Genomic DNA, 56,233 nt, shown 5'->3' on the forward strand with positions numbered 1-56,233 from the left:
CTGGAACGAGAACCCGCAGCCCTTCACCTGGACTAAAACGGCCGACGAGATCCTCAACTCCCTCGCCGACTACCTCACCAAGGTCGGAACCACCGACCAGAAAGCAGAGTAGAACTAACCCTCAGGATTTCTGGCGCAGCACACTAGTGCCGCATCAGGCAACGTTTGCCCTGTCGACCAGGGCGCGTAGGCGTCGGTCGTCGGCATGGCGGTTTCGCCAGATGATGTAGCGGCGGATCATGCTGCCCTGTTCTTTGTTGTCGGCGTGGTCGGTGCTGTCGAGGGTGAAGTAACGCAGGGCGGTGAACTGGGCTTGGATGCGGTTGAGCCAGGAGGAGTTGGTCGGGGTGTAGGCGATCTCGACGTTGTTCGCTGCGGCCCAGGTGCCGACTCGCTGGCACTTCTTCGTGGTCAGGTGCGGGGAGAAGTTGTCGCAGACGATCGTTATCCGGACGTGTGCCGGGTAGAGGGTGCGGACGTAGCGGCAGAACTCCAGGAACTGGGTGCGTCGCTTGACGGGTTTGATGTGGCCGTAGAGCTTGTCTTTGGCCAGATCGAGGGCTGCGAACAGGTGCCGTACTCCGCCGTAGCGGTTGTAGGTCGCCCGACGCCGTCGGCGCGGTTCGCTGCTGGGCTCCTTGTGCTTGCCGCCGCGCTCGGCCCACTGCCGGCCAGGGTGGGGCATCAGGTTGAGCGGCCCGAACTCGTCCATGCAGAAGACGATGTCGGGCTCACCGTCCTCGGGTATGACCTCGCCGTCGGCGATTGCGTAGAGGTGCTCGACGCGGGCCTTCTTGGCTGCGTAGTCCGGATCACGGGAGGTCTTCCAGGTCTTCAGGCGTCGAAAGGAGACGCCTTCCTCGCGGAGCAGGATGCGCAGGCCCTCGTGGCTGATGTCGTCGACCACCCCCTCGGCGACCAGGAAGTCGGCCAGTTTGGTTAGGCTCCAGGTCGAGAACGGCAGGTCGTGCTCGGTCGGCTTCGACTTCGCGATCTTCTTGATCTCGCGCCGCTCGGGCAGTGTGAACGTCTTCGGCCGGCCACCCGAGTACTTCGGATACAGCGACTCGAAGCCGTCGGCGTTGAAGTTGTGGATCACGTCCCGGACCCGGTCATCGCTGGTGAACGACACCTCGGAGATCCGCGCCACCGGCATGCCCTGCGCGGACAGCAGCACCATCTGCGCACGCCGCCAGGTCACCACCGAGCCCGTGCCTCTGCGGATGATCCGCAACAGGCGCTGCCCCTCGTCGCCATCGATCTCGCGGACCCGTACTGGTTCTGCCACCCGCACAGCCCTGCAATTCCGCGCCGTCCGGACCAGCGTCTGAACGGCGCGTCACGTCACCTCAGGACGCGATGGCAAACTCCCTGGTCGCTTGCGCGAGGTCGGTGAGGAACTGAGCACGGTCGAAGCCCTCGTTCTCGACCGTGCCCGGCGGAGGCGTATTCATGAAGCTGAAGTGACCAGCCCCTGGCACGACGCGAAGGTCGACCTGGGCCGACGCGCCCTTCAAGAGGATGGCCTGCTCGACGGGCGTGACGGTGTCCAGCTCCCCCGCATAGACGAGCATCGGCACTGTCACCGCATCCAAGGCACCCGGAGCGGCAAACCAGCCGGCTGCGGGCGCGTACAAGACGAGACGGCCAACGCGTGGCTCTCGTGGGACATTCAGCGGCCTGCCGTCCCGCCCCCAGGGCACCGCACCAGCGAGACAGAGACCAGCCCAACCACCGATCGAGTGGCCGACCACCACAACAGACGCGTCCGGAGACCCCCACCGGTGAAGCGCCTCGACCAGCCCGGCCGGGCGTGCAAGCAGCTCAGCCGTGGTCGCCTCCCGAGCGACAAAACGCTCGAAGTAAGGCGCGATGACCTGGCAGTCATGGGCTGCCAGATGCTCCAGGATGGGCCGGTAACGCTCCGGATCGCCGCCTGCTCCAGCAGCGAAGAGCACGACACGCTCATGGTTCGTGGGACCAAGTGTCAGTGCTTGCATCTCGCTCCTCGCCACAGCGCCGTTCCTTGAGGACGGCCCACGGGCCACGCCGTGCTCTTCTATGGCCTCAGGTTAGCGCGCCGCAGATCGCGGCATCCGAACCGCGCGTCGCGTCAGCTGGGGCAAAGGTTCTCTGACACGGCACTAGCGTGGAGGCCTGCCCAGCCTGTCGCACAACGACCGATATTTCGAACGTGGTTGAGGGTGGGACGCCCTCGCCTCGTCTCTTCGGCATGCGGAGGTCCTCGTGAACCCACCCCTCGGCAGACGGCCCTTTCTCGCGGCGGCCGGGACGGCGACCGCTGCCGCCCTGACCATGACAACCAGTGCTATGTCACATGCCACACCCCTCGACCCGCCGTCCTCGCCGCGATCCGCCACCCCGCGCGTGCAGCCCTTCCCGCTCACGGCGGTGACCCTCCTGGACGGCCCGTTCCGGGACAACCAGCGCCGCAACAGCGCCTATCTGCGTTTCGTCGACGTCGACCGGCTGCTCCACACCTTCCGCCTCAACGTCGGTCTGTCCAGCAGCGCCCAGCCCTGCGGCGGCTGGGAGGGGCCCGGCGTCGAACTGCGCGGTCACTCCACCGGCCACCTCCTCTCCGGGCTGGCCCTCGCCTATGCCAACACCGGCGACACCGAGCTGCGTGACAAGGGCCGGCCGGCTCGTCGCCGCTATTGGCAGGGATCGATATTCAGAAGTCGGAAGTAGGGGCCGCACGCGCCGACCTGACCACTCCGGCCCACTGCGAACCGCCTGTCTGATCATCGAGGTCACCGATGCCAGCGACCACCTCCCACGGCGGCGGCGCAGGACCGAGCGACGAGAACGGCCGAGGCATCCCGCCTCTGCGCATCGGAAGGGGAATCCGCTGCGGGTAGGTTCGAGACCGTCTTCCGAGCTGTCGGGATCGACTGCGAGGCCTTCGTTCTGGTCCCTTGGTACCTCATTGAGGCCAGGTTGAGGCCGCAAGGGCAGGAACAGACTGACAAGGCCTGAGGAATACCGACACGGATAACCGCATCTGAGCTGCGAAACGTCAAGAATGAGCGTCGATCCGTGGGTTCGAGTCCCACCCGCCCCACCCTGCAAGGCCTCTGAACTGCGGAAACATCTCATCGGGCGGGCGGATTCAGAGCTTTGGGTGAACGGACTGAATCAGCTGCTCGGGAGTTCAACCTCGTGGCTGGCGTTGGAAGTTCAGACGGCTTTGACCAGCGCGGACGCAGCAGTCTGCGGTGAACTCGCCGCACATGGCTCCTGTGGCTGGACGGGTGCTTGATTCGGGACGCTCGCAGGACGCAGGGAAACGGACGGGGCTGTTCCGGAGCCATGAAGCCGACGCCCGCCAGGGGTGGGTGGGGGAAGATGGCGCGGTGAGGCGGCAGGAGGCTGGGCCTGCGGCCCCTGGATCACAGAGCCGCTGCTGAGATCGGCCGGAGCTGCGGAAAATGGCCCGTGCTGAAAACGGCCCAGGGACTCTTTGGCCGTGGCGGCCTCGACGGCCCCGTCGAGGCCGCCACGACGTTGGCGCGGTTGTAGGCGACGGTATAACGGTCCTCGGCGTCGGTGCGCGGGTGCCCGCGAGGCCGTCGGCCCCGAGTGATGAGCTGGTGCCGACGGCCCGCATCCGCACGACCGGTCGCCCGGGGCGTGCGGAGGTGTGACCCCAGGAGGTCAGTGTTCCGGGTGTCCGAACCATCGGTGCAGGGAGTCGGCCAGTGCGTTCTGGACCGGCACGGATTGTGTGGGTGTTGTGCTCCGAGCCATCCTGGCCCAACATATGTAGCCGTCGGGGCGCACGAGCAGCGCGTCGGCGACGGTCCCTGACACCGACAGCCTGGACGTCCGGACCACATCGACCCGCTCGGCCCACGGCTTCGCCGTCGCGGCGTGGCGGTCGTCCCCTGTCAGGAGAAGACCTTTGCCCGTGCGCAGTAGCACGCTCGTACGCTGGGGAGTATCGCTCGCCGTCAGCTCGATGTCGGGAAGGCGGGCACCGAGGAGGTCGTGCTGTTCTCCCTCCATCGGGTAGCGGATACCCAGACCGGATACCAGCCCGGCGAGGTGGCGGTTGACGTCGGGGAAAGCCATCAGCGTGGTGAACAGTTCGCGCATGGCTTCCATGCGCTCATCCGCAGCGGGGTAGAAGAACAGGCTCTGGACGCGGGTGTTCTCCAGCACCTGCGCGGCAACGGGATGCCGCTCGGACTCGTACGTGTCCAGGAGCCCGTCGGGCGCCCAGCCCTTTACCTCCGCGGCCAGCTTCCAGCCCAGGTTCATCGCGTCCTGCACGCCGAGGTTCAGGCCCTGCCCGCCGGCGGGCAGATGGATGTGTGCGGCGTCCCCGGCCAGCAGTACCCGCTCCACTCGGTACCGCTCGGCCTGCCGGGAGGCGTCGCCGAAGGAGGAGACCCACTGGACCTCCGCGATTCTGGCCTTTTCCCCGTACTGGGACTGAAGCACCTCCTCGAGTCGCTCCTTGGGCACCGGTATGTCACGGGTCTCCGCGCTGATGGACGGATCGGTGTACGTCAGTCGGTAGAAGTTGCGCTCACCCAGTGGAAGCAGGGCCACGAACTGCCCGCTCGCGTTGCGCTGCCCGAACATCTTGGCCAGCGCACCCCACTGGTTGGCCGGCTCCGCGGCTGTCTCCTCCAGCAACACGTCGGCGGCAACGCTGTAGCGCACGGCGGGCGTACCGGGGAAGTTCACCCCCAGCAGCTTCCGCACGACGCTGCGTCCTCCGTCGCACCCCACCAGGTAACGGCCACGAACCCGTTGTTCGCCCTGAGGCGTCCGCATGGTCGCCGTGACGCCTTCCTCGTCCTGCGCCAGCACGGTGAGTTCGTGTTCGCGCCGAACGGCGACGCCGTTGGCCGCAGCATGTTCTTCGAGGAGTGCTTCGGTCTCGGACTGGGTGATGGCCACCATGTAGGGGTATCGGGTGGACCAGCCCTCATAGGTGAGGGGGACGGGCAGGCCGCCGAAGTGGCCGTTGGCCGAGGCGAGTGACCTGTCCCGAGCACCGTCGATCAGACCTCGCAGATCGAAGACCTCGGCTGTGCGCGGCTGCAGGGCCAGAGCCTTGGAGTGGCTCAGCCGCCCGGCTTCCCGGTCGAGGACGACGACCGACACTCCGGCGATCGCCAGCTCGTTGGCGAGCATGAGTCCGGTTGCTCCCGCACCGACCACCACGACGTCAACGTTGTCCATGTATGGGTTCTCCTTCATGATGCCGCCGTGTGCGGCACGCGGTGACGAACGCGCGCTTCCTGTGGCGGCTGCTTCGTCGACGACAGCCGGGGCAGCTTCGTCGGGAACTCGGGCGGTCCATGGTGGACCGCTGGGCGGCGCCTTCTTTGGGTTGCGGGATAGGCGATGCGGCTTTCGCGGAGGACGGACCAGGGTGCTCCGCGGGCCTGCCTACTTCTTCGTGGTGGGAGTGATGTTCTTGTTGTGGCGCAACAGGTTCCTCGGGTCCCAGGCGGTCTTGATCTCGGTGAGCCGCCGGTACTTGGCCTCGCTTCCGTACACGCCGCGGCGCCACTCCTCGCCCTGGTCCTCGGTGAGGTTGATGTGGGAGTTGAGCAGGGTGTGCGGTCGCATGGCGGCCAAGGTGGCGTCGGCCCAGGCGTCCATGAGCGCGTCGTACTCCGGCTCCGCCCACTGGCAAGCTGCCTCCCAGAGCCAGGAGACCCCGGCACGGGAGAAGGCGGTGGCGTCCTCGTCGACGTCCTCGGAGAACGCGCCGCCGAACGACCACACGTTGCACACGGCGGCGGTGCCCGGCAGCTTCGGGGAAGCGCTCGCGCGTTCGACCAGTGCGGTGACCGTCTCCTCGGTGAGCGACGCGAGATAGTCACCGCGCGCCCCGGCGCGCAGGCCGTAGGGGAAGAGCGCGTCCAGCTGACTGTTCGTCTCCAGCCACGTGGCGCGCCGCATGGTGTTGAGCAACGGTGTTTCCAGCGCGGCAAGGTCCGCGATGGTCTTCTCCGCGTCCTCGGCGTCGCCCGTGTGGACGGGGAGGAGGATCAGGATCAACGTGCCGTGCACCTCGTCGGGCAGACCGGGCAGCGGCGGTGCGATGGTGAGCGAGGTCGCCAGGCCGAGTTCGCGCGGAGCGCCCGCCATGTAGTCGGACAACTGGTGGAGAACCGAAGCGGCCGCCTCGCCGGGACGATCATGCCGGAACAGACGTCCGGGCCCAGTGGGTGGGCGCGGAACTCGAAGGCGGTGACCACACCGAAGTTGCCGCCGCCTCCGCGCAGTGCCCAGAACAGGTCCGGGTTCTCCGTCTCGCCCGCGCGCACCTTCCGGCCGTCGACGGTGACCATCTCGCAGGCGGTCAGGTTGTCTACCGCGGTGCCGAAGCGCCGGTGGAGGTGGCCGATTCCGCCGCCGAGAGTCAGTCCGGCGACACCGGTGGAGGTGACGGTGCCGGACGGCACCACCAGGCCGTGTTCCTGGGTGGCCGCGTCCAGTTCGCCGAGGAGGACGCCTGCCTGGGCCCGCACGGTGCGCGTGTCCGGGGCGACGGAGACCCCGCGCATGCCGGACAGGTCGAGGACTAAGGCACCGCCCGGCATGGCGTGACCGTCGGAGCCGTGATCGCCGCCACGAACGGCGACCGGCAGATCGCGCGCGGAGGCGTAACGCAGGGCGGTGGCGACGTCGTCCTCGTCCGCGCACTGTGCGATCAGTGCGGGGACGGTGTCGCCGGGCCGGCCGCTGCAGATGACCCTGGCCTGGTCAAAGCCGTCGTCACCCGGGCGCAGGACGGCGCCGCGGAAGGCGGCTGGTAAGTCATCGTGGACAGAGGGTGTGTCGATGGGACTCATTCGTGTCTCCCCGGTAGGCAGCCCGTGTCGGCGGGCAGTGGTGAAACGGATTCAAGGTGTGCGGGCGGGCCGGACTTCGGTGCGGCGACACAGTGGCCGGCAGAGTTCGGCCACTGGGCCGTTCCGGCTCACGGTGCATCTCGGCGTCTTCACGGTGCCCGACCGGACCGGCGCGCCCACGCATGTTGCGGCGTCGCCCGTCCCGCCCCACGTCACCCCACCCCGGGCAGAAGTGAGGCGGGACGGTCAGCGGATGAGCTCGTTCAGCCGAGGAGGCTGCCGCCGGTGGCGTCGATGAACGCGCCGGTGATCCAGCGTGCTTCGTCGGTGGCGAGGAAGACCACCACGTCGGCGACCTCTTTCGGCTCGCCGATGCGCTTGAACGCCGAGAACTGGGACATCTGCTCCACGACCTCGGACATCTTGAAGATTTCGCTTCCGTTGTCCGTGATGCCCGGGGCCACCGTGTTGATGGTGATGCCGCGGGGGGCGAGGTGCCGTGCGAAGCCCCGCGAGAGCTGTTCGAGGGCGCCCTTGGTCATCGCGTAGAGGGTCTGCGAGGGGATGGCAGTCCGGGTCGTGCCGGAGGAGATGTTGATGACGCGCCCCCCGTCGGGGAGCAGCCCGAGAGCGCGCTGGGTGATGAAGAGGGGTGCCTTGGCATTCACGGCGAACAGCTTGTCGAACTGCTCGGGGGACAGGTCCTCAGGAGCGGCTCCGGCGGGCAAGGTCTCGCCGGCGTTGTTCACCAGAATGTCCAGAATGGTCTTCCCGGTGTGCTCCTTCAGACCGGCCTCCAACCCCTGGAACAAATGGTCGATATCGTCCGGCACCCCCAGCGGCGCCTGGACCGTGAAGGCCTGACCGCCGTCCTTCTCGATGAGTTCGACGGTTTCCTGAGCGGCCCGCTCGTTGTGCGCGTAGTGCACCGCTACAAGTGCTCCCTCACGGGCCAGGCCGACAGCTATGGCGCGGCCGATGCCTCGACTGGAGCCGGTAACGAGAGCGGTCTTGCCGTTGAGCTTCCCCATGACGGTGTCCTTTCGGGGGTCCCTGGACAGGGGACGCCGTCGGTGGCCGGGCAGCACGGGCGAACCTCAACGACTTGGACGGCGTCCAAGTTAGGGATCAAGTATGCTTGTGCAGTGTCCAAGTCGTCAAGTCCGGCGGAGCCTCGCGCCACTGCCTCCCGTGCCCCTGTCGGCCTCACCAACGGGCAGATCACCGCTGCCGCGATGGAGGTGCTGGAGAGCGACGGTCTCGACAAACTGTCCCTGCGGGCCGTCGCCGCCCGGCTCGGGGTACGGGTCAACGCGGTCGCCTGGCACCTGAAGGACAAGGCCGGTCTGCTCAGTACCGTGGCCGACGCCATGGTGGCCGACTGCGTGCCCGCCCACCTGCCCCCGGATCCGGAAGAACGGGTCCGCACCCTGCTCGCGTCACTGCGCACCGCGCTGCTGTCCCACCGGGACGGTGCGCGCCTGGCCCGGGAGGGCTCATCTCTGACCCGGCCCCACCAGCGTGCGTTCGCCGAGGCGTTCAACGCCGCCCTGCACGCCACCGGCCGCAGCTCGAAGGAGGCGGCCTGGACAGCCTGGACCCTGATGTACTTCACCCTCGGCCTGGCCAAGGAGGAACAGACACCGTCGAACCGCGCCCTGTGCATCGAAGCGGCGGAAGCCGATCCCGCGGCCTTTCCCTCTCTCGCGAAGACAATCACGCATCTCACGCCGGACAGCTTTGACGACCGCTTCGCATACGGCGTCGACCTGATCCTCAGCGGGCACTCCGCCGCACCGCCGACGCCTCAACCGACACCGGGACCCTCAACCGAGTGAGCGTTCGGCCTACCGGAGGCGTAGGCCGCCACGAAGGAACCCTGTTCGGCTTCCGCCACACCCCGTGCCGACGGGCCTTCGCGGACGAGCGTGAAGTGCCACTCCGCACGTAGCGGTTGGTGTCCACCGCCCGGGGAGCCCGTCACTGGTCCAGGAGCTTGGCGGTGAAGGCCGCCAGGTGGGCTCTCAGTTGGTCGCGGGTCATGTATTCCTGGTCGGCGAGGTGGTCGATGAGGTCGGCGCGAGCTGCGGCCAGCAGGGCGTGTGCGGCGAAACCGCTGTCGGTGAGGGCGGTGTCCGCCATGGCGTTCTCCGTGAAGCCGGGCAGTTGTCGCAGGGTGCGCTCAAGAGTGCTGTGCCACCACACGTAGTGGTCTGCCTGATAGGGGCTGCAACTGCCGGCCTCCTCCAGGGCCAGCGAGAGGTGACGGTTGTCGAGCTTGAACTGCAGGACGGCGTCGAGCAGGGCCAGTACGCGTTCACGCGGCTCAGCGGTGGGGCCGAGGGACGCCGACCCCTCGTCGACGGCCTCTCGCAGCGCTTCGAGGCGCGCCTCGACCAGGACACGGATCAGGCCCGCACGGTCACCGAACCGACGGAAGAGCGTGCCTTTGCCGACGCCGGCCGCTGCCGCGATGTCATCCATCGACACGCTTCCGGGACTCTCGCTGCGGGCGAAGAGGTCATCGGCTGCGGCCAGGACGGCCTCCCGGTTGCGCACGGCGTCCGCACGTTCCTTGCGTGGGGTCACAGGCTCTCGCTTTACAAATCGGACCGACAGTCCGTATCTTTAACGGACTCGCGGTCCACATTATAGAAGATAGGGAGTACCTCCATGACCACACCCATGTCACCTGCGGATCTGTACCGCCACAGCCTGCGCCTCCTGCTGGACAAGGACATCGAAGGCTGGGTGAAGCTGTGTGACGAGAACGTGCAGGTCGAGTTCCCCTACGCCCCAGAAGGCTTCCCCTCGCAACTGGACGGCCGCGCATCCATCGCCGAGTTCATGAAGGGCTATCCCGACCACTTCGACCTGCGTGAGATCCCCTCTCTGCAGATCCACGAGACCACCGACCGGGACACGATCGTGGCCGAGTGGCGCGGCACGGGCCGTGTCGTCGCCACGGGCGCCCCCTACGACATGGCGTACATCGCCGTGGTCACCGTCAGGGACGGCCACATCACCCACAACCGCGAGTACTGGAACCTGGCCGCGATCCCCGGTTCCCCGGACGACGCGAAGTTCTTCCTGCAAAGTGCCGACGAACGCAAGGACGCAGGTGCCTGACCGCCGCGTCGTCCCGGCCACCGGAGCCACGGACGTCACCGGCCTCCGCGTCACCTCCCGGCTCACCGCACCCGGTCACCGCGGCCAATCGCCGCCCCGCCGTACAGAAGGGCGCCAGGGCCGTTCACTTCGACTGGTACGACCCGACGACGAGTTGCCGCTCAGTTCCTCGGCCCACTCCTGATCCGCAGCGGCACACACCAAACGGAATGAGACACACATGAAGGCGATCGTGTTCGAGGAGTACGGCGGCCCCGAGGTCCTGCGGCTGGTGGAGACCGAGGAGCCGCACGCGGGTCCCGGGCAGGTCCGGCTGAAGACCGTGGCCGTCGGCGTCAACCCCATCGACCACAAGATCCGCCGCGGCTGGCTGCACCAGCATTTCCCCGTGACCTTCCCGGCCGTACCGGGCACGGAAGCGGCCGGCATCGTCGACGAGGTCGGGGAGGGAGTCACCGGCATTTCGGTCGGGGACGAGGTGCTGGGCTTCACCGTCACCGGCGCCTACGCCGAGTACGCCCTGGCCGTGGACGTGGCACCCAAACCCGCCGGCCTCGACTGGGAGGTGGCCGCCGCACTGCCCGCCGCCACCGAGACCTCCCACCGTGTGCTGGACACCTTGAAGGTGGCGGGCGGGGAGACGCTGCTGGTGCACGGGGCCGCCGGCTCCGTCGGCTCCGTCGGAGTCCAGCTCGCCGTGGCCCGCGGCACGACCGTCATCGGGACCGCGTCCGAGGCCAACCACGACTACCTGCGTTCCCTCGGCGTCACCCCCGTCACGTACGGCGACGGCCTCGCCGACCGGGTCCGCGCCGCCGCCCCCCAGGGCATCGACGCCGTGTACGACGCCACGGGGTACGACGTCCTGGAGATGTCCATCGACCTGCGCGGCGGCACCACCGACCGCATCGTCACCATCGCCGACATGCGGGCCGCCGAACTGGGCATACCCCTCTCCACTGGGCCCAGCCTCGACTTCGTGCCGATACTCGCCGACTACGCCCGCCGCGCCGCCGACGGCAGCCTGGACATCCGCATCGACCGGAGCCTCCCTCTCGCCGACGCCGCCGAGGCCCAGGAACTGAGCGAAGCCGGCCACCCGCGCGGCAAGTTGGTCCTTCGCCCATAACCACGCAGACCTGAGAAGAAGAGCCGTCCGCGTACCGATCAGCGGGCGGCCTGCTCGAACGGGCTGCCTTGTCGGGTGATCGAGCGACGTCCTTGGCATGGCGGCGTGGCCCTGGGAGGGATTCAGACGGTCGCTCGATGGTGCTGAGGTCCGCGAGCATGGGCGCCGGTATGCCGGCGGAGATCGTCTAGGACATGGAATGAGAGGGCACCGATCATGGGTCGGCCAACGACGTCAACTCCTCTGCCGAGGGGCACAAAGGTGCTGTGCATCGGGCTGCATCCGAGAGGGCTCGACTACAGCCGGATGCCGGACGGTCTCGACGAGGCGGCGTTCACCGCCCGGGTCGAGGCCGGGAACGCGGCGCTCCGCGAGGCGGGGTTCGACACTGTCCAGTGCTGGATCGACACCTCTCCGGACCGCGCTGAAGTGGCTGTCCGAAAACAACTCCAGGAGCGGGCGTTCGGCTTGGCAATAATCGGCGCTGGCGTACGTCTGCTGCCGGAGAACACCCTGCTGTTCGAGCGGCTGGTCAACGTCCTCACCGAAATGGCGCCCAGTATCCGGCTGTGCTTCAACACGGCGCCGGAGAACACGGTCGAGGTGCTGAGGCGGTGGATCCAGGCCTGAACGTAAGGCCGTCGGTTCCGAAATTATTCGTGACAGGTCCGCCACTCGGCCGAAATACCCCTCTCATAGTTTTCTCGTCATCAGCTGCATAGGCGCTATCGCACCCATTAGGCCTGTCAAGCCAAAAGGGTTACGGGCATCGTCGACTGGAAGGAGTGGGCCGACGCGATGTCCCGAACACCCGGCGCCGGCACCGTACTCATCGAACTGGACGAGGCGCCCGATCCCGTCGCCGCGCTCAGGGCGGGTACGGCTGCGGCGAGGAAGGCCCTCGCGTGATCGACTTCTCCGCCCTGCACCGAGCTGATGTTCCTCGAAGGCGACCGGCCGCTCCACGACCGGGTACGCGCCGCGGCCGACTCCGGGTTCCGCGCGGTGGAGATCTGGGACTGGTAGGACAGGACCTGCCCCGGTTCACACGAGCATTGGAGACGACCGGAACGCGGCTGATCACGCTGTGCGCCGAGTCGTGGAAGGACAAGTGCGACCTGGGTGACCCGTCGTCGCACGACGAGTTCCTCGCCCGGGTGCGCGCAGCCGCCGACGCCGCCCGCCGGACGAACACTCCCCGGCTCATCGTCCTCGCCGGCGACGTCCTCCCAGGAGTCGAGCCGGCCACCCAGCTCCACCACGCGGTCACGGTGTTCGCGCGGGCGGGAGAGGAAGTCGGCAGGGACGGCCTCGAACTGCTCGTCGAGGTGGTCAACCGAGAACACGAAGGCCCCAACGCCTTGATCTCCGATTCACGATCGGCCCTTTCCCTCCTGCGCGCGATCGACCTTCCCAACATCCGCTTCCTCTACGACCGCTACCACGCCATTCTCAACGGCGAACCCCTCGGAGCCGAGATCGAGGACGCCATACCCCTGATCGGGCACGTGCAGGCAGCCGACATCCCCGGCCGCCACGAGTTCGGCACCGGAACCATCGAATGGGCCGCAGAACTCGCCTGGCTCCAGAACGCCGGCTACGACGGCTACGTAGGGATTGAAGCAACACCACTCGGGGACAGCAGCCTCGTCTACGTGACCGCCCGCGCCCTCCTTTGATGGCTGCGCACCCGGCAGACCCGCGGCCAGCAGGTTGATCACGACACGGCAGTGCGCGGCCACCCTCGGAGCGGGGAGCGCGCCGGACAGACCCGGTGTCCATCAGCTGGTCAACCTGTTCATCCCGTCGGAGGTCAACTGGCGGGAGAAGGGCATCACCTGGCGGCAGACCACCCGCCTGCCGGACCAGAGCGCCACGGTGCTGACCGTCACCGCGGGCCAGGCCGAGCATCAGCTCGTGGTGCGTACACCCGCCTGGGCCCAGGGCATCCGCGTCCGCCTCAACGGCCGTACGCTGTCCGACCGTCCGAAGGCGGGCGGCCGACTGGTCCTCGACCGTGTCTGGCGCACCGGCGACCGCGTCGAGATCACGCTCCCGATGCGGACGCGGGTCGAGGCGACCCCCGACGACCCGGACGTCAGGGCGGTCCTGCACGGCCCCGTCGTCCTCGCGGGTGCCTACGGCGACCGGGCGAACCCGTGGATGGCACGTCTGGACACCGCCTCCGTCAAGCAGACCTCCGCCGACCCGCTGCGCTTCACCGCGAGCGCCGACGGCGAGAGCGTCACCCTGCTGCCCGTCGCCCGTGTCCACCACCAGCACTACGACGTCTACTGGCTCACCGGCGAACCGCCCTCCCCGCCACCGGAGTTCGCCGCCTGGCACCGTTTCGACGAGACCAGCGGCACGACCGCCGCCGACGCCACCGGCAACGGGAAGACCGCGACACTCGCAGGCGGGGCCGCCTGGGCGGCGGGACACCTCGCCGGCGCCGTAGCCCTGGACGGCGCCGACGGTCATGTCGCCCTCGCCGAGGACCTGTTGGCGGGTGCCTCCGCGTACTCCGTGGCGACCTGGGTCAGGCTGGAGGGCCAACCGGCCTACTGGAGCCGTGTCTTCGACTTCGGCACCGGCGTCACCGCCAACATGTTCCTCACCCCGCGCAGCGACTCCGGCACGTTACGGTTCGCCATCACCGCGGGCGGCGGCGGAGCCGAACAGCGCATCGATGCCGACCCGTTGGCCACCGACCGGTGGGTGCACGTGGCACTCACCTACGGCGGCGGCACGGCCGTCCTCTATGTCGACGGCCGGGAGGCCGGGCGGAACGCGGGCGTCACCGTGGAGCCGCGGTACTTCGGCAACCACATCCGGGCCGCGTACATCGGGAAGTCGCAGTACGACGACCCCTATCTCAAGGGGGCGGTCGACGACTTCCGCGTGTACGGCAGGACCCTGACCGCGGCCGAGGTCGCGGGGTTGGCACAGGGCTGAACGAGCGCCCCGGTGCGTCGGGTCCGTGCCGAAGCGGCCGGACGCGCCGGGGGACACGCGGCCCCCGTCAGCTCGACAGCTTCGTCCTCAGGCCGCCGGCCGCCGCGGCCGGGCGTGCGGTGGCCCGAACGGTCCGCCGCACCAGATGCGCCTCGCGCCGCACATCCCGGGCGGCGTGCCGGCCCCGCCACAGCAGTGACGGCGCACCCGCGGTGTCGTCGGCGGCGATCAGCAGACCGCCCAGCATGGACAGGTTCTTGAAGAAGTGGATGCGCTGCTGGGCACGGTCGGCGGGATCCTCCACCTCCCAGAAACGGTGACCCGCCAGCGTGGTGGGCACCAGCGTGGCCGCGATCGCCAGCGCGGACAGCCGCGGCAGACGGCCGAACCCGAGCAGGACGCCCGCGGCCACCTGCACGGCGCCGTTGAGCCGTACGACCTGGTCGGTCCGGTCCGGCAGCGGCCGGACGCGCTCCGTGACCGGCTGGACCACCGGCTCGGCGAGCGGGGCCACCTCTTCGGGGGCGGTGAGGGTGTGCAGGCCGCCGGCCACGAACATCGAGGCGAGCATGGGACGGCCCGTCCTGCGCAAGAGACTCATGGCGTTCTCCAGACAAGTCGGTGCGAACGGCCCCTGACGGGTTCCCGGTCCGGGCGGCCGCAATCGGCACCCTCGGCACCAGCGGGGACACACAGCTTCTGAGAGGTTTCTATGAATCCGTGAGGCGGTTGAACACACCGGTGCCGCCGTCCGTATGGGGCGGGGGATTTCCATGCCCGACCGCCAGACGTAGTAGGAGAACTCTCGTGGCACGAAACTCGCGCCGACGCCCGACAGGCCCACGCCGCGCCACCTTCGCGGCATTCGCGCTGATGCTGGGCGGCGGCGGCCTGGTGGCGGCCAACGTCTACGCCTCGGCGACGGAAGGCGGTTCGGGCTCCGACCAGCCGACGACGCGCAGCGCCGCGGCCGGCACGATCGACTGTCCGGACGTCGGCGACAAGCTGACGCAGGTGCCCGACCAGGCGCGTGCCGACGTCGACAAGGAACTCGCCTCGATGGATCAGCAGATAGCGGAGGCCTATCAGCGGTTGCAGGCGGCGACCCCGGAGCAACGCCAGGACAGCGGCTACACCGACGACGCGGTCATGAAGCCGCTGAAGGAAAAGCGGACCGAGTCGCTCGACCGCATCGGCGGCGCCATCGAGCAGGCCGGCAAGAGTCCCGAGGGGCTCGACTCCATGGCGGACTGCTCCCTGCGAACCTGGAACGACCAGAACGGCGGCCAGGCTTCGCAGGGCAGCCAGCAACAGGGGCAGGGAGACCAGCAGAACGGTGGCCAGCAGAACGGCGGCGGTCAGCAGGGCGGCGGCGGTCAGCAGGGTGGCAACGGAGGCCAGGCCGGCAACGGAGGCCAGGCCGGCAACGGCCCGGTCGTCGGGGACTACCAGGACATCAACAGCGTCCAGCCCAACTCTCCGGCGCCGAACCTGAACTCCTTCGTCTCGAAGGGCACCTTCACCACGAGCTGCGGGGTCAACGCCAACGGACTGCGCAACTCCGACAACGTGATCGTCGCCCCGGGCGTCACCAACGGCGCGCACCACTTCCACGACTATGTCGGCAACCAGTCCAACAACGCCTTCGCCAGCGACGACGACCTCGCCAAGGGCGACACCAGCTGCGAGAACCAGGGCGACAAGTCCACGTACTACTGGCCTGTCCTGCGTCTGCAGAACGGCACCCAGGACAAGGACGCCAACTCGCCGGGCGGCGGCATCGAGGGCAACGCCGGTCAGATCGTGACGCCCAAGCAGGTCACCATGACGTTCATCGGCAGCCCGCGCGGCCAGGTCACGGAGATGCCCCGCCTGCTGCGCATCATCACCGGGGACGCGAAGGCCTTCGTGAACGGCACGGCCAACGCCAACGCCTCCTGGAGCTGCACCGGGTTCGAGGACCGGCAGCTCAAGGACAAGTACCCGCTGTGCCCGCAGGGCAGCGACGTGGTCCGCACCTTCCGCTTCCAGAGCTGCTGGGACGGCCGCAACATCGACAGTGCCAACCACCGCACCCACGTGGCCTTCGCCGACGCCTCCGGGGCCTGCCCGAACGGCTTCGAGGCCATTCCGCAGCTGGTGCAGCGGATCGTCTACGACGTGAAGGCGCCCAGCCTCCAGGACGGCGGCCGTACGACCCCGCTGTTCGCGGTGGACTCCTTCCCGGAGCAGCTCCACAAGCCGGTCACCGACCACGGCGACTTCATCAACGTCTTCGACGCGAGCCTGATGAAGGAGGTCGTCTCCTGCATCAACGGCGGCCGCAACTGCGGCTCCGGCACCGGCGAGGACCCGGGCGGCTCGGACGGCGGCGCCACCCAGCAGCCCAGCGAGCAGCCGACCGACCAGCCCACCGACCAGCCCACCGACAACCCGACCGAACCCAGCCCGCAGCCGACCGCGCAGCCGACCGAGGACCCCACCACTCCGCCCGCCGGTGACGACAACGGAGGGTCCGGCAAGGGCGACTCGGGCAACGGGTCGGACAAGGGGAACTCCGGCAACGGGTCGGACAACGGGAACGCGGGCAACGGGTCCGGCGACCAGGCCTCGCAGCCCACCGCCTCCGTGCCGCAGACCGATCAGCCGGCGAACAACGACGAACCCACCCTGTCCAGCACGGCACAGCCCAAGGTCTACGCGAAGCCCCCGGCCTCGAAGAGCACGGCGGCCGCGCAGGCCCAGGGCGGCTCGGCGGACAACGGCGGCGCCACCGGTGACGGTTCCGCACAGTCCCAGGCCCCGAGCGGGAGCGACGCACAGGCCGCCGGGCAGACCGAACCCCAGGCGGTCCAGGGTGACCTGGCCGAGACCGGTACGTCGCTGTGGCCGGCCGCGGCCGGCACCGTGCTCCTGGTCGCGGGCCTGATCGTGCTGGCCCGCACGAAGCGCACCATCCTGCGCTGACGCGTCCGGCGGGCGCGCGGACCGTTGGCCGGTCCGCGCGCCGCATCCGCCGACACGGCGGACCCTTCGGCACGGGGCGGAGTGCCGCTTGCGCGGGGGAGCCGCCCAACGGCAGGGTTCGGGGTGTGCCCACCCTGCTGATCGTGCATCACACGCCCTCGCCGCACTGCCAGGCCATGCTGGAGGCCGTCGTGTCCGGTGCGACCGCGCCGGAGATCGAGGGCGTCGAGGTCGTACGCCGTCCCGCACTGTCGGCCTCCGCGTCGGACGTCCTGGCCGCAGACGCCTGTCTGCTCGGCACTCCGGCCAACATCGGGTACATGTCCGGGGCCCTCAAGCACTTCTTCGACCAGATCTACTACCCGTGCCTGGACGCCACCCAGGGCAGGCCCTACGGCTACTACGTGCACGGCGGCAGCGACGTCACGGGCGCGGTCCGCGCCGTCGAGTCGATCACGACCGGCCTCGGCTGGCGCGCCGCGGCCAAGCCCGTCACGGTGACCGGTGAGCCCCGCAAGGCCGATCTCGAGGCCTGCTGGGAGCTGGGGGCCACCCTCGCGGCGGCACTGACCGACTGAGCGCCGACTCCCTTCCTGTGCGCAGGATTTGAGACAGCCTGAGCGGCGAAAAGGTACGGACTACTTCCGCCGCCCCTGCTTGTTGCGGGCGGAGTGCCGTATTCCGCCTGGTGCGGAGTGCGTGAATGAGCCACGTACGGAAAACCACCCATCCGTGCGGTTGATTGTTCAATCGGCACGCTGCAATACTCCGGCTTCCAGTCGCGCTATGGCGCCCCTTGAATCCGGAAAGCAGTGGTTTCGGATTCACCAACCCCCCACAACATCCGCACGGGAAGTGATTCCAGCATGCCTCCTCTGCCTCTGTGAGCTGGACGTGTGCGGCCCGAAGCAGCGAAGAAGGTGCTCTGGTGTCAAGAAACTATGAAGGATTCGAGCCGCCGCCGCGATTTCCCGGCGCAAGGGCCGATGAAGTGCAACAGCAGGCGATATCCGACAATCCTGAATTCCAGGCGTTGCGCCGCGCACACCGTCGGACCGGCCTACGAATGACCGTGATCGGCGTCGGCGGGTTCCTGCTGTATGTACTGCTGTCCAGTTTCACGCCCGGCCTCATGAACAGTTCCCTGAGCGGCCACCTCACCCTCGGCCTGGCCCTGGGCCTCGGCCAGTTCGTGCTGATGGCCGTCATCGCCCGGCGCTACGTCGTGCACATGCGCACCCGCGTCGACCCGGTCGTCCGCGGCTTCCGCTGCCAACCGAGGAGCCGGCCCGGCGAGAGCAGGCAGCGCCCCACCGAACCCCAGACCTCCCACCGCACCGAGGGATACCGCACATGGTGACGACCGCCGCCGGCGTCGGCGACCGGTTCAGTCTGCAGCTGACCTTCCTGCTCTTCCTCTCCGTCGTCGTGGTGACCCTGTTCACCGCGCTGCTCACCGCTCCGCAGCGCGACGAGATCAGCGAGTTCTACCTCGGCAACCGGACCATGACCCCGCTGCGCAACGGTCTGGCGATGTGCGGCGACTACATCTCCGCCGCCACGCTCCTCGGCAGCACCGGCCTGGTCGCCCTCAACGGCTACGACGGACTGCTCTACCTCGGTGGCACCGCCGTCGCCTGGACGATGGTCCTGCTGCTGATCGCCGAACCCCTGCGCAACGCGGGCAAGTTCACCCTGGGCGACACCCTGGCCCTGCGGCTGCCGCAGGGCCAGCGGCCCGTCCGTCTGGCCCTCTCCCTGTGCACCCTCGCCGTCACCACCCTCTATCTGGTGGCCCAACTGGTCGGCAGCGTGGCCCTGTTGACCCAGTTCACCGGTGAACCCAGCGCCACCACCCGCACCCTGTGCGTGGCGGTCATCGGCACCATCGTCATCGTGTACGCCGCGATCGGCGGCATGCCCGGAGCCACGTTCATCCAGGTCGTGAAGGCCGTGATGGTGATCTCCGGCGTCACCGTGACCGCCGTGCTGGTGCTGCACCACTACCACTGGAACATCAACGCCCTGCTGGGTGCCGCCGCCGACAACAGCGGCCTGGGCACCCGCTTCCTGGAACCCGGGCTGCGCTACGGCGGCAGCACCACCAGCAAGCTGGACTTCTTCAGCCTCGAACTCGCCATCGTCCTCGGCCTCGCCGCACTCCCGCACATCATGATGCGCCTGCTGGCCCCGCGCACCGTGAGCGTCCTGCGCTCCTCCGTCGTCTGGGCGATGGGCCTGGTGGGTCTGGTCTGCCTGGCGGCGGGCATCCTGGGCCTCGGCGCCACGGCCGTCGTCGGGCGGGAGACGATCGCGGGCACGGACCGCAAGGGCGACGCGGCCGTCCTGCTGCTGGCGCACGCCCTCGGCGGCGGCATCCTCACCGCGCTCCTGTCCTGCCTGGCCTTCGTCACCCTGCTGGCCGTCGCCTCCGGCCTCACCCTGGCCGCGGCCACCTCCCTGGCGCACGACCTCTACGGCGAGGTCATCCGCAAGGGCAGGGCCGAGCAGACCGAGGAACTCCTCGTCGCCCGCCTCGCCGCCGTCGTCATCGGCGTCCTCGGCATTCTGCTCGCCCTGGTGTCCTGGGGTGCCAACACCGCGACCCTGGCCTTCCTCGCCTTCGCCATCGCCGCGTCCGCCCTGCTGCCCACCCTCGTCTACACCCTGTTCTGGCGGCGCTTCAACGCGACAGGAGCCCTGCTCAGCCTCGGCGGCGGCCTGCTCTCCTCGGTCCTCCTGGTGATCTTCTCGCCGGTCGTCTCCTCCACCCCGGCCTCGCTCTATCCGGACTCCGACTTCGCCTGGTTCCCGCTGCAGAACCCGGGCATCGTCTCGATCCCGGCCGGCTTCCTCCTCGGCTGGCTCGGCACCGTCCTGGGCCGAAGCGAAGCAGCGGACACCTACGACGAGTTCGAGGTCCGCACCCTCGTCGGAGCGGAACAGTCCTGACGCCGTACCGGCACGGCGGAACCCGGCGGGGGAGTGCCCGGCCCCCGTCCGGACCGCCGTGGCGGAGTGGCTAGGCTCCTCGCCATGAACGACGGGGAGACCGGCAGACGGGTCGTCGACGGCCGCTTCGAACTGCGGGCCAGGCTCGGTGGCGGCGGCATGGGCACCGTCTGGCGCGCGCAGGACCTGCTGCTGCACCGGGATGTCGCGGTGAAGGAGGTCCGGCCCGCCGACCCGGACCTCGCCGAGTACGACCCCGGCAGCGCCCGCATGCTCCGCGAGCGGGTGCTGCGCGAGGCCCGCGCCCTCGCCCGGGTCCAGCACCCGAACGTGGTGACGATCCATCACATCGTCGACGGCGGCGACGGCACCTACCCGTGGCTCGTGATGGAGCTGGTCGAGGGCGGCTCCCTCGCCGACCGGCTGGCCCGCGGCCCCATGGCACCCGCCGAGGCCGCCGGCATCGGCCGGGGTGTACTCGACGCCCTCCGCGCGGCCCACGCCGTCGGCGTCCAGCACCGCGACGTGAAACCCGCCAACGTCCTGCTGCGCACCGACGGCCGGCCCGTCCTCACGGACTTCGGCATCGCCGCCATCCGCGACTCCACGGCCCTCACCGCCACCGGCTCGATCATCGGTACCGCCGACTACATGGCCCCGGAACGCGTCACGGGCGGCGACGGCGGACCCGCCGCCGACCTGTGGTCGCTGGCGATGATGCTCTATGTCGCCGTCGAGGGCCGCCATCCGCTGCGGCGCGGGACGACGCTGGCCACCCTGGCCGCCGTACTCCACGAGGACGTACCGCCGCCCGAGCGGGCCGGGGCCCTGACTCCCGTACTCGCGCGCCTGCTCGTGCGTGATCCCGCCGCACGGCCGGACGCGGAGACCGTCGACCGGCTGCTGGCCGCGGCGGAGGCGGCCGCCCCTGAACCCACGGCCACCTCCTATCCCTTGGCACCCCCGCAGCCGGCCGCTCCGATGCCTGTCCCGCCATCGCCTTCCGAGACGGTCGTGCCCGGTCCGGGCGCCCCTCGGCCGGGGCGCGTGCGCCGGAACGTGCTCGTCTCGGTCGCGGTCGGCGCCGTGCTGGTCGGCGGGAGCGCCTGGGTGGCCCTGTCCGGAGACGACGGCGACAAGGCGAAGGCGTCCACGGGAACGGGCCGACCGACGCAGCACAGCACCTCTGCGACCGCCGCGGAGTCGGCAGGCACACCGCTGCCCAGTCCGACCACCACCCTGACCACCGGCATGCTCACCCCCAACGGCATCCGCACCGCGCTCAAGGCCATCGAGAAGAAGACGGGCCGGGACACCTTCGGCGGCCTCTCCGTGTACCCCGAGTACGTCTCGGTGAAGGCGATGGTCCCGGGCAGCAAGACCCGGTACGACAGCTACACCTACCGCCCCTCGACCGGGGTGGTGAAGGGAGCCGACAAGGGCACCCTGTTCAGCGGGCCACCGGTGAGTCTGAAGAACTACCGGTGGGATCTGCTGCCCGCCCTGTTCACCCTCGCCGAGCAGAAGGTGGGGGTCGACAAGCCGACCGATCCCTATGTGCTGCTGAACATGCCGAACAAGTTCAGTGGCGAGCCTGCCAGCCTTGAGATCTGCATCGGTGACGCATACGCGACCGGCTATGTGCTCGCCGACCCCCAGGGCAAGGTGCTGAAGGTGGTGCGGGCCGACGGATGAGCCGTTGGGCCGGATGCAGCAGCATGGGAGGCCGCGCCCCCGGCGGCGGGGAAAGCTGGCGTGCGCTCCAGCTCACCCGATCCGGGAGAACCCATGCCCCTGCGCTCCACCCCCGTCCGTGCCCGACTGTCGGCCGGCGCCTGTGCCCTCGCGGCCTGCCTCGCCGCACTGAGCCCGGCCACCCCGAGCACCGCCGCCACCCCCGGCCCGCAGAACACGGACCTGCACCGCCAACTGGAGGACCTGGTGCGCACCCCGGGCGGTCCTCCCGGGGTCATCGCGATCCTGCAGCGTGACGGCGAGCGGCGGATCGTCCGGGCCGGTGTCGCGGACCTCGCCACGGGCCGCAGACCGCACCCCGACGACCACATGCGCATCGCCAGCACGGCCAAGGCGTTCAGCGGGGCGGTGGCGCTGAGCCTGGTCGACCGGCACGCCCTCCGCCTGGACGAGACCATCGGGCAGCGCCTGCCCCAACTGCCCACAGCCTGGCACCGGGTGACGCTCCGTCAACTCCTCAACCACACCAGCGGCCTGCCGGACTACACGGAGTCCGCCGAGTTCCGCAGCATCCTCGCCGCCGACCCACGGCACCACTTCGACTCCCGCCGCCTGCTCGACTTCGTCGCCGGCCGGCCCCTGAACTTCCCCCCGGGAAGCCGGTACCTGTACTCCAACTCGGACAACATCGCCGTCGCCCTGATGGCGGAGGCGGCCACCGCCACCCCGTACGAGACACTCCTGCGCGAACTGGTCTACCGGCCGCTCGCCCTGCATGCCACGAGCCTGCCCCAGGGCTACCGCATCCCCGAGCCCTATCTGCACGGCTACGACGTGACCCCGCCCGCGCCCCCGGAGGACGTGAGCGAGGTCCTCGGCGCCTCCGGCTCCTGGGCGTCGGGAGGCATCATCTCCACGCCCGCCGACATGACCCGCTTCATCCGCGGCTACGCGGGCGGCGCGCTCTACGGCAGGGACGGCGGGAACGTCGTACGGCAGCAGCGGCAGTGGATCGCCGGCGCGTCCGAACCTGCGGGCCCCGGTCGCAACTCCGTCGGCCTCGCGCTGTTCCGCTACACCACCCGCTGCGGTGTCGTCCTCGGGCACACCGGCAACTTCCCCGGCTACACCCAGCTCATCGCCGCCACGCCGGACGGCCGCCGCTCGCTGACCTTCTCCGTCACCACCCAGATCAACGAGACCCTCAAGCCCGACCTGCTGCGGCGGCTGCGTGCCGTTCAGGAGAACTTCGTCTGCGCGCTGCTGGCACCGTCCGGGCACTGACCCGCTCTCGCTAGCAGCCATCCTGGCGAGGGAAGATGGGGCGGCAAGCGTTTTGGTCAACCGATGTGGAGGAGCGGGCACATGCAGCACGAGCGAGCGGGCAGGACGGCCGGCCCCGAGGACCTCGTCGACGTCGCCCGGCTGGTCACCGCGTACTACGCGCTGCACCCGGACCCGGCCGACCCGGGGCAGCGGGTGGCGTTCGGTACGTCGGGGCACCGCGGATCGTCGCTGAACACGGCGTTCAACGACGACCACATCGCCGCCACCAGCCAGGCGATCTGCGAGTACCGAGCCCGGCAGGGCACCGACGGCCCGCTCTTCCTCGGCGCCGACACCCACGCCCTGTCCGAGCCCGCCCGGGTCACCGCCCTGGAGGTGTTCGCGGCCAACGAGGTCACCGTCCTCATCGACAGTGCGGACGGCTACACGCCCACCCCCGCGGTCTCGCTCGCCATCCTCACCCACAACCGGGACCGCACCTCCGGCCTCGCCGACGGAGTGGTGGTCACCCCCTCGCACAACCCGCCCGCCGACGGCGGCTTCAAGTACAACCCGCCCAGCGGCGGCCCGGCGGGCTCCGACGCGACGTCCTGGATCCAGGACCGGGCCAACGAGATCATCGCGAGCGGCCTGAAGGACGTACGCCGCATCCCGTACACCCGGGCCCTCGCCGCGGAGACCACCGGGCGCCACGACTACCTCGGCGCCTACGTCGCCGACCTGCCGAACGTCCTCGACCTGGACGCCGTCCGCGACGCCGGCATCCGCATCGGCGCCGACCCGCTCGGCGGGGCCTCGGTCGCCTACTGGGGCCGGATCGCCGAACAGCACCGGCTCGACCTGACCGTGGTCAACCCGCTCACCGACCCCACCTGGCGGTTCATGACGCTGGACTGGGACGGCAAGATCCGCATGGACTGCTCGTCGCCGTACGCGATGGCCTCGCTCATCGACCAGCGCGACCGCTTCACGATCGCCACCGGCAACGACGCCGACGCCGACCGGCACGGCATCGTCACCCCGGACGCGGGCCTGATGAACCCCAACCACTATCTGGCCGTCGCGATCTCCTACCTGTACAGCCACCGGGAGCGGTGGCCCGCCGAGGCGGGCGTCGGCAAGACCCTGGTGTCGTCCTCGATGATCGACCGGGTCGCCGCCGACCTCGGGCGCCGGCTGGACGAGGTGCCCGTCGGGTTCAAGTGGTTCGTGGACGGACTGGTTGACGGCTCGATCGGATTCGGCGGCGAGGAGTCGGCGGGCGCGTCCTTCCTGCGCCGGGACGGGTCCGTGTGGACCACCGACAAGGACGGCATCATCCTGGCGCTGCTCGCCTCCGAGATCACCGCGGTCACCGGGAAGACACCCTCGGAGCACTACGCGGCCCTGACCGACCGTTTCGGCGCGCCCGCCTACGCCCGCATCGACGCCCCGGCGTCCCGCGAGGAGAAGGCGCTGCTGGCGAAGCTGTCGCCGGCCCAGGTCACCGCCGACACCCTCGCGGGAGAGGCGGTCACCGGCGTCCTCACCGAGGCGCCGGGCAACGGCGCGGCCATCGGCGGCATCAAGGTGACCACCGAGAACGCCTGGTTCGCGGCCCGCCCCTCCGGCACGGAGGACGTGTACAAGATCTACGGCGAGTCGTTCCGTGGCGCCGACCATCTGCGGCAGGTGCAGGAGGAGGCCAAGGACGTGGTGGACGCGGCGCTCGGCGGCTGACGCAACTGCTTCTCGGCCAGGTGAGCCGGCGGACGCCCGTCGGCTCACTCCTCACTGTCGCTATCATCCTCTTAGACCAGAAATCGGTGGTTTTGCGCTGAAGGGGCCACGGCCCACGGCCTCGCCGGAGTGATGCATGTCCCTCATACGCGAGACGGAGGACGGCGACGAGCTGCTCGCCAGACTCGGTTCGCTGACCGCCCAGGCCCGAGAGCTCGCGCAGCTGCAGCGCTCCCGGGTCGAACTGGCGATCGCCCTGCAGCGCGGCATGCTCCCCCGGGACCTGCCCGACTCCGAGGGCTTCCATCTGGCCGTCCAGTACGCGCCCGCCTACCACGGCCTCAACGTGGGCGGCGACTGGTACGACGCCTTCACCATGCCCGACGGGCGGATCGGGCTGTCCATCGGCGATGTGCAGGGCCACAACATCGAGGCGGCCGCCTTCATGGGCCAGGTCCGAGTCGGCCTGCGCGTCCTCGCCTCCGTGACGAGCGAGCCGGGGGAACTCCTCGCCCGCACCAACGACCTGCTCCTCTCCCTCGGCACCGACCTCTTCGCGACCTGCACCTTCATGCGGCTCGACCCCTCCACCGGGATCCTGGAGAGCGCCCGGGCGGGACATATCCCGCACATCTGGGCCACGGCGGACGGCCGCTCCGGCATCGCCGAGGACGAGGGCGGCCCCCCGCTGGGCATCCAGGAAGGCGTCGACTTCCCGGTCACCCGCCACCGCCTCACCACCGGTGGCGTCTTCGTCCTCCTCACGGACGGCGTGGTCGAGGGCCCGTCCCTGAGCGTCGACGAGGGCCTGGACCACGTCGTCCGCCTGGCCGGCATCGCAGCGGTGGCCGGCATGGAGGCGGGCTCCCTCGCGGCAGCCGTGATGAAGGTGGCGGAACGCGTCGGGCACGAGGACGACGCGGCGGTTCTGGTGGTGGGCCACGACGGTCCGGGCCTTCAGGCGTAGGACGGGGGACGGCGCGCCGGCCGTGCGGGGCGGTGTTCCGTTGTGCGGCGGGGCGGGCGCCGGTTTCGGGGCAGACGGGCAGGGCGGGTCGGTCTCGGCTGTGACCCGTCCCATCTGCGCGGTCGTGGCGGCCGGCCACCGGCCGACGAGGGCCCCGCCTCGGGCAGGGGACCGGGCCGCTGGGGACCTGCCCCCGGAGGCCCTGATCATCGGCCCCGGCTCGGGAGGCCCGCCGCTCGCCCGCCGCGAGGGGCGGCCGAGGGTCCGCTGGTCGGCGATGCGCCGCGTGCCCAGGCTCTCGGTGTGACCTCGGGTGTCCCTCGGTCATCCGCCACGACCGGTCGGGCCATCGGCCGGTGGCCCGGGCCACCGGTCGCTCGCCTCGCCGAGAAGCCGCCCCCGGTGTCTGATGGCTGCTGTGGTGGGTAGTTCCGACGTTCTGCGCCGGCCCATGGGCTTCGTCCTGGGGACGCCGGCCGTCGCCGCCTGCTACTTCGCGGCCGGGCGGCTGGGGCTGATGCGACAGCTCGTGGTCGACGGGGTGGTGGTCACCCCCATCTGGCCGCCCACCGGCGTCGCGCTGGCCTGTCTGCTGCTGTTCGGCATGCGCTCCTGGCCCGGCATCGCACTCGGTGCCCTGGCCGTCGTGATGTCGATCACCTCCATCCAGCCCGCCGTCATCGGCACCCTGGTGGGCAACACCGCCGCTCCCGTGTGCGCCTACTACCTGCTGCGCAGGGTCGGCTTCCGCACCGACCTCGCCCGGCTGCGCGACGGCGTCGAGCTGGTCTTCCTCGGCGCCCTGACCGCCATGCTGGTCAGCGCGACCGCCGGCGCCGGCCTGCTCGTCCTCACCGGCGAACTCGCCGGCAGCGGCTTCTGGTTCGTCTGGTCGACCTGGTGGGCCGGCGACGCGATGGGCGTCCTGATCGTCACCCCGGTCCTGCTGGTGCTGCGCCGCGCCCACTGGCCGCCGCGCACCCCCCGCTGGAAGGAGGCCGTGGGCCTCACCCTCATCGCCTGCGGGATCGTCCCCTTCGCCACCCACAGCTCGGTCAGCCTGCTGTTCCTCGTCTACCCGCTGCTGATCTGGGCGGCCCTCCGCTTCCAGCTCGCCGGCAGCATGCTGTGCGCCCTCTTCGCCTCCGTCATGGCCACGGTCGCCGCCACGGAGCAAGTCGGCCCCTTCGCCCGGCTGACCGGCGTCGAGGTGATGATCAAGCTCCAGGCCTTCAACGGCGCGATGGCCCTGACCGCGCTGCTCCTGTCGGCCGTGATCACCGAGCAGCTCAACACCAGACGCTCGGTGGAACAGGCCTGTCAGGAACTCGTCGCGGTCCTCGGACACCTCACCGCCGCCGAGTCCCCACAGGGCCGCTCACCCCTGGACAAGACGGCAGACGCCGACGACAAACGCTGACACCGAGGTCAGCCCCACAACCGTCGCGCATCAGTCCCACAGCGGATAGACCACCGTCTGCGGGAACGAGTCGGGCCGGTTGCCGGGATACACCAGGGTCATCCGGTCGTAGTGCCGCACCTGCGGGTGCTTCTTCCACGGCCGCACATGATCCAGCCGTACGACGACGGCGTACTCGTGGAAGCGCCCCGCCGCACAGTACGGCTTGCAGTCGTTGACCGAGTTCACACCCTCCGCCCGCGCCGAGTGCTGCCCCCACCGGGTCCAATGCAGCGAGGCCAGACGGCTGTTGCCGTCTCCGCACGCGAGTATGAAGTCGGCCGGGCGCACCCGCGCATGCCAGAAGCAGTCGACGATCACCGGCACCGCGGGCCGCCGCGTGGCCTGCGAGGCAGCGTTCGACGCCGCCCGGGCCGCCGACGGAGGCGCCGCCGCGGCCGCAGTGAGGGAGGCGGCGAAACAGAGCGCCACCGCCGTAGTGAGTGCGTATCCGCGCATGTCCGCTCCCGGCCGCGAGCCACCAGCAGTTGTCCCCGCTTCGACGCTACGACCGCCCGAACGGATCCACCACTCGGGCGGAGTAACCACCGGCATGTTCAGCCGGGGCTGCTCGTCGACACCGGCGGGGGAGCGGTGTCGGCCTGCCGAAGCTCGGCGAGCAGCTCGTTCTGTCCGGCGAGCAGCTCGGTCAGGATGCGGCGGGCCGCGCGCAGCAGCTCGGCGACATCGCCTCCGGCCAGGGCATAGCTGACGGTCGAGCCCTCCCGGATGGACACGACGATGCCCGAGCGGCGCAGCACCGCGAGCTGCTGCGAGAGGCTGGACGGCTCGATCTCGATGTCGGCGAGCAGGTCCCGCACCGGGACCGGCCCGTGCTGGAGCAGCTCCAGGACCCTGATGCGCACGGGATGCCCGAGCATGCGGAAGAAGTCCGCCTTGGCCTGGTAGAGGGGGACTTGCATGAGCGCTCTCTCCCTGCCCCGTCGGGTGCGGTTGCCTCGGAGCGGCGGCGCCCCGAGGACGCCGCCGCAGCCGGCCTTCGTAGCCGAATCCTCCCGGCCCGGGGTCATGCGCAGGCATGACTTGGGATCATGCTGATGTGGTGACTTGAAGAAGTCTTCACATCGTGGGCGCACGACACCCGGGCTGCGGGCCGGCTCAGACCTCGAGTTGCTCCTCGACGCGCTTGAGCTGGTGACGGGCCATCGCCAGGTTCGAGCGCTCCTTGTCCAGCACCAGGTAGAGGAACAGACCGTTCCCGTTGCGTCCGGCCACCAGCCGGATCAGGTGGTACTGCTTCTCCAGCGTGATCAGGATGTCGTCGATCCGGCTCTTGAGACCGAGCTGCTCCATCGTGCGCATCTTGGCCCGGATCACGTCCGTGTTCCCGGCCGCGGCGACGGTCAGATCGAGGTCCTTCCCGCCGCCCAGCGTGCCGAGGGCCATCCCGCTGGTGTAGTCGACCACCGCGGCCCCCAGCGACCCCTCGACCCCGGCCATCATCTCCTTCATCGACACTTCCACACTCGCCATCGCGCCCACCCCTTCATCTCGCTTGTCGGCTGCGGCGGGCCCACGGCTGTCGGCCCGTCCGGTCCTCGGACGGTAGGCGCGGTGGTGTGGCGCGGGACGGGAGTCTTCGGGACTGACGGATGATGCACGAACAGCGACTGCCGAAGACCGTTCGGGCACCTGGAACGGGTGTGTCGGAGGGACAAAAAAGGGCACGCGGCGTGTGCTGTGAACACCACGCCGGAGGTGATCGACGATGACCGAGTACGAACGCTCCCGCACCATGCCCGCCCTGCCCGAGCACGTCTACGACCAGGCCGCCAACGTCGACCAGCTCGACGGCTGGCTCCCGCACGCACTGCACGTACGGCCCGACGACCCGCCTGCCGTCACCGTCCACGAGGACGGCACCGACCAGGACACGCCCGCGGTCCTGCGCCCGCGCCGCGACGCGATGCGCCTGGAGTGGGGCACCCGCGGCGAGGGCGGCTACGCCGGCTGGCTCCAGGTCGCGGGCGGCGACGTCGGCACGAGCGAGGTCACCGTGCACCTGTCCTTCTTCGACGACGCCCACGACCCGGGCGGGGCGGCGGCACGCCGGGCCCTCGACGACAGCCTGGAACGGCTCGAGGAACAGGTGCGCCTGCGCGTCGACAACGCCGCCGGGTGACCGCACACCGGCGTCCTCATTCCGGCGGGTTCAGCTCGAACGTCGTGAGCACCGCCGCGTGGTCGGACGGCCAGTCGTTGTCGGCGACGTCCGGCCAGGGGCGCGGGACACCGGTGACGACGGTGCGCGAGTCGACGACGGTGAGACCGCGCCCGTTGTGCAGGACGTAGTCGATCCGGTCCTGCGGTTCCGGCAGCGAGGTGTCGTTCTCGTGTCGGACGTGGACCGGCGACCAGGTGTGGCCGGGGTCGCGGACCGGGTCGGGACGGGCCTCGCGGTACGAGTCGCGCAGCCCGGCCTCCTCGGCGGCCTTCGTCACCGGCCAGGCCACGTCCGGCCAATCCAGGTGGGAGGGGCAGTTGAAGTCGCCGGTGAGGACGACGGGCGTCGTGGCGCCGGCCGCCTCGGCGATCCACCGCAGCGCCTCCCGCATCTGGGCCAGCCGTACCCCCTCGTGGGCGACCAGTTCGGCGGGCGCGAGCCGGTCGAAGGCGGCCTCGTAGGGCCCGTACGGCGTGCAGTGCAGGTGGGCCGTCCAGACGTCCACCTCGTGTGAGCCGATGCGGATGCGGGCGCCGGCCGCCCCGTAGAAGCCGACCTCGGGATCGCCGAGGCGGGCCGTGATCGGGTGGCGGCTGATGATGCCGAGGTTCTCGCCGGCCTGGTGATGGTGCCAGCCCAGCGCGTCGGCGAGCTCGCGGGCCGAGGTGCCGGCCGTCTCCTGGAGCCCGACCACGTCGGCCTCGGTGTCCAGGACGACCTTGAGCTGCTTGGCACGGTGGTCGTCCACCTTCGCACCGCCGTACCAGAGGTTCCAGCTCAGCACGCGCAGTCGGGGCCGGACCAGGTCCCGCAGCCGCTCCGGCGTCACCTCCTCCAGGCTGGCCACGACCGTCCGCCCGGCCGCCGCCTCGATGGGGGCGAGCGACGGCACGGCCAGGACCGCGCACCCGGCGGCCTCGGCCGAGTGGACGCCCGTGGGTGTGTCCTCGACGGCGACGCAGCGGGCCGGGTCGACGCCGAGGACGCGGCAGGCGGCGAGGTAGGGGTCGGGGTCGGGCTTGGTACGGGCGGTGTCGTCCGCGGTGACGGAGACCCGGAAACGGTCGGCACCGAGCACCGCCAGCACGCTGTCGGCGACCGACCGGGGCGAGGCGGTGACCAGGGCGGTCGGGACGCCGTCCCGGGCGAGGGCGTCCAGGAGGGCGAGCGCGCCGGGGCGCGGCACGATGCCGGTGCGGACGCGCTCGGTGAACTCGTCGTGCAGCCGGTCGCCGAGATCCGGTGCCCCCGTGAGCGCGCCCAGCCAGTCGGCGGTGTACTCGACCGGCCTGCCGAGCACCTCCGGCTGGTCGGCCTCGGTCAGCGGTCTGCCGAGGCCGGTGGCGATGTCCTGCACCGCCTCCCACCACAGCCGCTCGGTGTCGACGAGCGTGCCGTCCATGTCGAACAGGACGGCCTGGAGCGCGGGTTGGGTCACGGTCTCAGCTTTCGTGTGGGGGGAGGCGCGGGTGGGGATTTCCTACGAGGAATTCCCTGCGAGGGGATTTCCCACGAGGGGATTTCCCACGAGGAAAAGGCGGGTGCCTGGCTCAGGCCGCTCGTTCGGCGACCAGCACCGGCCGCTCGGGCAGCGACACCCGTACGGCCGCCCCGGCGCCCAGCGCGGAGGCCTCGTGGGTGGGCAGGTCGGCCTTGATCTCGGTGCCGTCGGCGAGACGCACGGTCAGCCGGGTCGACGCGCCGAGGAACGCCGTGGCGATCACCGTCGCGTCACCGGTGTCGTCCGCGCCGACGTGCACGGCCTCCGGCCGCACCAGCACGTCGACCTCGCCCGCCTGGGGCAGCGTTCCGTCGGCGGGCAGCCGCAGCCCGAGCACCTCCACCGTCTCCCCGGACAAGTGCCCGGGAATCCGGCTCATCGTGCCCACGAACTCGGCGACGAACGCGGTCGCGGGCCGCCCGTACAACTCGGCGGGCTCGGCGCACTGTTCGAGCCGCCCGGCGTGCATCACGGCCACCCGGTCGGCGACGGACAGGGCCTCCTCCTGATCGTGCGTCACGAAGAGCGTGGTGATGCCGAGTTCCTGCTGCAGTCGGCGTATCTCCTCGCGCAGCGTGAGCCGTACCTTGGCGTCCAGCGCGGACAGCGGCTCGTCCAGCAGCAGGACCCGCGGCCGCAGCGCGAGGGCCCGGGCGAGTGCGATGCGCTGCTGCTGGCCGCCGGAGAGCTGGTGCGGAAACCGCTCGCCCTTGTCGCCGAGCCCGACCAGGTGGAGCAACTCGTTCGCGCGGAACCGCCGTTCGGTCTTGGACACCTTGCGCATCCGCAGTCCGAAGGCGACGTTGTCGAGCGCGTTGAGATGCGGGAAGAGGCTGTACGACTGGAAGACCATTCCGGCGTCCCGGCGGTGGGCCGGTACGTCGGTGACGTCCTTGCCGTCGACCAACACCGCACCGGAGTCGGGGTGTTCGAACCCGGCGAGCATGCGCAGCGCAGTCGTCTTGCCGCACCCGGACGGGCCCAGCAGCGCGAGGAACTCCCCGGGCCGTACGGTCAGATCGAGCCCGTCCAGGGCGACGGTCGCCCCGAACTCCCGGCGCAGTCCGCGGAATTCGACGGTGGCGGCCTTGTCGAGCGTGGCCTTCTCAAGCGTGGTGGCGGTCATGGTTCATCCTCGGGACGAAGCGGTACGGGTCCGCCCGCCGACACCGGCGAGCGCGAGGAGCAAGGCCCATGTGACGAGCAGGCTGAGCACGGACACGGCGACGGACAGCTGGGCCTGCGAGCCGCCGACGCTGTAGATCCACACGGCGAACGGCTGGAAGCCGAGCAGCTGGGCGACGGTGAACTCGCCCAGGACCAGGGCGAGGGTGAGGAAGGCCGCGTTCAGCAGCGCCCCGCGCAGGTTCGGCAGCACGGTCCGTACGAGCGCCTGCGGCCAGCTCGCGCCGCAGCTGCGGGCCGCCTCCACCAGGGTCCGCACGTCGATGGCCCGCAGCCCGGCGTCCAGCGACCGGTGCACGAACGGCAGCGCCATCACGACGTACGCCATGACCAGCACGAACGGGAAGCCGGGGTTCTGGATCGCCACGAACGTCTCGAACAGCGGGGTCCGCGACAGATACTCGGGACCCCACTTCAGGACGGTCGAGATGCCGGCGACGAACGCGATGGGCGGGACGACCAGCGGCAGTTGGCAGATCACCTCGACCACGGGCCGCAGCCGGGGCGCGCCGAGCCGTAGCGCCACCATGGCGGGCACCATCAGCAGCAGCACGATCGCGATGGTCGCGAGTGCCAGCTCCAGGGAGAGCAGCAGGCTGGAGACGAAGCCGTCGGTGGAGACGATCTGGGAGTAGGCGTCGAAGGTGACGCCCTGCCCGGGCACGTCCACGGTGAAGACCACGGATGCGGCCAGCGGCACCAGGAAGTACAGCGCGGCGAGGCCGAGGACGACCCACCGCCACGGATTCAGGCGAGCCATCGCGCACTCCGTCGTTGCAGGGGCAGGTACACGGCCATGACGAGGCCCGCGACCAGGACCATGTCGAGGCTGAGGGCGAGGGCCACGTTCTCCTGGCCGACCAGCACATTGCCGGAGATGGCGTCGGCGATCTGCAGGGTGACCAGCGGCACCGAACTGCCCACCATGGCCGCGGCGGTGGCGTACGCGGCGAACGCGCTGCCGAAGAGGAGCACGAGTCCGCCGAGCAGCGAGGGCAGCAGTACGGGCAGGGCGATGTGCCGCCAGTACTGCACGGCGGTGGCCCCGTTGTTCTGCGCGGCCTCGCGCCACTGCGAGCGCAGGCCGTCCAGGGCCGGGGTGATGGTGAGGACCATCAGGGGGATGAGGAAGTACAGGTAGACGATGACCAGGCCCCAGAAGCTGTAGAGGTCCCAGCCCGTGTCCTTGAGGCCCAGGTGGATGGTCAGCACACCGGCGTTGCCGAGTGTGGCCACGAAGGCGAAGGCCAGCGGGACACCTCCGAAGTTGGCGAGCACCCCGGACGCGGTGAGGACCGCCTCGCGCAGCGCCCGGAAGCGGGAGGTCACGACGACCTGCGCGAGCGGCAGCCCGAGCAGCGCGCCGAGGCCGGCGGACACGGCCGACAGCTTGACGCTGCCGAGCAGGGCGGTGAGATAGGCGCCGTGCAGCGAGGTCGTCAGGTTCTCCGTGCTGTACGAACTGGCGCCCGTCGCCTGGTTCTTGACGCTGAAGGCGCCGTCCAGCATGGCGACCGCCGGGACCCCGAAGGCGATCGCGGTGAACACGAGCAGCGGGACGACGGCGAGCCAGCCGGGGGCACGGCGCCGCCGCTTCGCCGAAGCGACCGGCGGCGCCACGTCCACGCCCGTGAGGGTGGCCGTCATCCGGAGACGGCCTTCGCCCAGCCCTGCGCGATGACCGTCTTGGCCTTGCTCTGCTGGGCCTCGGTCGGGAAGGACGGCGTACCGGAGACCTTCGGCAGCTTGGCCGCGGCCGTCTTGTCGAGTGTGCCGGCCTTCTCCATGGAGGTCATCAGCGCCGGGCGGGCGTAGCCCCCCAGCCACAGGTTCTGGCCCTCGGTGCTGTAGAGGTACTCCTGCCACAGACGGGCGGCCGCCGGGTGCGGGGCGTCCTTGTTGATGGCCTGCGAGTAGTACTGGGAGAACTGGCCGTCGGACGGCACCGACACCTTCCAGTCGACGCCCTTCGACTTGAACTCGTCGGCGTACCCGGCGTTGAGGTAGTCCCAGTCGATGCTGATCGGCGTCTCGCCCTTCTCGACGGTCGCCGGAGTGGACTCGACGGGCGTGTAGTTGCCGTTCTTCTTCAGCTTGGCGAAGAAGTCCAGACCCGGCTGGATGTCGTCGAAGGAACCGCCGTTGGCCAGTGCGGCCGCGTACACGCCGCCGAAGGCCGAACCCGACTTGGTCGGGTTGCCGTTGAGCGCGACCTGCCCCTTGTACTGCGGCTTGAGGAGATCCGCGAACGTGGTCGGACAGGTCTTGACGCGCTTGGCGTCGCAGCCGATCGAGATGTAGCCGCCGTAGTCGTTGTACCAGCGGGCCTGGGTGTCCTTCTGCCCGCTCGGGATGTCGGCGTACGAGGCCACCTTGTACGGCGCGAGCAGGCCCTGCTGGGCGGCGCTGAGGGCGAAGGAGGAGCCGAGGTCGAGGACGTCGGGCGCTCGGTCCTGGCCCTTGCGCGAGGTGACGGCGTTGATCTCGTCCTGGCTGGAACCGTCCGGGTTCTCGACCTGGATCTTGATGCCGTACTTCTTCGTGAAGCCGTCGATCAGGGCGCCGTAGTTGGCCCAGTCGCGGGGCAGCGCGATGGCGTGCAGCGTGCCCTCCTTCTTGGCCGCCTTCACGAGCGCGTCCATGCCACCGAGGTCGGCCGCGGAGGTGGCGGTGGCGGCGTTCTTGCCGTCGGCGGTCGTCGACGCGTTGTCGGGAGCGGCGCCGCAGGCACTCAGGGCGAGTGCGGCGACGACGGCGAGGGAGCCGGTCAGGACGGCTGTTCTCGACTGGGACACGGGGACTCCAGGAGGGGGAGCAGGGACGTGCAAGAGGGGAGAACTTGTCTGAACAAGTTGGCCTCAGTAATGCTGCCTGTGGTGACGCGTTCGTAAACAGTGGCGAAATTGTGACCTCCCAATCCCTGCACAGTTCGGGGTAAGCGCAGTCACCCGCCGGTCTCGATTAGGGTGGTCACGCTGTGCACAGCTGCCGACTCGGAGGGAAACGGTGCCGACGCGACACGAGGAGATCGCCGACGAACTGCGACGGGCGATCGACCGCGAGGAGTACGCGGTGGGCGGCAGGCTGCCCTCCGAGACCGAACTCGCCGCCCGGTTCGACGTCTCGCGCGGCACCGTCCGCCAGGCGGTCGCCGCCCTGACCGCGGAAGGCCTGATCGGCTCCCGCCAGGGCGCCCGCCGGGTCGTCCTCGCCAGCCGCCGCAGCCAGAGCTTCGCCGAACTGCGCAGCTTCGCCCAGTGGGCCCGCGCGATGGGCCGGGAGGCGACGGGACGCGTCGTGTCCCAGGAGTACCTCCCCGCCACCGCGACGGACGCCGCCCGCCTCCAACTGCGCGAGGGCACAAGGGTGTTGCACGTCCTGCGCGTGCGCGGCCTGGACGGCGAGCCGGTCCTGGTGGAGCGCACGGTCTACGCCGACTGGATCTCCCCGGCCGTCGAAGCCATCGACCCCGACGCCGCCTCGGTCACCCAGCGGCTCTACGACAGCACGGGCCTCGTTTTCGCCTACGGCGAGCACGTCATCGACGCGGTCGCGGCGAGCGCCCAGGACGCCGAACTCCTCGGCATCCGCCGCACCAGCCCCCTGCTCCGCGTCCGCCGCGTGACCACGACCCGCGAGGGGCGCCCGGTGGAGTGGTCGGACGACCGCTACCGCTCGGACGCGGTGAGCTTCAGCGTCCACAACTCGATCGACAACAACGCGCTGGCCCGCAAGGCGGCGGACTGACGCCGGTCACCCGGGCGTCGGCCGCACCCCTGAGGGCAGCGCCCTCCCGTTCCGCCTCCGCCATCCCCATCGCGTCCGCACCGCCGGGGAGACCCGCTCCCGCGCATACCCCGTATGGGCGACGAACGCCTCGATCACGTCCGCCGCGGGCCGATGCGGCGCCACCGCCATGAGCACCGCGTCACCGTCGTCCGACAACGGCGGTGCCACCAGGGCGACTTCGTCCCCGGAGCGCAGACGCAGCACCGTCGCCCGCAGCGCGTGCTCGTCCCCGGGGACGCTCCGCAGACGCGAGAACATCGGGTCCTGAGGCGGCGCGTACAGCCGTACATGAGCCAGCAGCACCCCGCGCCTGTACTCCTCCCACCGGTCCAACCCGATGCTCCGGTACGGCGGTTCCTGCCACGGCCGCAGCGCGTTCAGCCGCTCCAACAGGCGTCGCAGGAAGTCCCGTACCGCCGTCTCGTCGTGCGGCTGCCAGGACAGATCCTCGTCCCAGGCCGGCGCGGCGAGGACGGCCTCGATGCCTGCGTACTGCTCCTCGACGGTGAGGTCGTAGAAGGGTCGTTCCAGAACCATGGCCGCGATGCGCTCGACCTCCCCGTCGCTCAACTCCCCGCTGAACTGGAGGCAGTAGAGGACCGCGGTGACCACCCCAAGACCCATGCGCACAGTATGACGGGGCCGGCCGACGCGCCCGAGCGTTTCAACGGCCGACAGGGCGAGCCAGCAGATCAGTGGCGTGTTCCCGTACGACGCCCCACCTCGTGTCCGGCAGCGAGCCGATCGTCGTCTCTCGCAGGGCGTCGAGCGTGTCCTCGACCCCGTCGCCCCGAGGGACGCTGCCGGCGAGCACGTCGTAGCCGTCACGCACGGCGACGTGCAGGCGGCGGCCGCCCCCCTCGTCGTCGGCGTGCAGCGCGGCCGCGACGACGAACGGCGGCGGCCCGCCGGCCTCCTCCGCCAGCTTGCGGTAGCTGGTGGCGACCGGCTCACGCCAGTGCAGGCTGAGCAACAGGTGCTGCTTGGCCAGGAGTTCGGCGAGGTCGGTCTCGAAGACCCGGTCCCGGTCGAGGACCGTGGCCCGCGCGTCCAGCGCCAGCGCGGCGGGCAGCAGACAGCGCAGCGCGCTGCCGACGATGTTGCCCCCCACGGTGGCCGTCCGGCGCACGGCTCCGGTGCCGATCCGAGCGGCCGCCTGCCGAAGCACCTCCGGGACCCGCTCGTCGATCCGGTTCAGCACCACGGCGGAGCCCAGAGTGCCGCGCGCGATCACGTTCGCCTCCGGCAGGTTGCGCAGCGACATCGCCCGTTCGGGGAACCCGTCCCGCTGCCACCCCGCCCACACCAGCGTGGCCCCGCCGACAGGCACCGCTCCCTCCGCCAGACACTCCTGCGCTTCGGACACGGACTCGGGCAGACGCAACAGCACGGGAGCCGACCTGCTTTCTCGACCAGTTGGAGCTGAGGAGCGCGACGCTCCGGGCCGGGGACCGTCGACACGGCGCATTTTCCCCACCGACGTGGAGGCGCACACAGGGCTCACCGGGTCATGCGTGCGCCCCCGACGGGCTCGCGGGCCATGGCGCTGCCGGGCGCATACGGGCAGCCCCCGGGCGCGAGCCTTCGCGGCGATGAGGCAAGGTGGGTACGTGCAACGCAAGGAGTCCGCGCTGATCGTGCGGCACGCCCCCGAGCAGCCGGCGTCCGCCGCGATCGTGACGCTGCACGGCGGCCAGGAGGTGAGCCGCCGCGCGGCGCGCCCCTGGCAGCCGGCCGCGCTCCGTATGCACCCCGTGCTGCGGGCCGCCGCGACGGCCGCGCCCGCGGACGTCCTGCTGGGCGAGGTCCACTACCGCTACCGGGGCTGGAACACCGGAGACCCGGCCGACGACGCCCTGCGCGCCCTCGACGAACTGGCGGAACTGGCCGAGGCCCCGGTGGTCCTCGTCGGGCACTCGATGGGCGCCAGGGCAGCCCTGCGGGCCGCGTCCCACCCCCTGGTGCGGGGCGTGCTGGCACTCGCTCCGTGGTGCCCGCCCGAGGACCCCGTCGCCCATCTCGGCGAGGTGCCGATCGTGCTCCTGCACGGCGATCGCGATCGCGTCACCGCCCCCGCGGAGTCGGTCGACTACGTGCGCCGGGCCCGGGAGGCCGGGACCCCGGCGGGCGTGGTGATGCTCCGCGGCGGAGGCCACGCGATGCTCCGCCGCAGCGGCGACTGGCACCGGGCCACGGCCGAGGTCGTGGCCCACCTGCTCCGGCCGGACCCGGGCCCCGAAGGACTGGCGGCCAAGGCCTGTGCGGCCAGCGGCGCCATTCAGCTGTAGTCGATCAGGAAAGCCCCGGAAGATCCGCGCAGTTGGAGGTGGCCGGCTGGGCGTCGAGCCGGTCGGTCAGCCAGGAGATCGCGTCGCCCTGATCGGTGAGCAGCGGCGTGAAGTGGTTGATCAGCGCACTGCCCAGATCGGGCAGCCGGACCGGTTTGTACGTCACGTCCGCCCCCTTGGCGCACCAGTCCACGGCGAGCCGGCGCGCCTGGGCGTGCGGTACGAGGTTGTCGCTGGTTCCCGTCGCCACCCGGACCGGCGACGCGGGCTCCAGCGTGCCGATGCGCTGTTCGGCCAGGAAGGCCGTGAGCGCCGGCTCCGACCGGATGATGTCGCTGAGGGAGCGGCCGTCCGTGGTCCAACGGGTGCTGTGCGCTCCGCCGTAGGCGAAGAGCGCGTCGCCGACGCACATCGTCGACAGATCCTTGAGCGCCGCCCGGCCCGCCGCGTTGAGATGGGCGTCGGCGATCGGCTTCAGCGCGGGGTCGGACTCCAGGAAGCCGTTGACCGACCAGCCCAGCGCGCCGGCGAGTTCGCTGCCGTCGATCGCCTCGGTGACCTCGGCCAGATCGGCCGGCGGGGCACCCGCGTACGTTCCGGAGAGGGTGACGTCGGGAGCGTAGGAGGGCTGCAGCTCGGCGGCGGACGCGGTCGCCCCGCCGCCCTGGCTGTACCCGAACAGGCCCACCCGGGACGCGGAGGTGATCGACGTCCCGGGCAGGGAGCGGGCCGCGCGGACGGCGTCGAGCACGGCGTGGCCCTCGTCGACCCGGTTGACGTACGTGTGCAGCCGGTCCGTCGTGCCCAGTCCGGCGTAGTCGGTGACGACGACCGCGATGCCCTGGGCGAGGAGGCGGTAGATCGCCAGGTCCTCGTAACCGACGGACACCGTCTGCCCGTTGAGGACCAGCGGGTGCTGCAGGCCGAGGGAGGCCGCGCACTGGTCGCCCTGCCCCATCGTGCCGGGCGCCACGGCGACCAGTGGCCGGGCGCCGCTGCCCTTCCAGGCGGTGGTCGGCTCGATGTAGGCGCCGGTGACCGCCATCGGACGTCCGCCCGAATCGGTCGACTTGTACATCAGCCGGGTGGCGGTGCCCGGCAGTGGCCCGTCGACGCCCGGCAGGCTCAGCGCGAGGGGGAGCGGTTCGCTGCGTACGAGGGCGCCGTCGGCGGACGGCAGGGAGGCGGGCGGGTTGTAGAACTCCGGGATCGTGACGCCACGGGAGACCACGGCGTCCGATGACGAGGCCGCGGTGGCGGGGAGGGCGGTGGCGCCGACGCATGCGGCGGTCGTGACTGCTACGGCGAGCAGGCGTGCGGAAACGGGCATGACGGACCTCCGGTGCTGGGGAGGCCGAGCCTCGACCTTCGGCTCGGGCGGCCGACGGCACGGGGCGGCGGTCGTCCCACCGCGCCCCGTGCCGTTCTTAGACGAAGTGTCAGGACGGTATCGAGGCGCGTGTTACCCGCGGTAGCCCCATGAAGGTTACGTTTCAGTAATATGGCGTCGCGCGAACGGGGGCGGGAACCCTCATCTCATCCGGTCCCTGATCGCGCGAAGGAGGCACCGTGCCGACGCAGGCGTACGCCGGAACCGACCCCCGGCGCTGGAAGGCCCTGTGGGTCACCCTGGTCGCGGGGTTCATGAGCCTGCTGGACGTGACGATCGTCGCCGTGGCGCTCCCGTCCATGCAGCGGGACCTGCACGCCGGCGCGCCCGCCATCCAGTGGGTGGTCTCCGGCTATGCCCTGGCCTTCGCCCTGGTCCTGGTGACCGCCGGACGCGTCGGCGACGCGATCGGCCGCCACCGCATCTTCCTCCTGGCCCTCACCGCCTTCGTCCTGTGCAGCGCCGCGGCGGGCGCCGCCCCCACCATCACCTTCCTGATCGTCGCCCGTCTCGCCCAGGGCGTCGCCGCCGGCTGTCTGGCCCCGCAGAACTCCGCGCTGATCCAGCAGATGTTCCGCGGCGCCGAACGCGGCCGCGCCTTCGGCCTGTTCGGCGCCACCGTCGGCATCTCCAGCGCCGTCGGCCCCGTCGTCGGCGGCCTCATCCTCGCCCTGGCCGGAGGCCCCCAGGGATGGCGGTGGATCTTCTACGTCAATGTCCCGATCGGCGCGATCGCCCTGCTGCTCGGCATCCGCCTGCTTCCCCGAGCGACCCCCGGCCGCCGGGAACGACTCGACCTCGGCGGTGTCGTCCTGCTCGGCTGCGGAGTCCTGGCACTGATGCTCCCGCTGGTGCTGGCCGAGTCAGGCGGCGTACGACACCTGTGGTGGCTGTTCGCCGTAGGGCCGGCCTTCCTGATGGCGTTCGCGCGCTGGGAACGCAGGATCGCGGCCCGTGAAGGCCAACCGCTGCTGGACCCCCGTTTGGTGGCCGGCACCCGCGGCTATGCGGTCGGAGCGGCCATCGCCACCCTCTACTTCGTCGGCTTCAGCGGTGTGTGGCTGGTGTTCGCCCTCTTCTTCCAGAACGGCCTGGACTACTCACCCCTGCGTTCGGGCCTGGCGGTGACCCCGTTCGCCATCGGCTCGGCCTGTGCGGCGGCGATCGCGGGCCGGCTGGTGGACCGTCTGGGCAGACTGCTCACGGTCTGCGGACTCGCCGCGGTGACCCTCGGCCTGGGCGCGACCGCCCTGATCCTCGAACTGGCACCCCGCGACACGGCCGTGTGGCTCGCGCTGCCCGCCCTGTTCGTCGGCGGTCTGGGCAGCGGCTGTGTCATCTCGCCCAATGTCACCATGACCCTGCGGGAGGTGCCGGTCCGGATGGCGGGCGCGGCGGGCGGCGCCCTGCAGACCGGACAGCGACTGGGCGGAGCGATCGGCACGGCCGCACTGCCCGGCCTGTTCTACGTGGTGCTGGGCGCCCACCCCCACGACTACCGGGCCGCCGTGGCGACCGCCGTCGGCCTCGGCCTCCTCCCCGTGCTGTGCGCCCTCGCCCTGGCCCTCCACGACTGGCGACGGGACCGCCGGGCCAGGCGCGCACCGTGTCCGCCGGAGGTCTCGCACGGCCATCTGCACGCGGGCCAGGGCTGAGGCCCTGGCGGTCAGGGGACCGCGGGCCCGGTGATGTACGTGCCGTCCTCGTCGTAGGGCCACACATTGGGGACGCACCCGTGCATGCCCTTGATCTGCTGCATCATCGCGGGCGCCGGCCGGCCCGGCCCCGGGCAGTCGGCGTGGCCGTGCCCGAGGAAGTGGCCGACCTCGTGGTTGATGATCAGGGCGCGGTAGGTGCGGACCGTCTTGGCGTAGACGGGTGTGGCGAGCAGCCAGCGCCGGAGGTTGACCATCACGTTCCCGTTGACACTGCAGTTGTACTGGCCCCCGGTGTCCAGGCCCTGCGTCGCGCACACCTTGTCCACCGTCCCGGGCGTGGCCAGGCGCACGACGAAGTCGGTCGCACCGCTCGACACGCGCTGGAACGCGGAGTGACCGTCGGCCGTCCAGCCGCGTGGGTCGGCGAGGATGCGGTCCACCTGCTTCGCGACGTCCGCGGCGGACAGGTCGATGCCGTTCTCGACGTCGACCCGGTAGCGCAGGACCTTCCCCTTCCCGACCGTGGCGCTGGCGCCGGACGCGGTGACGTACGTGCCCGGTCCCGTGGCCGGGATGTCGGGCTTCGGGGGAGTGGGAGAGGCCGTGGCGGACCGGCTGGGCGTCGGTTTCGTACGGGCTGTCGGTGCGGAACTGTGCGTCGGCCGGGCGGTCGCGTCCCCGATGTCGGCATGGCCGCCGCCCTCGCCGAGGGATGTCCAGCCCGTGGCCGCCAGCCCCGTCACTCCGAGCACGGTCAGCGCCGCCAGTCCTCCCCACAGGGACCTCTTCCGCCCGCGGGCGGCGGCATGTCCGGAGCCCTTCCTGCGACGACGGCCACGAGAGGGAGTTGCTTTGTGCGCGGTCATGGTCGTTCAGGTTGTGACCGGGATGTGATGGGATCTGGCCCGAATGATAACGAACAGATAACGCTCAGGTCGGTGGGGGCCAATATGATCATCCCGTAACAGAACCCCGAACGGCCGCACGGTGTACGGATACTGTGCCCATGCCACGCGTACTGCTGATCGAGGACGACCGCGCCGTCCGGGACGGCGTCGCCCTCGCCCTGCGCCGTCAGGACCACGAGGTCGCCGCCGCCGAGACGGGGGAGGAGGGGCTGGAGCGGCTCAGGTCCTTCCGGCCGGACGTGGTGGTGCTGGATCTGATGCTGCCCGGCATGCCCGGCCTGGACGTGTGCCGCGCAATGCGCGCCCTCGACCAGACCCTGCCGATCATCATGGCGACCGCCCGGGGCGACGACGAGGACATCGTCGTAGGACTGGAGGCGGGAGCCGACGACTACGTCGTCAAACCCGTGCAGGCCCGCGTGCTGGGCGCACGGATCCGCGCCGTCCTGCGCCGGGCGGCCGCGGGAGGCGTCGAAGCGGGCATTCCGAAGATCGAGACCTACGGGGACCTGGCCGTCGACCGCGCCGGGTTCGCGGTCAGTCTGCGCGGCGTCCCCGTGCCGCTCGCCCCCTCCGAAGTGCGCCTCCTGCTGACCCTGTCCGCCTCGCCCGGACAGGTGTTCAGCCGGCAGCAACTCCTCGAGGCGGTCTGGGAGCACAGCTACCACGGGGACTCACGCCTGGTGGACGCCTGTGTCAAACGGCTGCGCTCCAAGATGGGCGACTCGGGACACATCCAGACCGTCCGCGGCTTCGGCTACCGGTTCGCCGCCCGGTGAAGGCGGACACCGGACGCCGGTTCGCGGTCCGAGCCCCCCAACTGCGGGGCCTGCGCATGCGCCTGGTCGTGGCGTTCGCGCTCGTGGCCGCCCTCACCGCCATGACCACCGGCGCGCTGACCTTCCGCGAAGCGCGCATCGGCGTGCTCCAGCAGAGCCAGGACGCGGTGATCACGCTGCTGCGCGGGCAGGCGAGCCGGCTCGCCCCGGAGCTGCCCGTGCCGCCGAGCGAGGCCGAACTGCGCCGATTCGCCTCCGACATGGCCGCCGCCGAACCGTCCGGCGCCTGGCGCGTCCTCGTCACCTACGGCGACCTGCGCGCGACCTCGGTCCCCGGCGACCGGTTCGAGGAGCTCACGCCCGCCCTCGACGCGGCCGTGGACTCCAGCCGGGCCACCGTCTTCCAACGGGTGAAGAGCGGTGGCCACACCGCGCTCGTCGTCGGCATGTCCGTCACCTTCGCCGACCAGAGCACGACCGCCTCCGGTGTCCAGGTCTTCCTGACCGTCCCGCAGGCCACCGAACAGGCCTACGTCGACGCCCTGGTGACCGCCGTCGAACGGGGCACCGTCCCGGCCCTCGCCCTGGCCGTCCTGCTCGCCCTGCTCGCCGCGCGCGGGGTGCTGCGCCCGGTGCGGGCACTGCGCAGCGCGACCCGCAGCATCGCCGAGGGACGTCTGGAGACCCGGCTCGCGGTCAACGGTTCCGACGAACTCGCCGATCTCTCGTACACGTTCAACGAGACCGCCGCCGCCCTGGAGCAGTCGGTGGCCGAACTGCGCGGCATGGAGGCGAGAGCCCGCCGTTTCGCCGCGGACGTCTCGCACGAGCTGCGCACCCCGCTGGCCGCCATGTCCGCGGTCACCGACGTCCTCGACGAGGACGCCGCCCGCCTCGACCCGGACACCGCGACCGCCGTCCGGCTGATCAGCCAGGAGACCGTGAAGCTGGCCCGCCTGGTGGACGACCTGATGGAGATCTCCCGCTTCGACGCGGGCGCCGCCGTGCTGCACCTGGACGAGATCGACCTCGCCGAGTCACTGCGCCGCACCCTCGCCGCCCGCGCCTGGACAGACCTGGTGCACACCCACCTGCCACCACCCGACGTACTGCGCGGCCGTGTCGACCCGCGCCGCTTGGACGTGGTCGTCGCCAACCTGGTCGGCAACGCCCTGCGGCACGGCGCCCGCCCGGTCCAGCTGCGCCTGACCGGGGGCGGAACGCCGGACACGGGCCGACTGGCCGTCATCGAGGTGCTGGACAGCGGGCCCGGCATCCCCGATCACGTGCTGCCCCATGTCTTCGAGCGCTTCTACAAGTCGGACGACGCCCGCACCCGCACCGAGGGCAGCGGCCTGGGTCTCGCCATCGCCGCGGAGAACGTCCGGGTGCACGGCGGCACCGTCCGCGCCGCGAACCGGCCCGCGGGCGGCGCCGTCTTCACCGTGGAACTCCCGCTGCACACCCACGAGTTGCCGGACGACGCCACCCCGGGCGCCGTACCGGCGAAGGAGCGCCGCCCATGAGAGCCGTACGCCGAGCCACGCTGCTGTTCCTCGCGGCGCTGTCCGGGCTCACCTCCTGCGGCATCCCCACGACCGGAGTCGTGCAGGCGGGCGGGCCGGCGAGCGGCGTGGCGCCGACGGTCCGGGTCTACTTCGTGACGAACGGCACCCTGATCGCCGTGCGCCGCCGGTTCACCTCGGCGGTCGGTGTCGAAGAGGCCGTACAGCTGCTGCTCCAGGGCCCGACCCTGCCGGAACGGTTCAAGGGCGTCACGACCCGGCTGCCGCATCCGGCGCCCGTCGCGGCCACGAACGGTGCCACGGCGGAAGCCGCCCCGTCGGACCTGGTGAAGGTGATACCGCACCGAAACAGCGTGACCATCGAGCTGACCGCGCTCATGGGAAGCCCGGACGACCTCGGAGCCCGTCAGATCATCTGCACGGCTGTCGATGCCCAACGCCTCGCCGCCCCCGGCATCGAACCACTGCCGGTGACCGTCACCGGCCCGGACCACCGACGCGTCGAGGGGACCGGGAAGCAGTGCGCCGTCGGCTAGCCGGAGAGGGTCAGTACCGCGCGCACGCGCTTGCCACCCCCGGTGAGCGCGGTGACGTCGAGGCGCTCCGCCAGACAGCGCACCATCGCCAGGCCGCGCCCGCTCTCGCCGTCGGCCGTGAACGGCCGTGCCCGGGGCGGGAGCGGGCTGTCGTCGTAGACCTCGACGGTGACCCACTCCTCGGACACCTGTAGCCGCAGCCGGCAGGCGCTGCCGGCATGTTGCGTGGCGTTGGCGACCAGCTCGGACACGACGAGCTTCACGTCGTCGACCCGCTCCGCCTCCGCCCGCGTCACGCGAGGACGGGAGCGGGCGAGAAACCTCGAGGTGAGCCGCCGTGCCCGACCCGCCGAAGCGGCCTCGTCGGGCAGCAGGAACTCCACACGTTCCGAACGCCGATGGGTACGCCCCTGCGTACGCATCGTGGATCACATCCCCTCCTGGGACACCCGGCTACCCCGCGGCCTGTCCGCTCACCGGGGCCGCGGCAGATTGTGCGCGGCCGGCCCTGCCCCGTCGTGATTCCCTGCCCCGGAGATCGCCAACCCCCTCGACCGGCGCCCTCGCCAACGCCCCTGCCCCTGGCCGGAGTTCACGACGCGGCATCCTGGCGACACAGGACTCCCGGGGCTACCGTCGGTGACATCAACCGCCACCATGTGCCGAGACCCGTGAATGGCGGGCTTACGACGGTCGGATGCGCAGGCCGACGAACTCTCGCCGGAGACGATCGGCAGGGCCCTCGGGGTCAGCCCGGCCAAGGCCCGCTCCCGTCTCACCCGCTATCTGCTGCCGGGCTGACCAGCGGCACGGGTCGTCCCGCTGCGGATGGTGCCGCGCGGTTTCCGGCGCATCCATCCGGAGACGCGTTGGTCAAAAGTTGTACAGGAACGCTTGTGCGGTTGTGCGACGACGCCGATCATTGGCCAGATCTCTCCTACAGCACGAGTACACAGGAGCGCACGGTGACCGCTGGCCCTGTAGCACCCGAGTCGGCCGGTGCGCCGGCAGCCGCGCAGGTGGAACGGCAGAAGCTGCGCAAGCACTTCGGCCGCTTCGACATCCTCTTCTTCCTGCTGTGCACGATCGTCGGCGTGGACACCATCGGCACCGTGGCCTCCTCCGGCGCCGAGGCCTTCACCTGGCTGATCGTGCTCGCCGCCGTCTTCTTCGTGCCCTCCGCACTGCTGACCGCCGAACTCGGGGCCGCGTTCCCCGACGAGGGCGGCCCCTACATCTGGACCAGCCGGGCCTTCGGCCGCCTGGCCGGCGCGGTCAACAACTTCCTCTACTGGATCACCAACCCGGTCTGGCTCGGCGGCACCCTCGCCGTCGCCGCCGTCACGGCCTTCACGACCTTCTTCCACGACGGCAAGGACCTGAGCACCCCCGCCTTCTACGTCTTCACCCTCGTCTTCATCTGGGTGGGCGTGCTCGCGGCGATCCTCTCCTTCGACGTCGGCAAGTGGATCCCGACCGTCGGCGCCTGGAGCCGCATCGTCCTCCTGGGCCTGTTCACGGTCACGGTCGTGCTCTACGGCGTCAAGCACGGCCTGCACGGGTTCGGCTCCGGTGACTTCTCCCCGACGTACGCCGGATTCGTCGGCCTGGTGCCCGTCCTGATGTTCAACTACGTCGGCTTCGAACTCCCCAACACCGCCGGCGACGAGATGACCGACGCCCGCAAGGACGTGCCCTACGCCATCTTCCGCAGCGCCTTCCTCGCCGTCCTGCTGTACGGGCTGCCGATCCTCGGCATCCTGCTCGTCCTGCCCGTCAAGGCGATCAGCGGGCTCGGCGGGTTCCTCGACGCGATGCGCGAGGTCTTCACCGTGTACGGCGGTCATGTCGCGGCCGACGGCACGGCCACCCTCAGCGGAGCCGGCAGCCTCCTCGGGGACTTCGCCGCGATCATGTTCATCCTCACGCTGCTGTCCTCCGGCGTCACCTGGGTCATGGGCTCCGACCGCGCCCTCGCCGTCTCCGGCTACGACGGCGCGGCGCCGCGCTTCCTCGGCGTCATCTCCAGCCGCTTCGGCACGCCGGTGCGGGTCAACATCCTCAGCGGCCTGGTCTCCACCCTCGTCCTGGTGCTGGCCCACGAGCTGACCAACGGCAGCGCCGCCAAGCTCTTCGGGGCTGTCCTGGGCCTCGCCATCTCCACCACGCTCATCAGCTACCTGGGCATCTTCCCGGCCCTCGCCGTGCTGCGCCGCAAGGCCCCCGACGTGCCCCGCCCCTACCGCGCGCCGATGCCCCGCACCATCAGCACGGTCCTCACCGTGCTGATCCTGTTCGCGAGCGTGCAGCTGGTCGCTCCCGGCCTCGGTGACCACTGGTTCGGCTCCGGCTACACGCCGGACGGCTGGAAGTACCACGAGCGCTGGAACTACCTGCTGACGGAGGCCGTCCCCCTCGTCGCCTTCGTGCTTCTCGGCGTCCTGTTCTGGGCGCTGGGCAGCCCCACCCGCAAGGCGGCCGCCAAGCAGTAGCACCCCGCGGCACCAGAAGAGGCGGATCCGGCCATCACCGAGGACCGGATCCGCTCCGTGCACAGCGGACCGCTCGGACGGGCGATACCGCGAACGCCGCCCGCTTGCCCTCAGTGGGCGAGATCGGTGCCGGCCGGCAGGGTCCATGGCTCTGGCTGGGGCTTGGCGAGGGTGCGGTACGTCACGATCCAGCCCGTGTGCTGCAGCCGCAGCAGCTCACCGGCTCGGCGCCGTGCCCCTCGCGCAGTTGCTCCATGACCCGGGCCTCGACCTCCGGGTTGCGCGAACTCGTACACCACCCACGCCATCATGCTCGCGGAGTTCTCGGTGGCGGCCAAGCGCCAGGGTGAGGACCTCGGAACGGAGCTGCTGGTCGGTGAGCGGTTGACCCGGTGGCACGCAGCCCGGCGACCGCGCCGGAGAAGGTGGTCTTGGTGAGGATGTCCAGGGACGGATGGATCATGGTCTCTCGGGCGTCGATCCGCGTGCCTGGCGCCTGTCGGCGGCGGCGTTCGCCTCCGTGCGCATCGCAAGCCGCTTGTATGACGCCCGTTGTTGACTCTCCGTCAATTGCGCACGCCGCGTGCGGTATGTCGCGTATCCAGATGATTCGCGCCAGTTCGAACTCGCCTGCACAGAGGGCCCGTTCACCCTTTTTCGCCCCGCATTCCGTCACCGGGCGAATTGGTTGTCGTACACCCCTGGCCGATATGCGCTACTCGCCGGTATACAAGCCCAGTTGAACGGGCGACGACCGCACGGGGGCCGTGCCCTGTCATGAGGCTCGGACGAGGAGGCTCTGCATGAAACGTGACACGCATCCGGCCACCGGTGCGCGAAGACGTCGACGGGCAAGGGCGGGCGCCGCGGCGGTGAGCGGCTGCGCGCTGGTCCTGGCCGCCGGGACACCGGCCGTGGCACACGGCTCGCCCGGCGGGCACCGGGACCGGCAGTACGTGGCCCTCGGGGACTCCTACACCTCGGGTCCGCTCATCCCGCGCCAGGTCGACGCGAACTGCGCCCGGTCCGACCACAACTACCCGTCCCTGGTGGCGGCGACGAGCAAGGGGACCGTTCTCACGGACGTGAGCTGCGCGGGAGCGACGACCGAGGAGATGTGGAAGCCGCAGGGCACCAACGGACCCCAACTGGACGCACTGCGGCCGGACACCGACTTGGTGACGGTCCAGATCGGCGGCAACGACGTCGGGTTCGGTTCCATCATCGCCACCTGCGCCCAGCTCGCCGCGACGGACCTCGCGGGCAACCCCTGCCAGAGCCACTACACGGCCTCCGGCTACGACCAGTTGGCGCTGGCTGTCCTGAAGACGGCACCGAAGATCACTCAGGTGCTCAGGGCCGTGCACCACCGGGCGCCGCACGCGCGTGTGCTGGTCGTCGGATACCCGGACCTCCTGCCCGACGACGGCACCGGCTGCTACCCCTCGGTCCCCTTCGCGGCCAAGGACTTCCCCTACCTGCGCGACACCGAGAAGCGCCTCAACCTGATGCTCCGCCTGACGGCAGCCCTCAACCACGCCGACTACGTCGACACCTACGCGCCCACTCGGGGCCACGACATGTGCAAACTGCCCGCCGACCGCTGGATCGAGCCACTGCAGCCGGCCTCCCCGGCGGCTCCCGCGCACCCCAACGCCAAGGGGGAGCAAGCCATGGCACAAGCGGTCCTCGAGCAGCTGGAACGGGGGCATGAGCGCTGACCTGCGGATGTCCTGACCGCGTACTTCGCCACGGTTCTCCGTAAGTTGTCGGGTGGCCCGGGAGGGCCGGGTGTGGCTGACGGTTCTCTGCCATCAGTGGCTTCGAACGAGTGGCCGCCCGGCTCTCCGGGGCGCCCTGACTGCTGATTGAGATCTGCGCGCCATGTGTGGTCGATCAGCCGGTGGGCGGCACGGGTGTTGGCCCCGATCGCCGAGTCGAGGCGGAAGTCCAGCCCGAACTGTGCGGCATGGGTGGCGACCTGGGCGTTCATCGCCTTGGCCTGTGCCCTGGGGAATCCGCGTTCCCTTTCCAACAGCTCATTGAGGTCGACGGCGTGGTCGGCCGGCAGGTGCGGCATCAACTGGAAGCTGTGGTAGCGGATCTCGACGTCGGAGCCGTGCGGAAATCTCTCCACGGCCTGCGCGAGCACGGTGTCGCCGATGTAGCAGAACGGGCACATGACGTCGCTCCACACATCCACGACGCCTCGTTCGAGGCGAGCATCACGAATGCCGGGGCCGCTTGGGCCGTCCGGATTCCGCCCGGACTTGATGTCTAGCAGCGCGCTGCGGGAGTCCTCGCCGGTGAGCCGGATGACGTGGGCGCCTTGCCGGACGAGTTCCCGTGCCTGCCGGACGAGTGTGTCGGCTGTGGGTCCCCAGGCGTCGGGGCAGTTCACGTGGATGGTGGGGGTGGAGGATCCGGCTTCGCTGTGGAAGCGGTGATGGTGATGTGGGGTGTGGAGGGGCCTGCTCAGGACCCAGTGCGTGATCTGCGTGCCGGGTACTTCGCTCGGCGTGATGCCGGCGAAGTCCGCCAGGGCCTGGGTCACGAGCTGCGGGTCCGAGGTGAGCAGGTCGTCGAGCGATACGGCTCCGGCGCGGCTGGGGTAGGTCACGGCCATGCGGGCGTGGCCGAGGTGCTGCCGGATGTCGAACGACTCCCACCAGGCCGACGGAGCCAGGATCGTCCTTCAGTCATGTTCCAGGGATAACCTCGGTCGACATATAGGTCAATAATTCATCAGGCTCGTCATTCGGGTGCACATCTGTCAGTGCCTTCGGCCGGAATGGAGCCGCCTCAGGTCGCGCAGCATGTGATGGGCCTCGATCAGGGAAGGGCCGTACCAGGTGAGCATCCGGCCGTTCACCAGCTCGGTCGGGGTGAGTTCGAACGCCTCGGGGCCGTCCGACGCGGTGAAGAGGTAGGGCTCGTCGGGGAGCAGCACGACGTCGGCGCCACTGCTGTCGATGCGGTCGACGTCGATGTGCGGGTAGCGCTGGGGGTGGTCGGCGAAGACGTTGCACATGCCGGCTCGGCGTACCAGGTCGCCCGTGAACGTCGAGCTGCCCACCACCATCCAGGGGTCTCGCCAGATCGGGATGGCGACGTCGACCACTGGGTCCCGGGGTGGGGCACCCCACAGTGCTCGCGCGGTGATCAGCCACTCCGGAACCGGGCGGTCGAGAGCCACGGTGAAGATCCGCTCGAGGGAGGCCAGGCCTTGGGGAACCGTCTCGATCACGGTCACCCACACGGCGATACCGCTGTCCCGCAGTCTGCGCACGTCGATTTCCCGGTTCTCCTCCTTGTTCGCCAGGACCAGGTCCGGTCGCAGCTTGCGAATGGTGCCGAGATTCGGATTCTTCGTGCCGCGGACGCGCGCCACGTCGAGATCGGGCGGGTGGGTGCACCAGTCGGTTGCACCGACCAGCAAGTCGGAGACGGACCGGGCCAGTGCCTCGGTCAGCGAGGGGACGAGGGAGACCACCCGCTGGACGGGCCGGGGGACCGCCACGAGCGTTCCCATGTCGTCTCTCACCGATGTCTCCTCAGGGGTCGTGGCCGCGCGGTCCGATCGGCGCAACCGTACCGGGGCTCGAAGGTCAGTCGGACCGCGTGGAAGTCGGCTGCTCGGCCCAGATGGTCTTGCCGGTGCCGGTGTAACGGGGCCCCATCGCTGGGTGAGCTGGGCTACCAGAAGCAGGCCGCGGCCGCCCTCGTCGAAGACGCGGGCGCGGCACAGTCGAGGGCTCGTGCCGCCGCTGCCGGGGACTTCGCAGATGATGATGCCGCGTTCGTGGATCAGCCGCCGTCGGACGGGGGCCGGACGTAGCGGATGGCATTGGTGACCAGTTCACTGACTACGAGTTCGGGGGCGTGCGTCGTGCTCCGGCTGAACGTCGCCAAGCCGTCCACGACGGCGGTCCCGTACGGAGGGGCGGTCTCGGCGGCCGATGCCACCCAGCCGCCACCGACGCACTCGATCCCCGGGGCCTGCTCAACCCGGGGAAGGTGCTGCCACGGCACTAGGGTCGACGTATGACCGAAGACTCCCTGCGCTCCGTCACCGTCGAGCGAACCGGCACCGGCCACTTCGTCGCCACGAACCCTCGCGGCGGCACGATCACCTTCGGCACCGGTTCGGCCCCGGGCACCGATGCCGAGTTCACCCCGGTGGAGTTGCTGCTCGCCGCGCTCGGCGGCTGCACGGCGGTGGACGTGGACATCGCCACCGGTCGGCACGCGGAACCCAGCAGGTTCTCCGTCACGGTCACCGGCCACAAGACCGACGACGAGCTCGGCAACCGTATGACCGACCTCGGGGTCGTCTTCTCCGTCACCTTCCCGGACGGCGACGGCGCGGACCGCGCCCGGGCCATTCTTCCCCGGGCGGTGAAGACCTCGCACGACCGGCTGTGCACCGTCAGCCGCACGGTCGAGATCGGCACACCGGTGACGGCGACCGTCGAGGACGCCTGACGATCTCCGTCGGGGGCACCCGCAGTTCAGCCGGTTCGAGTGGCTCGGCCGGCCGAAGGGCGGACACCATGTTGGCGATCATCTCGGCGATCCTGTTCTTTCTCGCCTTCCTGATCAACGCGGCGGACATCTCGACGAACGACACCTTCACCTCGACCAACGTGATGCTGCTCGGCCTCACTGCGCTGGCCCTGCACCTGGCCGGCGTGGGCAGCGGCTGGTCCGTGCGAGGCCGCAGGCGCTGACGCCCGGCCGGGGCACCGCCGGCCGCTGTCAGGGCGGGGCCGTACGGGTTCTCTCTCAGGACGTGGCCGTACGGATCCGCGCGAGCAGGGTCCGCAGCCGCTCGCGGTCCTCGCCGCCGAGCGCGGCCGTCGCCTCCGCGAGCGCGAGACGGTCCACCTCCTCGGCCTCGCGGTGGCAGCGCACACCGGCGTCGGTCAGGCGCACCAGGAACGCACGGCGGTCGTGCGGGTGTCGCACCCGCTCGACCAGCCCGTCGCGTTCCAGGCCGTCGACGATGCTGGTCGTGGTCCGCGCCGCGACCCCCGTCATCTCACTCAAGTCCCGCATGCGCAGCGGCTGTTCGGCGTGCGCGAGCATCCGCATGGCGCGCAGCCGGGCGACGGAGGCCCCGCCCTTGCGCAGTCGGGCCTCCACGAAATTGCGCAGTTGATGGGTGGTCTCGTAGAGCTCGTCGACCAGGACGTCGCTGCTTCCTTGCACCGCCATGCCGCTCCCCGTTCCGCCGAAAACCCCATTCTATGAGCACTCACATAGTGAGTATGCTCAGTATGTGCTGTCGTTCCCTCGCCGTCCCCGCCTGTCCGTCCCCTCCCTCCGCCTCAGCCAGCGTCTCGTCGTCCCCGTGATGTGCGTCAGCGTGACGTTCATCGCCATCGTCGACGGGGCGATCACCACCGTGGCGCTTCCGTCGATCGCCGCCCAGTTCGGACTCACGACCGCCGCCCTGGACGGCGTGGTCGTGGTCTACCCGGTCTGCCTGGCGATGGCCATTCCGGCCTCCGCCTGGCTGGTCGAACGCCTCGGCGGCAAACGCGTCCTGCTCACCGCGCTCACCGCCTTCCTCGGCTCGTCCCTGCTGTGCGGCGCGGCCGCCTCCCTGGCCCAACTCGTCGCTTTCCGCGCGCTCCAGGGGCTGTCAGCGGGCGTGCTGTTCCCGGCCTCGGCCGCGCTGCTCTACGCCACGTTCAACTCCGCCGAGCAGGTGCGCGTGGCCCGCTACATGATCGTCCCGCAGCAGATGGCCCCGGCGGCCGCACCCGTCCTCGGCGGCCTGCTGGTCGACCATCTCTCCTGGCGCTGGGTCTTCTACGTCAACCTGCCGGTGGGCCTGCCGGCCGTGCTGTTCGGGACGCTGTTCCTCGCCGCGCACCGCGGCCACCGGCCGCCCCGCTTCGATCTGCCGGGCCTGCTGCTGTGCGCGGCGGCGCTGGGCACCACCATGTTCGGCGTCTGCGAAGGCCCCAACCGCGGCTGGACCTCCACCGTCGTCGTCACCGCCCTCGCCCTCGGGACGGTCCTGCTCGCCGCAGCCGTGATCCACCAACTGCGCGCCACCGCACCGCTGTTGAAGCTGCGCCTGTTCGCGAACCGGCTGTTCCGGGACACCAACCTGATCAACCTGGTCGGTCTGGTGCCGATGCTGGGCGCGATGTTCCTCGGCCCGCTCTTCCTCCAGCAGGGACAGGGCCGCACCGCCCTGGAGTCCGGCACCAGCACCTTCCCCGAGGCCTTCGGTGTCCTGCTGACCGTCCAGGTCGCCGGGATCCTCTACGCCCGCGTGGGCCCCCGGATCATCGTCGGCTGCGGTCTGGCCGGGGTCAGCCTGGTGCTGCTGCTCTTCTCCACCTGCGACGAGCACACCGGCCTGTGGACCTTCCGCGCCTACATGTTCCTGCTCGGCATCGCCATGGGCGGGGTCTTCATGCCGACGACCGTGGCCTCGCTCGCGACCGTCGCCCGCAAGGATCTGGCTCAGGCCTCCACCCTCAACACCGTCGTACGCCAGACCGGCGGCGCCCTCGCACCGGCCATGGTGACCACCGCCCTGGTCCTCAACACCCCCGCGGCCGCCGCCGCGAACCCGCCCGTCACCGCCTACCAGCACGCCTACCTGGCCCTCGCCGCCATCGCGGCGGTGACCTCCGTCTTCGCCTTCACCCTCCCGGACGCGCAGGCCCGTGCGGCGGCAAGCACCACCACTGCCACGAACCGGCCGGCGGCACGGGAGCCCCGCGGCGCGAAGACCGGCTGACGCTGACGGGGCCCCGCCGGGCGGACATCGGCTGACGCCGATGATGCCCCGCCGGGCGGACACCGGCTGACGGCGACGCCGCGCGGCTTCACGGAGACCGGCTCACGCCAATGATGCGCCGCCGCGCCGCGGCGCGACGACCGGCTGACGGCGACGGCACGCGACCGGGCGAAGACCGGCTCACGCCGATGATGCCCCGCCGGGCGGACATCGGCTGACGGCGACGCCGCGCGGCTTCACGGAGACCGGCTCACGCCAATGATGCGCCGCCGCGCCGCCGCGCGAAGACCGGCTGACGCTGACGGGGCCCCGCTGGGTGGACATCGGCTGACGCCGATGATGCCCCGCCGGGCGGACACCGGCTGACGGCGACGCCGCGCGGCTTCACGGAGACCGGCTCACGCCAATGATGCGCCGCCGCGCCGCCGCGCCGCCGCGCGAAGACCGGCTGACGCCGACGGTGCCCCGCCGGGCGGACATCGGCTGACGCCGACGGTGCCCCGCCGGGCGGACACCGGCTGACGCCGACGGTGCCCCGCCGGGCGGACGCCGGCTGAGTCGGCGGCGTCGGTCGGCTGCGTATCGTGTCCGCGTGTCAGCCTCCCGTCTGCGTCGAGTTGCCGTCCTCGTGCTCGAAGGTGCCAAGCCGCTCGATGTCGGAATCCCCGCGCAGGTGTTCACGACGCGCGCGAGCATGCCGTACGAGGTACGGCTGTGCGGCGCGGCACCCGGTCTGGTGACCGGCGGCGACGGCCTCTCGTACCACGTCGCCCACGGTCTGGAGGCGCTCGCCTGGGCGGACATCGTCTTCGTTCCCGGCTACCGGTTTCCGGACCGGGACGATCCGCCGCCGACCGTGGTCGACGCGCTGAGGGCCGCCCACGCCCGGGGCGCGCGGCTGGCCGCGATCTCGACCGGCGCCTTCGCCCTCGCGGCGACAGGCCTGCTCGACGGCAGGCGGGCCACGACCCACTGGCACTACACGCGCGCGTTGGCGGCGAGGCACCCCCTCGTCCAGGTCGACGAGAACGTCCTGTTCGTGGACGAGGGCAGCGTGCTGACGTCGGCCGGCGCGGCCTCGGGCATCGACCTGTGCCTGCACATCCTGCGCGGCGACCTCGGAGTGGCCGCCTCGAACCACGCGGCCCGGCGCCTGGTCGCGGCCCCCTATCGCAGCGGCGGCCAGGCGCAGTACGTGCCGCGCAGTGTGCCCGAGCCGCTCGGGGAACGGTTCGCCGCCACCCGCGAATGGGCGCTGCACCGGCTCGACGAACCCCTCACCCTGGAGACCCTGGCCCGGCAGGCGGCGGTCTCTCCGCGCACGTTCTCGCGCCGCTTCGTCGAGGAGACCGGGTACACGCCGATGCAGTGGGTGATGCGGGCCCGCATCGACATGGCCCGCGAACTGCTCGAACGCTCCGAGCGCAGCGTCGAACAGATCGCCGCCGACGTCGGGCTGGGCACGGGCGCGAATCTACGGCTGCACTTCCACCGCATCCTGGGCACGACCCCCAGCGAGTACCGGCGCACCTTCGCCCAGGGCGAGTAGCCCACCGGGTGGCGGGTGGCGCGATCCTTTTGAACCATGGCGATCCCGCCACTGTCAGCGGCGCAGACCGCGAGCGAACCTGGTGGCGAAGGAAGGGACACTGATGACTCGCATCGCCATCAACGGATTCGGCCGCATCGGACGCAATGTGCTGCGCGCACTGCTGGAGCGTGACAGCAGCCTCGAAGTGGTCGCCGTCAACGACCTCACGGAACCGGCCACCCTCGCGCGACTGCTCGCCTACGACAGCACGGCCGGCCGGCTCGGCCGCCCGGTGACCGTCGACGGCAACGCCCTCGTCGTCGACGGCCACCGCATCACCGTGCTCGCCGAACGCGAGCCGGCCGAACTGCCGTGGGCCGAACTGGGCGTGGACATCGTGCTGGAGGCCACCGGCCGCTTCACCTCGGCCAAGGCCGCCCGCGCCCACCTCGACGCGGGCGCGAAGAAGGTCCTCGTGAGCGCGCCCTCGGACGGCGCCGACGTCACGCTCGCGTTCGGCGTCAACACCGACGCGTACGACGCGGCCCTGCACACGATCGTCTCGAACGCCTCGTGCACGACCAACGCGCTCGCTCCGCTG

Annotated in this window: 55 protein-coding genes and 2 pseudogenes (1 of these 57 cut by a window edge); 31 read left to right on the forward strand and 26 right to left on the reverse strand. The window is 70.6% G+C overall.

Going from position 1 to position 56,233, the window contains the following annotated elements; translation table 11 throughout:
- Positions 1–154: 154 nt before the first annotated feature.
- Positions 155–1,288 carry an IS630 family transposase gene (locus ACWC09_RS31105; protein WP_450854237.1) on the reverse strand — a complete coding sequence of 378 codons (1,134 nt, stop codon included), beginning with the start codon at positions 1,286–1,288 and terminating at the stop codon, positions 155–157.
- Between the two features lie 61 nt (positions 1,289–1,349).
- Positions 1,350–2,000, reverse strand: coding sequence for an alpha/beta hydrolase family protein (locus ACWC09_RS31110; protein WP_450854238.1), 651 nt, complete (start codon positions 1,998–2,000; stop codon positions 1,350–1,352).
- Between the two features lie 247 nt (positions 2,001–2,247).
- Between ACWC09_RS31110 and ACWC09_RS31115 the strand changes: the two are divergent.
- A pseudogene (locus tag ACWC09_RS31115) lies at positions 2,248–2,661 on the forward strand (beta-L-arabinofuranosidase domain-containing protein); the annotation flags it as partial.
- A 1,017-nt stretch (positions 2,662–3,678) separates the two neighbouring features.
- On the opposite strand, the gene ACWC09_RS31120 reads toward ACWC09_RS31115, so the two are convergent.
- The 4 genes from ACWC09_RS31120 to ACWC09_RS31135 all read right to left on the reverse strand — a co-directional run bounded on the left by ACWC09_RS31120 (position 3,679) and on the right by ACWC09_RS31135 (position 7,873).
- On the reverse strand, positions 3,679–5,217 hold the full coding sequence (locus tag ACWC09_RS31120) for an FAD-dependent monooxygenase (protein WP_450854239.1): 1,539 nt from the start codon (positions 5,215–5,217) through the stop codon (positions 3,679–3,681).
- Between the two features lie 210 nt (positions 5,218–5,427).
- The gene (locus ACWC09_RS31125; protein ID WP_450854240.1) at positions 5,428–6,135 is read right to left on the reverse strand and encodes a BBE domain-containing protein; all 708 of its coding nucleotides are present in this window, start codon (positions 6,133–6,135) and stop codon (positions 5,428–5,430) included.
- Positions 6,042–6,842: an FAD-binding oxidoreductase gene (locus ACWC09_RS31130; RefSeq protein ID WP_450854241.1), complete on the reverse strand. Its 801-nt coding sequence runs from the start codon at positions 6,840–6,842 to the stop codon at positions 6,042–6,044. Before ACWC09_RS31130 ends, ACWC09_RS31125 begins: the two co-directional genes overlap by 94 nt.
- Before the next feature lie 263 nt (positions 6,843–7,105).
- Positions 7,106–7,873: an SDR family NAD(P)-dependent oxidoreductase gene (locus ACWC09_RS31135; protein WP_450854242.1), complete on the reverse strand. Its 768-nt coding sequence runs from the start codon at positions 7,871–7,873 to the stop codon at positions 7,106–7,108.
- Between the two features lie 114 nt (positions 7,874–7,987).
- On the opposite strand from ACWC09_RS31135, the gene ACWC09_RS31140 reads away from it, so the two are divergent.
- Entirely contained in the window at positions 7,988–8,680 is a 693-nt protein-coding gene (locus ACWC09_RS31140) for a TetR/AcrR family transcriptional regulator C-terminal domain-containing protein (RefSeq protein ID WP_450854243.1), read from the forward strand.
- Between the two features lie 142 nt (positions 8,681–8,822).
- Here the strand turns inward: ACWC09_RS31140 and ACWC09_RS31145 are convergent, their stop codons facing one another.
- Positions 8,823–9,431, reverse strand: coding sequence for a TetR/AcrR family transcriptional regulator (locus ACWC09_RS31145; RefSeq protein WP_450854244.1), 609 nt, complete (start codon positions 9,429–9,431; stop codon positions 8,823–8,825).
- An 84-nt stretch (positions 9,432–9,515) separates the two neighbouring features.
- On the opposite strand from ACWC09_RS31145, the gene ACWC09_RS31150 reads away from it, so the two are divergent.
- The 5 genes from ACWC09_RS31150 (at position 9,516) to ACWC09_RS31170 (ending at position 14,055) form a co-directional block, all read left to right on the forward strand.
- A complete protein-coding gene (locus tag ACWC09_RS31150; RefSeq protein WP_450854245.1) occupies positions 9,516–9,971 on the forward strand; it encodes a nuclear transport factor 2 family protein in 456 nt (151 codons plus the stop codon).
- 220 nt (positions 9,972–10,191) lie between these two features.
- Positions 10,192–11,100 carry an NADP-dependent oxidoreductase gene (locus ACWC09_RS31155; RefSeq protein WP_450854246.1) on the forward strand — a complete coding sequence of 303 codons (909 nt, stop codon included), beginning with the start codon at positions 10,192–10,194 and terminating at the stop codon, positions 11,098–11,100.
- Positions 11,101–11,361: 261 nt separating this feature from the next.
- Complete coding sequence (locus ACWC09_RS31160) at positions 11,362–11,730, forward strand: hypothetical protein (RefSeq protein WP_450854247.1); 369 nt, start codon at positions 11,362–11,364, stop codon at positions 11,728–11,730.
- Between the two features lie 404 nt (positions 11,731–12,134).
- Positions 12,135–12,779, forward strand: a complete 645-nt coding sequence (locus ACWC09_RS31165) for a TIM barrel protein (RefSeq protein WP_450854309.1) — start codon at positions 12,135–12,137, stop codon at positions 12,777–12,779.
- Positions 12,780–12,813: 34 nt separating this feature from the next.
- Positions 12,814–14,055 (forward strand): LamG-like jellyroll fold domain-containing protein, encoded by a 1,242-nt coding sequence (locus tag ACWC09_RS31170; protein ID WP_450854248.1) that lies wholly within the window; start codon positions 12,814–12,816, stop codon positions 14,053–14,055.
- A gap of 67 nt (positions 14,056–14,122) precedes the next feature.
- Here ACWC09_RS31170 and ACWC09_RS31175 read toward each other — a convergent pair whose 3' ends face one another.
- Positions 14,123–14,656 carry a DoxX family protein gene (locus ACWC09_RS31175; RefSeq protein ID WP_450854249.1) on the reverse strand — a complete coding sequence of 178 codons (534 nt, stop codon included), beginning with the start codon at positions 14,654–14,656 and terminating at the stop codon, positions 14,123–14,125.
- A gap of 206 nt (positions 14,657–14,862) precedes the next feature.
- Here ACWC09_RS31175 and ACWC09_RS31180 point away from each other — a divergent pair, with 206 nt between their 5' ends.
- The 9 genes from ACWC09_RS31180 (at position 14,863) to ACWC09_RS31220 (ending at position 27,062) form a co-directional block, all read left to right on the forward strand.
- Positions 14,863–17,022, forward strand: a complete 2,160-nt coding sequence (locus tag ACWC09_RS31180; protein WP_450854250.1) for a DUF1996 domain-containing protein — start codon at positions 14,863–14,865, stop codon at positions 17,020–17,022.
- Positions 17,023–17,147: 125 nt separating this feature from the next.
- Complete coding sequence (locus tag ACWC09_RS31185; RefSeq protein ID WP_450854251.1) at positions 17,148–17,600, forward strand: flavodoxin family protein; 453 nt, start codon at positions 17,148–17,150, stop codon at positions 17,598–17,600.
- 488 nt (positions 17,601–18,088) lie between these two features.
- Positions 18,089–18,382, forward strand: a complete 294-nt coding sequence (locus tag ACWC09_RS31190) for a DUF485 domain-containing protein (RefSeq protein WP_450854252.1) — start codon at positions 18,089–18,091, stop codon at positions 18,380–18,382.
- Positions 18,376–19,974 (forward strand): solute symporter family protein, encoded by a 1,599-nt coding sequence (locus tag ACWC09_RS31195; protein WP_450854253.1) that lies wholly within the window; start codon positions 18,376–18,378, stop codon positions 19,972–19,974. The genes ACWC09_RS31190 and ACWC09_RS31195 overlap by 7 nt, the downstream gene beginning before the upstream one ends.
- Positions 19,975–20,058: 84 nt before the next feature.
- Complete coding sequence (locus tag ACWC09_RS31200) at positions 20,059–21,669, forward strand: serine/threonine-protein kinase (RefSeq protein ID WP_450854254.1); 1,611 nt, start codon at positions 20,059–20,061, stop codon at positions 21,667–21,669.
- A 93-nt stretch (positions 21,670–21,762) separates the two neighbouring features.
- The gene (locus ACWC09_RS31205) at positions 21,763–22,953 is read left to right on the forward strand and encodes a serine hydrolase domain-containing protein (RefSeq protein WP_450854255.1); all 1,191 of its coding nucleotides are present in this window, start codon (positions 21,763–21,765) and stop codon (positions 22,951–22,953) included.
- An 81-nt stretch (positions 22,954–23,034) separates the two neighbouring features.
- Positions 23,035–24,675, forward strand: coding sequence for a phosphoglucomutase (alpha-D-glucose-1,6-bisphosphate-dependent) (gene pgm, locus ACWC09_RS31210; RefSeq protein WP_450854256.1), 1,641 nt, complete (start codon positions 23,035–23,037; stop codon positions 24,673–24,675).
- A gap of 136 nt (positions 24,676–24,811) precedes the next feature.
- Positions 24,812–25,642, forward strand: a complete 831-nt coding sequence (locus tag ACWC09_RS31215; RefSeq protein WP_450854257.1) for a PP2C family protein-serine/threonine phosphatase — start codon at positions 24,812–24,814, stop codon at positions 25,640–25,642.
- 409 nt (positions 25,643–26,051) lie between these two features.
- Entirely contained in the window at positions 26,052–27,062 is a 1,011-nt protein-coding gene (locus ACWC09_RS31220; protein ID WP_450854258.1) for an MASE1 domain-containing protein, read from the forward strand.
- 30 nt (positions 27,063–27,092) lie between these two features.
- Here ACWC09_RS31220 and ACWC09_RS31225 read toward each other — a convergent pair whose 3' ends face one another.
- The 3 genes from ACWC09_RS31225 to ACWC09_RS31235 all read right to left on the reverse strand — a co-directional run bounded on the left by ACWC09_RS31225 (position 27,093) and on the right by ACWC09_RS31235 (position 28,595).
- Positions 27,093–27,560, reverse strand: coding sequence for a hypothetical protein (locus tag ACWC09_RS31225; protein WP_450854259.1), 468 nt, complete (start codon positions 27,558–27,560; stop codon positions 27,093–27,095).
- 98 nt (positions 27,561–27,658) lie between these two features.
- Positions 27,659–28,024, reverse strand: coding sequence for an ArsR/SmtB family transcription factor (locus ACWC09_RS31230; protein WP_450854260.1), 366 nt, complete (start codon positions 28,022–28,024; stop codon positions 27,659–27,661).
- 196 nt (positions 28,025–28,220) lie between these two features.
- Entirely contained in the window at positions 28,221–28,595 is a 375-nt protein-coding gene (locus ACWC09_RS31235) for a hypothetical protein (protein WP_450854261.1), read from the reverse strand.
- A gap of 235 nt (positions 28,596–28,830) precedes the next feature.
- On the opposite strand from ACWC09_RS31235, the gene ACWC09_RS31240 reads away from it, so the two are divergent.
- Entirely contained in the window at positions 28,831–29,244 is a 414-nt protein-coding gene (locus ACWC09_RS31240; RefSeq protein WP_450854262.1) for an SRPBCC family protein, read from the forward strand.
- Positions 29,245–29,260: 16 nt separating this feature from the next.
- On the opposite strand, the gene ACWC09_RS31245 is transcribed toward ACWC09_RS31240, so the two are convergent.
- The 5 genes from ACWC09_RS31245 to ACWC09_RS31265 all read right to left on the reverse strand — a co-directional run bounded on the left by ACWC09_RS31245 (position 29,261) and on the right by ACWC09_RS31265 (position 34,767).
- Positions 29,261–30,724 carry an HAD-IA family hydrolase gene (locus ACWC09_RS31245; RefSeq protein ID WP_450854263.1) on the reverse strand — a complete coding sequence of 488 codons (1,464 nt, stop codon included), beginning with the start codon at positions 30,722–30,724 and terminating at the stop codon, positions 29,261–29,263.
- Positions 30,725–30,836: 112 nt separating this feature from the next.
- The gene (locus tag ACWC09_RS31250) at positions 30,837–31,913 is read right to left on the reverse strand and encodes an ABC transporter ATP-binding protein (RefSeq protein WP_450854264.1); all 1,077 of its coding nucleotides are present in this window, start codon (positions 31,911–31,913) and stop codon (positions 30,837–30,839) included.
- A 3-nt stretch (positions 31,914–31,916) separates the two neighbouring features.
- On the reverse strand, positions 31,917–32,732 hold the full coding sequence (locus tag ACWC09_RS31255) for an ABC transporter permease (RefSeq protein ID WP_450854265.1): 816 nt from the start codon (positions 32,730–32,732) through the stop codon (positions 31,917–31,919).
- Positions 32,720–33,619, reverse strand: a complete 900-nt coding sequence (locus ACWC09_RS31260) for an ABC transporter permease (protein WP_450854266.1) — start codon at positions 33,617–33,619, stop codon at positions 32,720–32,722. The genes ACWC09_RS31255 and ACWC09_RS31260 overlap by 13 nt, the downstream gene beginning before the upstream one ends.
- A complete protein-coding gene (locus ACWC09_RS31265; protein ID WP_450854267.1) occupies positions 33,616–34,767 on the reverse strand; it encodes an ABC transporter substrate-binding protein in 1,152 nt (383 codons plus the stop codon). Before ACWC09_RS31265 ends, ACWC09_RS31260 begins: the two co-directional genes overlap by 4 nt.
- 211 nt (positions 34,768–34,978) lie before the next feature.
- Between ACWC09_RS31265 and ACWC09_RS31270 the strand changes: the two genes are divergently transcribed.
- Positions 34,979–35,719: a GntR family transcriptional regulator gene (locus ACWC09_RS31270; RefSeq protein WP_450854268.1), complete on the forward strand. Its 741-nt coding sequence runs from the start codon at positions 34,979–34,981 to the stop codon at positions 35,717–35,719.
- 6 nt (positions 35,720–35,725) lie between these two features.
- On the opposite strand, the gene ACWC09_RS31275 is transcribed toward ACWC09_RS31270, so the two are convergent.
- Together ACWC09_RS31275 and ACWC09_RS31280 are read right to left on the reverse strand one after the other, a co-directional pair.
- Entirely contained in the window at positions 35,726–36,385 is a 660-nt protein-coding gene (locus tag ACWC09_RS31275) for a hypothetical protein (RefSeq protein ID WP_450854269.1), read from the reverse strand.
- Between the two features lie 40 nt (positions 36,386–36,425).
- Complete coding sequence (locus ACWC09_RS31280; RefSeq protein ID WP_450854270.1) at positions 36,426–37,151, reverse strand: FAD binding domain-containing protein; 726 nt, start codon at positions 37,149–37,151, stop codon at positions 36,426–36,428.
- A 220-nt stretch (positions 37,152–37,371) separates the two neighbouring features.
- Between ACWC09_RS31280 and ACWC09_RS31285 the strand changes: the two genes are divergently transcribed.
- The gene (locus ACWC09_RS31285) at positions 37,372–38,049 is read left to right on the forward strand and encodes a dienelactone hydrolase family protein (RefSeq protein ID WP_450854271.1); all 678 of its coding nucleotides are present in this window, start codon (positions 37,372–37,374) and stop codon (positions 38,047–38,049) included.
- Positions 38,050–38,053: 4 nt separating this feature from the next.
- Here ACWC09_RS31285 and ACWC09_RS31290 read toward each other — a convergent pair whose 3' ends face one another.
- Entirely contained in the window at positions 38,054–39,379 is a 1,326-nt protein-coding gene (locus tag ACWC09_RS31290; RefSeq protein WP_450854272.1) for a lipase family protein, read from the reverse strand.
- Positions 39,380–39,618: 239 nt separating this feature from the next.
- Between ACWC09_RS31290 and ACWC09_RS31295 the strand changes: the two genes are divergently transcribed.
- On the forward strand, positions 39,619–41,094 hold the full coding sequence (locus ACWC09_RS31295) for an MFS transporter (RefSeq protein WP_450854273.1): 1,476 nt from the start codon (positions 39,619–39,621) through the stop codon (positions 41,092–41,094).
- A gap of 11 nt (positions 41,095–41,105) precedes the next feature.
- Here the strand turns inward: ACWC09_RS31295 and ACWC09_RS31300 are convergent, their stop codons facing one another.
- A complete protein-coding gene (locus ACWC09_RS31300) occupies positions 41,106–41,963 on the reverse strand; it encodes a DUF3152 domain-containing protein (RefSeq protein ID WP_450854274.1) in 858 nt (285 codons plus the stop codon).
- 140 nt (positions 41,964–42,103) lie between these two features.
- Here ACWC09_RS31300 and ACWC09_RS31305 point away from each other — a divergent pair, with 140 nt between their 5' ends.
- Genes ACWC09_RS31305 through ACWC09_RS31315 form a run of 3 tightly spaced genes read left to right on the forward strand, consistent with a single transcriptional unit; the run spans position 42,104 to position 44,846 of the window.
- Entirely contained in the window at positions 42,104–42,784 is a 681-nt protein-coding gene (locus ACWC09_RS31305; RefSeq protein ID WP_450854275.1) for a response regulator transcription factor, read from the forward strand.
- Positions 42,785–42,840: 56 nt separating this feature from the next.
- Positions 42,841–44,310 carry an ATP-binding protein gene (locus tag ACWC09_RS31310; RefSeq protein WP_450854310.1) on the forward strand — a complete coding sequence of 490 codons (1,470 nt, stop codon included), beginning with the start codon at positions 42,841–42,843 and terminating at the stop codon, positions 44,308–44,310.
- Positions 44,307–44,846 carry a hypothetical protein gene (locus tag ACWC09_RS31315; protein WP_450854276.1) on the forward strand — a complete coding sequence of 180 codons (540 nt, stop codon included), beginning with the start codon at positions 44,307–44,309 and terminating at the stop codon, positions 44,844–44,846. Before ACWC09_RS31310 ends, ACWC09_RS31315 begins: the two co-directional genes overlap by 4 nt.
- On the opposite strand, the gene ACWC09_RS31320 is transcribed toward ACWC09_RS31315, so the two are convergent.
- Positions 44,843–45,268, reverse strand: a complete 426-nt coding sequence (locus ACWC09_RS31320) for an ATP-binding protein (protein WP_450854277.1) — start codon at positions 45,266–45,268, stop codon at positions 44,843–44,845. The genes ACWC09_RS31315 and ACWC09_RS31320 overlap by 4 nt on opposite strands.
- A gap of 253 nt (positions 45,269–45,521) precedes the next feature.
- Between ACWC09_RS31320 and ACWC09_RS31325 the strand changes: the two genes are divergently transcribed.
- Both ACWC09_RS31325 and ACWC09_RS31330 read left to right on the forward strand, forming a co-directional pair.
- A complete protein-coding gene (locus ACWC09_RS31325) occupies positions 45,522–45,647 on the forward strand; it encodes a hypothetical protein (protein WP_450854278.1) in 126 nt (41 codons plus the stop codon).
- Positions 45,648–45,811: 164 nt separating this feature from the next.
- A complete protein-coding gene (locus tag ACWC09_RS31330) occupies positions 45,812–47,338 on the forward strand; it encodes an APC family permease (RefSeq protein ID WP_450854279.1) in 1,527 nt (508 codons plus the stop codon).
- Between the two features lie 110 nt (positions 47,339–47,448).
- Here ACWC09_RS31330 and ACWC09_RS31335 read toward each other — a convergent pair whose 3' ends face one another.
- Positions 47,449–47,676, reverse strand: coding sequence for a hypothetical protein (locus tag ACWC09_RS31335; RefSeq protein WP_450854280.1), 228 nt, complete (start codon positions 47,674–47,676; stop codon positions 47,449–47,451).
- 465 nt (positions 47,677–48,141) lie between these two features.
- On the opposite strand from ACWC09_RS31335, the gene ACWC09_RS31340 reads away from it, so the two are divergent.
- Positions 48,142–49,059: an SGNH/GDSL hydrolase family protein gene (locus ACWC09_RS31340; protein ID WP_450854281.1), complete on the forward strand. Its 918-nt coding sequence runs from the start codon at positions 48,142–48,144 to the stop codon at positions 49,057–49,059.
- 209 nt (positions 49,060–49,268) lie between these two features.
- Here the strand turns inward: ACWC09_RS31340 and ACWC09_RS31345 are convergent.
- The 3 genes and pseudogenes from ACWC09_RS31345 to ACWC09_RS31355 all read right to left on the reverse strand — a co-directional run.
- Positions 49,269–49,964, reverse strand: a pseudogene (locus ACWC09_RS31345) (DsbA family protein); the annotation flags it as partial.
- Between the two features lie 147 nt (positions 49,965–50,111).
- A complete protein-coding gene (locus tag ACWC09_RS31350; protein ID WP_450854311.1) occupies positions 50,112–50,870 on the reverse strand; it encodes a helical backbone metal receptor in 759 nt (252 codons plus the stop codon).
- A 275-nt stretch (positions 50,871–51,145) separates the two neighbouring features.
- On the reverse strand, positions 51,146–51,304 hold the full coding sequence (locus ACWC09_RS31355; protein ID WP_450854282.1) for a hypothetical protein: 159 nt from the start codon (positions 51,302–51,304) through the stop codon (positions 51,146–51,148).
- A 78-nt stretch (positions 51,305–51,382) separates the two neighbouring features.
- Between ACWC09_RS31355 and ACWC09_RS31360 the strand changes: the two genes are divergently transcribed.
- Positions 51,383–51,823, forward strand: a complete 441-nt coding sequence (locus ACWC09_RS31360) for an OsmC family protein (RefSeq protein ID WP_450854283.1) — start codon at positions 51,383–51,385, stop codon at positions 51,821–51,823.
- Positions 51,824–51,891: 68 nt separating this feature from the next.
- On the forward strand, positions 51,892–52,068 hold the full coding sequence (locus tag ACWC09_RS31365; protein ID WP_356351514.1) for a hypothetical protein: 177 nt from the start codon (positions 51,892–51,894) through the stop codon (positions 52,066–52,068).
- A gap of 55 nt (positions 52,069–52,123) precedes the next feature.
- On the opposite strand, the gene ACWC09_RS31370 is transcribed toward ACWC09_RS31365, so the two are convergent.
- A complete protein-coding gene (locus tag ACWC09_RS31370; RefSeq protein WP_450854284.1) occupies positions 52,124–52,555 on the reverse strand; it encodes a MarR family winged helix-turn-helix transcriptional regulator in 432 nt (143 codons plus the stop codon).
- A gap of 139 nt (positions 52,556–52,694) precedes the next feature.
- Here ACWC09_RS31370 and ACWC09_RS31375 point away from each other — a divergent pair, with 139 nt between their 5' ends.
- The 3 genes from ACWC09_RS31375 to gap form a co-directional block, all read left to right on the forward strand.
- Entirely contained in the window at positions 52,695–54,101 is a 1,407-nt protein-coding gene (locus ACWC09_RS31375) for a DHA2 family efflux MFS transporter permease subunit (protein ID WP_450854312.1), read from the forward strand.
- A gap of 592 nt (positions 54,102–54,693) precedes the next feature.
- Positions 54,694–55,650 (forward strand): GlxA family transcriptional regulator, encoded by a 957-nt coding sequence (locus ACWC09_RS31380; protein ID WP_450854285.1) that lies wholly within the window; start codon positions 54,694–54,696, stop codon positions 55,648–55,650.
- 103 nt (positions 55,651–55,753) lie between these two features.
- Positions 55,754–56,233, forward strand: partial view of a type I glyceraldehyde-3-phosphate dehydrogenase gene (gene gap / locus ACWC09_RS31385; RefSeq protein ID WP_450854286.1) — the 5' portion only. Its footprint extends 519 nt past the window's final position; only the first 480 of its 999 coding nucleotides appear in the window; the start codon lies at positions 55,754–55,756; its stop codon lies off the right edge, out of view.

It is taken from the genome of Streptomyces sp. NPDC001617, from assembly GCF_053596855.1.

Bases quoted from the DNA above. Each gene is read 5' to 3' on its own strand.
- ACWC09_RS31110 (WP_450854238.1), bottom strand. From the start codon at position 2,000: ATGCAAGCACTGACACTTGGTCCCACGAACCATGAGCGTGTCGTGCTC.
- ACWC09_RS31120 (WP_450854239.1), bottom strand. From the start codon at position 5,217: ATGGACAACGTTGACGTCGTGGTGGTCGGTGCGGGAGCAACCGGACTC.
- ACWC09_RS31125 (WP_450854240.1), bottom strand. From the start codon at position 6,135: ATGGCGGGCGCTCCGCGCGAACTCGGCCTGGCGACCTCGCTCACCATC.
- ACWC09_RS31130 (WP_450854241.1), bottom strand. From the start codon at position 6,842: ATGAGTCCCATCGACACACCCTCTGTCCACGATGACTTACCAGCCGCC.
- ACWC09_RS31135 (WP_450854242.1), bottom strand. From the start codon at position 7,873: ATGGGGAAGCTCAACGGCAAGACCGCTCTCGTTACCGGCTCCAGTCGA.
- ACWC09_RS31150 (WP_450854245.1), top strand. From the start codon at position 9,516: ATGACCACACCCATGTCACCTGCGGATCTGTACCGCCACAGCCTGCGC.
- ACWC09_RS31155 (WP_450854246.1), top strand. From the start codon at position 10,192: ATGAAGGCGATCGTGTTCGAGGAGTACGGCGGCCCCGAGGTCCTGCGG.
- ACWC09_RS31175 (WP_450854249.1), bottom strand. From the start codon at position 14,656: ATGAGTCTCTTGCGCAGGACGGGCCGTCCCATGCTCGCCTCGATGTTC.
- ACWC09_RS31190 (WP_450854252.1), top strand. From the start codon at position 18,089: ATGACCGTGATCGGCGTCGGCGGGTTCCTGCTGTATGTACTGCTGTCC.
- ACWC09_RS31195 (WP_450854253.1), top strand. From the start codon at position 18,376: ATGGTGACGACCGCCGCCGGCGTCGGCGACCGGTTCAGTCTGCAGCTG.
- ACWC09_RS31200 (WP_450854254.1), top strand. From the start codon at position 20,059: ATGAACGACGGGGAGACCGGCAGACGGGTCGTCGACGGCCGCTTCGAA.
- ACWC09_RS31205 (WP_450854255.1), top strand. From the start codon at position 21,763: ATGCCCCTGCGCTCCACCCCCGTCCGTGCCCGACTGTCGGCCGGCGCC.
- pgm (WP_450854256.1), top strand. From the start codon at position 23,035: ATGCAGCACGAGCGAGCGGGCAGGACGGCCGGCCCCGAGGACCTCGTC.
- ACWC09_RS31215 (WP_450854257.1), top strand. From the start codon at position 24,812: ATGTCCCTCATACGCGAGACGGAGGACGGCGACGAGCTGCTCGCCAGA.
- ACWC09_RS31220 (WP_450854258.1), top strand. From the start codon at position 26,052: ATGGCTGCTGTGGTGGGTAGTTCCGACGTTCTGCGCCGGCCCATGGGC.
- ACWC09_RS31225 (WP_450854259.1), bottom strand. From the start codon at position 27,560: ATGCGCGGATACGCACTCACTACGGCGGTGGCGCTCTGTTTCGCCGCC.
- ACWC09_RS31230 (WP_450854260.1), bottom strand. From the start codon at position 28,024: ATGCAAGTCCCCCTCTACCAGGCCAAGGCGGACTTCTTCCGCATGCTC.
- ACWC09_RS31235 (WP_450854261.1), bottom strand. From the start codon at position 28,595: ATGGCGAGTGTGGAAGTGTCGATGAAGGAGATGATGGCCGGGGTCGAG.
- ACWC09_RS31240 (WP_450854262.1), top strand. From the start codon at position 28,831: ATGACCGAGTACGAACGCTCCCGCACCATGCCCGCCCTGCCCGAGCAC.
- ACWC09_RS31250 (WP_450854264.1), bottom strand. From the start codon at position 31,913: ATGACCGCCACCACGCTTGAGAAGGCCACGCTCGACAAGGCCGCCACC.
- ACWC09_RS31255 (WP_450854265.1), bottom strand. From the start codon at position 32,732: ATGGCTCGCCTGAATCCGTGGCGGTGGGTCGTCCTCGGCCTCGCCGCG.
- ACWC09_RS31260 (WP_450854266.1), bottom strand. From the start codon at position 33,619: ATGACGGCCACCCTCACGGGCGTGGACGTGGCGCCGCCGGTCGCTTCG.
- ACWC09_RS31275 (WP_450854269.1), bottom strand. From the start codon at position 36,385: ATGGGTCTTGGGGTGGTCACCGCGGTCCTCTACTGCCTCCAGTTCAGC.
- ACWC09_RS31290 (WP_450854272.1), bottom strand. From the start codon at position 39,379: ATGCCCGTTTCCGCACGCCTGCTCGCCGTAGCAGTCACGACCGCCGCA.
- ACWC09_RS31300 (WP_450854274.1), bottom strand. From the start codon at position 41,963: ATGACCGCGCACAAAGCAACTCCCTCTCGTGGCCGTCGTCGCAGGAAG.
- ACWC09_RS31305 (WP_450854275.1), top strand. From the start codon at position 42,104: ATGCCACGCGTACTGCTGATCGAGGACGACCGCGCCGTCCGGGACGGC.
- ACWC09_RS31310 (WP_450854310.1), top strand. From the start codon at position 42,841: ATGCGCCTGGTCGTGGCGTTCGCGCTCGTGGCCGCCCTCACCGCCATG.
- ACWC09_RS31315 (WP_450854276.1), top strand. From the start codon at position 44,307: ATGAGAGCCGTACGCCGAGCCACGCTGCTGTTCCTCGCGGCGCTGTCC.
- ACWC09_RS31320 (WP_450854277.1), bottom strand. From the start codon at position 45,268: ATGCGTACGCAGGGGCGTACCCATCGGCGTTCGGAACGTGTGGAGTTC.
- ACWC09_RS31325 (WP_450854278.1), top strand. From the start codon at position 45,522: ATGGCGGGCTTACGACGGTCGGATGCGCAGGCCGACGAACTCTCGCCG.
- ACWC09_RS31340 (WP_450854281.1), top strand. From the start codon at position 48,142: ATGAAACGTGACACGCATCCGGCCACCGGTGCGCGAAGACGTCGACGG.
- ACWC09_RS31350 (WP_450854311.1), bottom strand. From the start codon at position 50,870: ATGGGAACGCTCGTGGCGGTCCCCCGGCCCGTCCAGCGGGTGGTCTCC.
- ACWC09_RS31360 (WP_450854283.1), top strand. From the start codon at position 51,383: ATGACCGAAGACTCCCTGCGCTCCGTCACCGTCGAGCGAACCGGCACC.
- ACWC09_RS31365 (WP_356351514.1), top strand. From the start codon at position 51,892: ATGTTGGCGATCATCTCGGCGATCCTGTTCTTTCTCGCCTTCCTGATC.
- ACWC09_RS31370 (WP_450854284.1), bottom strand. From the start codon at position 52,555: ATGGCGGTGCAAGGAAGCAGCGACGTCCTGGTCGACGAGCTCTACGAG.
- ACWC09_RS31375 (WP_450854312.1), top strand. From the start codon at position 52,695: ATGTGCGTCAGCGTGACGTTCATCGCCATCGTCGACGGGGCGATCACC.